Raw genomic sequence first — 56,588 nt, 5'->3', positions numbered from 1 at the left:
ACGATCTTCTGTTCTTCGAGCTGCGAGTCGAGAGAGCCTGTCGCCCGAAAGTTCGAGACGATCCTGGATGGTTCGCGCACGACGAAGCCCGCGACCCAGATCTGGTGCGACTCCTTGTCGACCTCGTTCACTCCGGTGTTGCCGATGTGCGGCGCGGTCATGAGCACGATCTGGCCGGCGTACGAGGGATCGGTGATGGTCTCCTGGTAGCCCGTCATGCCCGTGGCGAACACCGCTTCACCGAGAGTTCGGCCGCGTGCGCCGTAGGCTCGGCCGACGTAGCGGCTTCCATCCTCGAGCAGGAGTACGGCGGGGTCTCTGGTAGCCACTAGCGGGTTCCTCTCTGGTCGGCTGTGCCGACGATTGTCAGGTGTATGGCGTCGATGAGGCCGGTGGGATCCGGAGGGTCGACGACGCGGAAGTAGCTGTCGACGGCGGTGTCCCCGAGCATCCAGTTCACACACACCAGGCCGCCCTGCTCCACCACGCGGTCGATCGCCCAGGTGGCGCGGTCGACACCGAGGATGTCGTCGGCGGGAATGAAGGCGTCCCTCTCCCCCGCGATCGCGAGCACGATTCCCGCCCTGGCGACCGTGACGGATGCGCGCGCCCGGAAGCCGAGCCCGGAGACCGCGACTCGGTTGAGCGGCTCTCCCGCGATCGTCGTTCCGACGTAGAGCAGGTCGAGCGCGATCAACTCCTCGCCGATGTCCTCGGGCACCGGGAGTGTGGTGGCGAGTGATGCCTGCCGTCGTTGCCTCGAGCGCCAGCCCGCGTACATCGCGACGAGCACCAGCAGGATGACGACGGCGACGATGATCGTTGCAATGGCTCTATTCATGGCGTGCTCCTGCGTAGTGTGCGACGACCTCGGGCGCGAGGAGTTCCCCCTCGAGCACCGTTGGGTATCCGTTGTGGATGGTCGCCATCACCTTGCCGGGGAGCGTGCGGCCGAGATAAGGGGAATTGGCGCTCTTTCCCCTGAGGGCATCGACGTCGAAAACCCTGCTCGCCTCGGGGTCGTACAGGGCGAGGTTTGCGGGAGCACCGAGTGCGATTCCGGCGGAATAGCCGTCGAGGCGGCCGATCTCCGCGGGCGTGGCAGAGAGAACTCGAGCGATATCGCTCCAGCCGAGTGCACCGCTGTCAACGACAGCGGCCTGCACGACCGAGAGCGCGGACTCCAGCCCGACCATGCCGAACGCGGCCGAGTCCCACTCCCGATCCTTCGACTCGACCGGATGTGGTGCGTGATCGGTCGCGACGATATCGATCGTGCCGTCCGTGAGCCCCTCGCGCAGCGCGACCACGTCTTCGTCCCGGCGAAGCGGAGGGTTCACCTTGAACCTCGCGTCGTAACTGCGTGCGAACTGCTCGGTGAGGAGCAGGTGGTGTGGCGTGACCTCGGCCGTGACGTCGATGCCCCGCGCCTTGGCCCAGCGCACGACATCCACCGAACCTGCCGTGGAGAGGTGACAGATATGAAGCCTCGCACCGACGTGCTGTGCGAGGAGAACGTCGCGCGCGATGATCGCCTCCTCGGCGACCGCGGGCCAGCCCGCCAGCCCGAGGGTGCTCGAGAGCGTTCCCTCGTTCATCTGCGCGTTCTCGGTGAGGCGTGGCTCCTGGGCGTGTTGGGCGACGACACCGCCGAAGGTCGCGACATATTCGAGCGCGCGACGCATGAGGAGGGCATCCGAGACGCACTTTCCGTCGTCAGAGAAGACCCGAACTCCGGCCCTGCTGCGTGCCATGGCACCGATCTCGGCGAGCCGTTCCCCCGCGAGTCCGGCCGTGACGGCTCCGACGGGGCGAACGGTGACGTAGCCTGCGGCTTCCCCGAGCGACTGCACCTGCTCGACAACACCCGCGGTGTCCGAGACGGGAGAGGTGTTGGCCATGGCGTGCACTGCGGTGAATCCGCCGATGGCTGCGGCGCGCGAGCCACTCAGCACGGTCTCGCTCTGCTCGAAACCGGGTTCGCGAAGGTGCGTGTGCAGGTCGACGAGCCCGGGGAGTGCGATCAGCCCGTCCGCGTCGATCACGGTGGTGGCTTTCGCGGAGAGGGAACCGCCGAGCTCGACGATCGTGCCCGCATCGATCAGGACGTCCGTTGTCGTGCCATCGGCGAGGCGCGCACCCCTGACGAGAATGTCGTTCACTGCGCTGCTCCTTCACCGGTTACCGGACCAGGTGCCACCGTTGCTGCTCCGGACAGCAGGAGGTAGAGCGCGGCCATCCGCACCGAGACTCCGTTGGCGACCTGTTCGAGCACCGTCGACCGCTCGGAGTCTGCGGCTCGCGAGGAGATCTCCAGGCCGCGGTTCATGGGGCCGGGGTGCATCACAATCGTACCGGCGCCGAGGCGATCGAATCTTTCATCGTCGAGACCCCACTGCCTCGAGTACTCCCGCGCGTTCGGGAAGAACGCCGCGTGCATCCGTTCGGACTGCACGCGCAGCATCATGAGAACGTCCGGGTTGCTCGCGAGGGCGTCGTCCAGGTCGTAGCCGAGGGTGACCGGCCAGTCTGCTGCGCCGAAGGGAAGCAGGGTCGCGGGGGCGATCAGGCTCACGTGCGCCCCGAGCGTCGTGAGCAGCCAGGCGTTGGAACGTGCGACCCTCGAGTGCAGGATGTCGCCGACGATCGTCACGCTCACCCCATCGAGTGCCTTGCCCCTGGCTGCGGTGCCGTGGAGGCGCCGACGGATGGTGAACGCGTCGAGCAGGGCCTGGGTCGGATGCTCGTGCGTGCCATCGCCCGCGTTGACGATGCCGGCATCGATCCACCCGCTCTGGGCCAGCACCGCGGGCGCTCCGGACGCGTGGTGGCGCACGACGACCGCGTCAGCGCCGATGGCCGCGAGCGTCTGCGCGGTGTCCTTGAGGCTCTCCCCCTTGGAGACGCTGGATCCCTTGGCGCTGAAGTTGATGACGTCGGCGCTGAGCCGCTTGGCCGCGGCCTCGAAGGAGATCCTCGTGCGGGTGGAGTCTTCGAAGAAGAGGTTGACGACGGTCTTGCCGCGTAGCGTGGGGAGTTTGCGCACCTCGCGCAGCTGGACATCCGCCATGTCTTCCGCGACATCCAGGATGGAGGTGGCCTCGTCGCGCGCGAGGTCACGAGTGCTCAGGAGGTGCCTCATGACCCGGCCGCCGCCTCGTCGATGCTCACGAACTCGTCGCCGTCATTCTCCTGGAGGTGCACGTTGATCCGTTCGTGTTGCGCCGACGGCAGGTTCTTGCCGACGAAGTCCGGCCTGATCGGCAGTTCCCGATGTCCGCGGTCGATGAGCGCGGCCAGCCGCACGATGCTCGGACGCCCGACATCGGCGAGGGCATCGAGCGCCGCCCTGATGGTGCGCCCCGAATACAGCACGTCGTCGACGAGCACGACGGTCTGCCCGTCGATGCCGCCGGGAGGAACCGAGGTGGGCGCTGGACTGCGGGTCGGATGGCGGTGGAGATCGTCGCGATACAGCGTCGTGTCGAGGGAGCCGACCGGAATCTCGGCGCCGGAGATCTCGCTCAGGATCGTACCGATGCGCCTGGCGAGAGTGGCACCGCGGGTCGGGATGCCGAGAATGACGAGGCCGTCCGCCCCACGATTGGATTCAAGGATCTCGTGCGAGATGCGGGTGAGCGCGCGGCTGATATCAGCTTGCTGCAGCACGACACGTGCGGGCAATCTGACCTCCTTCCCCGTCTCTCTGGACGGACTTTAAAGGATGTCTGGTGGTGCCAGCCTAGCGCATGCTCAGGATCGGGTCTTCGCGACCCTGCCGAGGAGGCCGTTCACAAAGCTTGCGGAGTCCTCTGTGCTGAGCGACTGCGCGGCATCCACGGCCTCGGAGATCGCGACTCCGTCTGGTACCTCGTCGTTGAACAGGATCTCCCATATGCCGATGCGCACGATCGCGCGATCGATCACGGGCATCCGGTTGATCGTCCAGCCCTGCGCGTAGGTCTCGATCAGTTCGTCGATCTCGTCGCCGTGCGCGGCGATGCCCTCGACGATCTGCCGAGCATACGGCCACGATGACGACCGCTTCGGTTCGGCGAGGTCGTGCGCCGCCTCGATCGCGATGGCGGCGTTGAGCGAGATCTCCCGCAGGTCTGCTCCGTAGAGCAGGTCGAGCGCGCGCTTACGTGCCTTGGTTCGTGCACTCATGCGATGTCTTCCGGTTGCGGTGGAAGCGGTCAGTCGTTGACGCGGCCGAGGTAGTCCCCCGTGCGCGTGTCGACCTTGACCTTGGTGCCCTGTTCGAGGAACAGCGGAACCTGGATCTGGTAGCCGGTCTCCACGGTCGCGGGCTTCGTGCCGCCGGTGGAGCGGTCCCCCTGCAGGCCCGGCTCGGTGTGGGTGATCTCGAGGACGACGGATGCGGGGAGCTCGACGTAGAGCGGCTCGCCATTGTGCAGCGCGATCGTCACGTTCTGGTTCTCGAGCATGAAGTTGGGGGCGTCGCCGACCTGCTCATCGGTGAGGGTGATCTGGTCGTAGTCCGAGACATCCATGAAGACGAAGCCGTCGCCGTCCTTGTACAGGTACTGGAACTCGCTGCGGTCCACGGTCTCGATCTCGATCTTCGCGCCGGCGTTGAAGGTGCGGTCGACGGTCTTGCCCGTACGGACGTTCTTGACCTTGGTGCGCACGAAGGCGCCGCCCTTACCAGGCTTGACGTGCTGGAACTCGACGACGGTCCACAGGCCGCCGTCCATGTTGAGGACTACGCCGTTCCTGATGTCAGCGGTTGAAGCCATACGAGTACTGATCCGTTCATGTGGGGTTTCGGTTGCGCGCCTGTCATGCGAGCGCGCTGAGAACCCGAGTTTACCGGTTCAGCGCGGGTTTCTCTTAATGGCCTCGAGCGCGAGCGAGTACGAGTCGAACCCGAACCCGGCGATGACGCCGGTCGCGACGCCAGAGATGACGCTCGTGTGGCGGAACTTTTCGCGCGTGTGGGGATTGGAGATGTGCACCTCGATGAGCGTGACGCCGGCCTTGGTCACGAGCGCCGCAGCATCCCTGAGGGCGTACGAGTAGTGCGTGAATGCGGCAGGGTTGAGGATGACCGGGGTCGCCGTGTCGACGGCCTCGTAGAGCCAGCCGATCAGCTCGGCCTCGTCGTTCGTCTGGCGAAGATCGATGGAGAACTCCGGCGCGGCCTCGCGCTGCAGGATCTCCCGCAGTTCGTCGAGCGTTCCGCTGCCGTAGACGTCGGGCTCACGGGAGCCGAGGCGTCCGAGGTTGGGGCCGTTGAGGACGAGGACGTTGCTCATGCGCCGAGTTTATCGGGCACGGACCGTCTCAGACGCCGATCTCCTGGTACGCCGCGAACAGAAGGCTCTGGTCGGGGCCCGTCAGCACGGTGGGCTTCGCCAGGTCGTCGAGAACGATGAACCTCAGCATGCCGCCACGCGTCTTCTTGTCGCGCTGCATGACGCCGAGGAGCGTCTCCCAGCGGCCGAGCGGGTAGGTCGTCGGCAGTTGCAGGGACTCGAGGATGCTGCGATGCCGATCGACGATCGAGTCGGGCAGCCTGCCCGCGAGCCTCGCGAGCTCCGCGGCGTAGACCATGCCGATTCCCACCGCGGCACCGTGGCGCCAGAGGTAGCGCTCCATGTACTCGATGGCGTGCCCGAGCGTGTGCCCGTAGTTGAGGATCTCGCGCAGACCCGTGTCCTTGAAGTCCTCCGCGACGACCCGCGCCTTGATCTCGACGGAGATCTCCACGAGCCTGCGGAACTCGTCGCTTTCGGGGTTCGTGGCCGCATCGACGTCTTTCTCGATGATGTCGAGGATCTCCGGACGCTCGATGAAGCCGTATTTCACGACCTCGCCGAAACCGGCCAGGATCTCCATTTTGCTGATGCCCTCGAGCGTGTTCAGGTCGGCGAGCACGACCGCCGGCGCGTGGAACATCCCGACCAGGTTCTTGCCCTGCGCGGTGTTGACGGCGGCCTTTCCTCCGATGGCCGCGTCGACCATGCCGACGAGCGAGGTCGGAACCTGCAGGACGCGCACCCCGCGCATCCAGGTCGCCGCGACGAAGCCGGCGAGGTCGGTGACCGATCCTCCCCCGAAGCCGATCACGACATCCGCACGGGAGAAATCGGACAGGCCCATGACCTGCCAGCAGAAGGCCGCGACCTCGACGCGTTTGGCGGGCTCTCCGTCCGGCACCTCGGCCATGAGCACCTCGTAGCTGTCCACGAGGGATTCCCGCAGCGCGACTGCGCGTGCCCCGAGCGTCGGCGGGTGCACGATGAGCACCTTCTTCGCGTCCGTCCCGATCAGGCCCGGAAGTTGATCGAGGATGTCGCGCCCGATGATCACATCGTACGGGTCTGTTCCGCCCACGGTGATGGTGGAGGTTGTCACTGCGTCTGCTCCCTGTTTGCTGATCTGCTGTGTGCTGCTGTGCGCGCGACTGGGTCGCGTCCGAGCCATTCGGCTATCTCGGCGGCGATCTCGTCGAGAGGTCTCAGGGACGTGTCCCAGCTTCGTGCCGCGAGGCGGTCGTAGATCGCCCTTCGGCGCTCGACCAGCCGGGTCCAATCGGCCAGACCGTCCTTGAGCAGGGGCCTCTTGCCGCCCCCGATGCGCTTGGCCACGGCCTCGGCGCTCACCGTCAACTGCACGACGGGTGCGCCCGTGAGGGCGGCCTGGGTCTGCTCGTCGAGCACGGCACCGCCTCCCAGTGCGACGACGGCGGGCTCGCGAAGTGCTTCGGCGACGGTTTCGCGTTCGAGTTCGCGGAAATAGGGTTCGCCGTAGTCCGCGAAGATCTGGGCGATGGGTCCGTGCTCGGCCACGATGCGCTTGTCGGTGTCGATGAACGGTACGGACAGGATGCGTGCCAGGCGCTTGCCCATCCTGGTCTTGCCCGCTCCGGGTGCACCGATCAACACGAGCTGCGCCAGCACCGCGTTGTCGTCGCCGTGACTGCTCATCTAGTGCAGCGGCTCCGATTCCGGGGACGTCCGCAGGTTCTCCGGAATCGCGGCGAGGTAGGCGTCGAGGTTGCGCTTCGTCTCCGCGAGGGAGTCTCCCCCGAACTTCTCGAGAACCGAGTTCGCGAGAACCAGGGCGACCATCGCCTCTGCGACCACTCCTGCCGCGGGAACGGCGCAGACATCCGAACGCTGGTGGTGCGCCTCGGCGGCGTCTCCCGTCGCGATGTCCACCGTGCGAAGGGCGTGGGGCACGGTGGAGATGGGCTTCATGCCCGCGCGGACCCGGAGAACCGTTCCCGTGCTCATTCCACCTTCGGTTCCGCCGGCCTTGTCGCTCGCCCGGGTGATTCCGCTGGCGGACTCGAACAGTTCGTCGTGCGCCTGGGAACCCCTGCGCGTCGTCGTGAGGAAGCCGTCGCCGACCTCGACACCCTTGATCGCCTGGATGCCCATGAGGGCGGCGGCGAGTTGAGAGTCGAGCCTGCGATCCCAGTGGGTGTACGACCCGAGGCCCGGGGGGACTCCGTACGCGAGTACCTCGACGACACCGCCCAGGGTGTCTCCGTCGTCATGCGCAGTGTCGACCTCCGCCACCATGCGAGCGGATGTCTCCGGGTCGAAGCAGCGGAGCGGATCAGCGTCGAGGGTGTCGACATCCGCGGCCGTGGGAAGCCTGCTGCCCTCCGGCACGCGCACGGGGCCGATGGAGAGGGTGTGGCTCACGAGCTCGATACCGAGCCCCGAGAGGAAGCCGCGTACGACGGCGCCGAGGGCGACCCGTGCGGCGGTCTCTCGTGCACTGGCGCGCTCAAGGACGTTTCGCGCCTCGGGAAAGGCGTATTTCTGCATTCCGACGAGGTCGGCGTGACCGGGCCTCGGGCGAGTGAGCGCGGCGCCACGGCCCTTGGGAAGAGTGTCGAGGTCGACCGGCTCCGCGCTCATCACGTCGACCCAGCGAGGCCACTCCGTGTTTCCGATCCGCAGTGCGATGGGGCTTCCCATGCTGCGACCGAATCGCACGCCGCCGGAGAGGTGGAGTTCATCCTCCTCGAATTTCATGCGTGCACCGCGGCCGTAGCCGAGCTTGCGGCGCGCGAGATCGGCCCGTACGCCATCGAGAGACACTGGAACATCGGCGGGGAGGCCTTCCAGGATCGCGATGAGTTCGGGGCCGTGCGATTCTCCTGCGGTCAACCAACGAAGCATAGAAGAATCCTCCCACAGCCCGCGGGCGCCTCACGCAGTCGTGACGTCCCGATCGCTCAGGAGATGCTGTCGCGCATGGCTCCGAGCACGGCGGACTCGTTCGCGAGGGGGGAATCCGGGTCGCCTCCCACGAAGATTCGCACCTGGGCGAGCGCCTGGTGCAGGAGCATCTCGAGCCCGGAGATGACGGATCCCCCCGCGGCCAGCCACTCGGTCGCGAGCGTGCTCGGCCACGGATCGTACGCGACGTCGAACAGCACAGAGCGGTTCATCGTCTCTTGGTCGAAGGAATACCCGTGGTGTGTGCCGCCCGGGATCGTGCTGATGACGGCATCCGGTGCGAACGCCGGGGTGTGGGTGTCGCGGCCCCGTGCCTCGACGCTCACGCCGAGGTCTGTACCAAGCGTCTCCAGTGGAGCGGCACCGATCGGAGTGCGGGTGAATATGACAACCCGCTCGGCCCCGAGCGAGGCGACGGCGAGAAGCGCGGAAGTCGCGGTTGCGCCGGAGCCGAGCAGGTACACGGTGCGAAGAGAGTCGTTCCCCGCAGCCCGGAATGCGGTCGCTATACCGTAGACATCCGTGTTGAAACCTCGGAGCACTCGCCGGGCGGATGCGTCGTCGAACAGCAGGGTGTTCGCGGCCCCGGCCTGCGCGGCGACACGATCGACGCTGTCGAGCAGAGGGAGCACCGCACGCTTGAGTGGCATCGTCAGGGACAGCCCGCGCCACTGCATATCGCGTGAGTCCACAAACGACGCCAGATCGTCGGAGTCTGTCTCGATGGCGTCGTACTGCCAGGCCAGTCCGAGCGTGGCATAGGCCGCACGGTGCAGTGCGGGAGACTTTGAGTGTGCGATCGGTGAGCCGAGCACCGCGAGTCGCCGGTCGGGAACGTTCACCCGTCGAAGCCCGGATGCGCCCTCAGCCAGGCCTGCCACTGCTTGACCGCCGCGTTGTGGTCGGCGAGTGTCGTCGAGAACACGGTTTCCCCGGTCTCGCCGTTGACGAGCACGAAGTACAGCCACGGTCCATCCGCGGGATGCAGCGTCGCGTCGATCGCCGCCTGTCCAGGGTTCGAGATCGGCCCGATCGGCAGCCCCGCGTTCGCGTAGGTGTTGTACGGATTGCTCTTGTCGGCGCGTTCTTCGGGCGTGGTGGAGATCGTGGTGCCGCCGACGCCATAGCTGACCGTCGCATCGGACTGCAGGTGCATGCCCTGCGCTATGCGGTTGTCCCAGACGCGCGCGACCTTGTAGAAGTCGGAGTCGCTGCCGCCCTCTTTCTGGGTCAGCGCCGCGAGGGTGAGCACGTGATGGCGATCGGCAACCGCAACGCCGTCCGCATCGAGTTGCTTGAACATCGTGTCGACCATGGTCTGGAAGATCTTGTGCGCCGTGGTTCCGGGGTCGAGCGAGTAGGTTGCGGGGAAGAGATAGCCCTCAAGACTGGGTGCCTCGGGCGGCAGTCCGTAGGACGTGTAGTCCGCGGCAGCAGCCGTGAGCTGGTCTTTCGTGATGCCGGTTGCCTGGCTGAGGTCCGCGAGTCGTGCAATCACACCCTTGACCGTGATGCCCTCGGGGAGGACGACCCGCGTCACAACCTTGTTCTTGGGATCCTCGAGGGCCTTGAGAGCGGACTTGGCACTCATTTCTTTCTTTAGCGAGTAGCTGCCGGGGTGAAAATCCACCTGCGGGTTCTGTTTCAACAGCAGGTCGTAGAAGGCGTCGAAGGTCTTCGTGACGCCGGCCGCAGCGAGGGTGCGCGCGACATCCTCACCGATCTGGCCGTCCTTGATCGTCACGATGACCTTGCCGGTGCCGGAACCGGTGAAATCGTTGGGTTCCTCCCAACCGAGGACGTGCCTGATCTGGGGCTGGAAATTGGCCCAGACGTAGCCCGCACCGATACCCGCGACCACGATGATCGCCAACAGCACCCACAGCCAGGTGAGGCGACGTCGCTTGCGCGGTCCCCTCCCACCACGCCCGCCGCCCCGGACATTCGCCTGGCGAAGCTCCCGCCTGCTCCGGGGCTGTCCGTCCCCGGAAGCCGGAAGGCCCCCGGTCGGAGCGTTCGCGCCGGGTTGTGAGGCGAAGATGTCGTCCCAGCTCGGTTCATTCGCCACGATCGGATCCTTCGTCGGAGTGGACCAATACGCCGGGCGGAATTCCAGCGCTGCGCTCGAAGTCCAGCGCATGTTGCAAAATTATAACGGCTGCCACCTGGTCGATGATCTGGCGCGACGACCGGGTGTCGCGCCCGGAGGCCCGGAGCGCACGCTGCGCAGAGACGGTGGAGAGCCGCTCATCCACGAGGCGGACGTCGAGCTCCGTGCGGGAGTCGAGTTCTGCCGCGAATTCGGTTGCATCCGATGTGGATGCGGTGTGGGCGCCGGACAGGGCAAGAGGCAGTCCGACCACTATCTCCACGGCGTTCTCCTCCCCTGCAAGCCGCAGGATCTCGGCGAAGTCCCCGTCGCCGCGGGCAACAGTAGCGACGGGGGTTGCGAGCATGCCGTGGAAGTCGCTCCTGGACACCCCGATACGGGCCTTGCCGACGTCGACGCCGATCCGCACGCCCGACCGCACGGGCTCAGCCCGCGATCGACGAGCGGATCTTCTCGAGCGCTGCGGGCACGGCAGCGAGCTCGGATCCACCGCCCTGCGCGAGATCCGCCTTGCCGCCGCCGCCGCCGCCCAGGATCGCTGCGGCACTCTTGGCGAGGGAACCGGCCGCATTGCCCAGCTCGCGCGATCGTTCGTTCGTCGCGACGATGACCGCCGGCTTTCCATCGACGTCTGCGGCGAGGGCAACGACAGCGGGGTCGGTGCCCAGTCGCGATCGAACGGTGGTCACGAGAGTGCGCAGCTCATCGGACGACGTGAGTCTGCCGACATCGAGACCGAGGAAGGTCACCGACCCGACCGTGACCGCGCGCTCGAGCAGTGCCGGTACCCGGTCAAGCAGTGCGGCGGTCTCAAACTCGGCGATGCGCTTTTCGGCCGCCCTGAGGCTCGAGACGAGCTCCGAAATCCTGCCGGGGAGCTCCGCGCGCGGCGTCTTCAGGCTTGAGCTCAATTGCGACACGATGGCACGCTCCGCAGTGAGATCGTGGAACGCCTCGAGACCCACGAGGGATTCCACGCGCCGGTTGGCCGAACCGACCGAGCTCTCACTGATGACGCTGACCATGCCCACCTCGGCGCTTCGCCCGACATGAGTGCCAGCGCACAGCTCGCGTGACCACGGGCCGCCGATGTCGACGACACGAACGGTCTCGCCATACTTTTCTCCGAACAGTGCCATCGCTCCGAGCGCCTTGGCGTCGGCAAGCGGCATGATCCTGGTCTCGACCTCGAGGTTCTGGCGGATCGCGGAGTTGGCGATCTCTTCGATCTCGGACCGCGTGGCCGGAGACAGCGGCTGGTTCCAGTTGAAGTCGAGCCGCATGTAGCCGGCCTTGTTGTACGAGCCGGCCTGGTGCGCCTCCGGGCCGAGAACCTGACGCAGTGCCGCGTGGATGAGGTGGGTCGCCGAGTGCGCCTGGGTGGCCCCGCGGCGCCACTCCGGATCCACGACGCTCGTCGCGGCGTCTCCGACTCCGACCTCGCCGGAGCGCACCTGTACCCGGTGGCTGATGAGTCCCTTGACCGGGCGCTGGACGTCGAGCACCTCGAGATCGAAACCGGTGCCGACGATGCTGCCCGCATCCGCTTCCTGGCCACCGGACTCCGGGTAGAGCGCGGTCTCGGCGAGGATGATCTCCGCGATGTCGCCCATCACGGCGCGAGTGACGGAGACGCCGTCGACGATGATCCCCAGCACGGTGGAATCCGTCGTGAGGTAGTCGTACCCCGTGAAGGACGTCTCTCCCGCTGCCCGGAATTCGCTGTACACGGAGAGGTCCGCGAGCAGGGTCTTCTTTGCCTTGGCGTCTGCCTTGGCCATTCTGCGCTGCTCGGCCATGAGCTTGTCGAAGGCGTCGCGGTCGACGGAGAGTCCCGCTTCATCGGCCATCTCGAGCGTGAGGTCGATCGGGAATCCGAAGGTGTCGTGCAGCAGGAACGCGGTGTCGCCCGCGAGCTGGGCCGAGCCCGACTTCTTGGTCTTGTCCACGGCGGTGTCGAGGATGGTCGTCCCGCTCGCGAGTGTGCGGAGGAAGGTGTCTTCCTCGGTGTAGGCGAGGCGCCCGATCCGGTCGTAGTCCGTCTCGACCTCGGGGTAGGCGGCCTTCATGGCGTCCCTGGATGCCGGGAACAGCTCGGCGAAGGTCGCGTCCTCGACGCCGAGCAGCCGCATCGATCTCACGGTGCGGCGGAGCAGTCGGCGGAGGATGTATCCGCGGCCCTCGTTCGATGGAGTAACGCCATCGGACATGAGCATGAGCGCAGACCGCACGTGATCGGCGACCACGCGCATCCGTACGTCATCCTCGTGCGCGGCACCGTAGCGCCGACCGGACAGTTCTGCAGCGCGGTCGAGCACGGGGCGCACCTGGTCGATCTCGTAGAGATTCTCGACGCCCTGCTTGAGGAAGGAGACGCGTTCGAGGCCCATTCCGGTGTCGATGTTCTTCTTCGGTAGTTCGCCAAGGATCTCGAAGTGCTTGCCGACGCCCTCGCCGCGCAGGTACTGCATGAAGACGAGGTTCCAGATCTCCACATAGCGATCGTCATCGGTGGCCGGGCCGCCATCGCGGCCGTATGCCGGCCCGCGATCGAAGAAGATCTCGGAGCACGGTCCTGCCGGGCCGGGCAGCCCGGTCGACCAGTAGTTGGTGTCCATGTCGAGGCGCTGGATGCGCTCGTCCGGCAGTCCCGCGATCTTCTTCCAGAGCGCGATCGCCTCGTCGTCGTCCTTGTAGACGGTGACCCAGAGGTCCTTCTCGTCGAAGCCGTATCCGCCGGCGGACTCCGGAGTCGTGAGCAGTTCCCAGGCGAACCCGATCGCCTCCTCCTTGAAGTAGTCGCCGAAGGAGAAGTTGCCGTTCATCTGGAAGAACGTTCCGTGGCGAGGAGTCTTGCCGACCTCGTCGATGTCGAGGGTGCGAATGCACTTCTGCACGCTTGTCGCGCGGGGATACGGCGCCGGGATGAGGCCGGTGAGATACGGAACAAAGGGAACCATGCCCGCGACCGTGAACAGCAGGGTCGGGTCATCACTCACGAGAGACGCGGATGGCACAACCGTGTGACCGCGCGCCGCGAAGTAGTCGAGCCAGCGTTGACGGATATCAGCGGTCTGCATGGGGTTCTGGGTACTGGCTTCCTGTGTAGTGGTCCGGAGGGGGGTCCGGGAATCTGTGCGCGCCGGGTACTAGCCGCGGTGGGTGAGGTCGGAGATGACGTCGTTTGCGTCATCAAGAGCCGATCGCAGCTCCGCCTCGCGGGCCTTGTATCCCTCGACGACCGCGTCGCCGAATTCTCGTGCCTTGGCATCGACGTCTGCAAAGAATGCGCGACCCTGGGGGGTCTGGTTGACGCGATGTGCCGCGTAGAACCCGATGCCGACGCCGACGATCAGCCACAGTATGTTCTTCATGCCCTGCTGCTCCCTAGTGAGTGTGCTGCGTGCCTGGTGTCCTGTATGCCGTGACAAAGCTCAAGCTTACGATGAGAAAGAGCGGGCCACCCGAAGGTGACCCGCTCCGAAGCTACCCGCAACCGGGCAGTGCGCTGAACAGCGCCCCGCGTGGTTAGCGAGCGGCGTAGTACTCGACGACCAGCTGGACTTCACAGGTCACGGGAACCTCTGCACGCTTCGGGCGACGCACGAGGCGTGCCTGCAGCTTGTCGAGTTCGACCTCGAGGTAGCCGGGCGTCTTCGGGAGGACATCGACGTGTCCGCCGGAGGCTGCGACCTGGAACGGCTCCATGCCCTCGCTCTTGGCGTGGACGTGAACGAGCTGGCCGGGGGTGACGCGGAACGACGGGCGGTCGACGCGCTTGCCATCCACGAGGATGTGGCGGTGCACGATCATCTGGCGGGCCTGTGCCGTGGTGCGGGCGATCGCCGCTCGCACCAGGATCGCGTCGAGACGCATCTCGAGCAGCTCGACCAGGTTCTCACCGGTCAGGCCCTCGGAACGGCGTGCCTCCTGGAAGATGATCTTGAGCTGGGCCTCGCGGATGCCGTACTGGGCACGAAGGCGCTGCTTCTCGCGCAGACGAACGGCGTAGTCGCTGTCGGTCTTGCGCTTGGTGCGGCCGTGCTCCCCCGGTGGGTACGGACGCTTTTCGAATCCCTTTGCCGCCTTCGGGGTGAGCGGAATGCCCAGCGCCCGCGACAGGCGGGTCTTGCTACGAGTACGTGACTTGGTAGACACGGTTTCCTTTCGGTACTGAATCATCGGTCTTCTGACAGGTATTCCGGACCACAGCCACTGTGCGAACACAGCCGTTATGTAAGCACAGCACTGGCCGGAAGTTATAGAAGAGGGATGTGCCGCGGGTACCGTCCGGCTAAAGAACGCTTCCCATCCATCAGGATCGTCGCAGCAGCCGCGCGCGAAAACCCCGTGTAGGCGGGGTCAATGCTAGCAGATCAGCTCCCTCGCACCCACAACACTCACTCGCCACGAATGATCCTGCGCAGTTTTTCAAGCCTGAGCGAGACCTCGCGCTCGTTTCCGCGGTCCTTCGGGCGGTAGTACTCCGCGGTGCGCAGGACGTCCGGCAGGTACTGCTGTTTCACGACACCGAGCTCCGAGTCGTGCGAGTACAGGTACCCCTTGCCATGCCCGAGTCTCTTGGCTCCCGCGTAGTGGGCATCGCGCAGGTGCTTCGGCACGCGTCCGATCCTGCCAGCCCTCACGTCCGCCAGCGCGGCGTCGATCGCCATGTATGACGCGTTCGACTTGGGCGCGGTTGCGAGATAGACAACGGCCTCCGCGAGCGGGATGCGCCCCTCCGGCATGCCGATGTACTGCACCGCGTCGGCAGCCGCGATCGCGATCACGAGGGCCTGGGGATCCGCCATGCCGATGTCCTCTGAGGCACTGACGATGATGCGCCTCGCGATGAACCGCGGATCCTCGCCCGCCTCGATCATCCTGGCCAGGTAGTGGAGCGCGGCGTCGACATCCGATCCCCGCACGGACTTGATGAATGCGCTGATCACGTCGTAGTGCTCGTCGCCGTTCCGGTCATAGCGGAGGAGCGCGCGATCGACCGCGAGGGCCACGGTCTCCGCGAGGACGACCGGCTTGCCCTCAGTGCTCGTGGAGCTCGCCGAGAGGGCTGCGGCCTCGAGCGCGGTGAGCGCCCGGCGGGCGTCCCCCGAGGCGAGCCGGATGATCGCCGCTCGCGCTTCCGGATCGAGCACGATGCGGTCATCCAGCCCTCGCTGGTCGGAGACGGCGCGGTCGACCAGAATGCCGAGGTCCTCGTCGCTGAGCGCCTCCAGGGTGAGCAGGAGCGAGCGCGACAGCAGCGGAGAGATGACGGAGAACGAGGGGTTCTCCGTTGTCGCGGCGACGAGGATCACCCAGCCGTTCTCGACGCCTGGCAGCAACGCATCCTGTTGCGCCTTGGAGAAGCGGTGGATCTCATCGAGGAAGAGCACGGTGGACACCCCGTACAGGTCGCGGGATGACATGGCCGCCTCCATGACCTCGCGCACGTCTTTGACACCCGCGTTCACGGCTGACAACTCGACGAACTTCCGTCCGGAGCTGTTCGCGATCGCCTGGGCGAGCGTGGTCTTTCCCGTGCCGGGCGGCCCCCAGAGGATCACGGAGGTCGAACCCTGCTCCCCCGTCTTGTCCGAGGCGAGGCTGACGAGCGGTGAACCCGGGGTGAGCAGGTGGCGCTGGCCCGCGACCTCGTCGAGACTGCGCGGGCGCATCCGGACCGCGAGCGGCGTCGTCCCCGCACGCAAGCCGAGCTGGGCGTCCACCATAGAATCAATGCTAGTTGTCGCCAGCGACACAACGCCGTACCCGATGGAGGATCAGTGGCACCGAGCAAGAACGCCGAGCGCGAGGCACGCGAGGCGCGGGATCGGCTGCGCCGCTACACCGCGCGGCAGAGCGTGCACGCCAGGCAGGTGAAACGGCGGCGGCGCGACAATATTCTCGCGGTCTGCGGCATTCTGGTCGTCGCGGCGCTGGCCACGGCCAGCCAGGTCTTCTACTTCTCCTCCGGGCCGGGCAGGGTGGTCGCTTCACCGAGCGCGAGCCAGACTCCCGCCGCGGCCACGCCCACACCCGCGAGCACCGCCGCAACGGGACAGGATGTGGGCACCGTTCCGTCCGCATCGATTGCGGAGGGGCGCACCTGGACGGGAACGCTCACACTCAACGACGTCGCGCTCGGCATCACCCTCGACGGCGCGAAGGCGCCGCAGGCGGCATCCGTGTTCATCTCTCTGGCCAAAGACGGCTTCTACACCTCGAAGGGCAGCACGTGCCACCGGCTCACGACGAGTGACACCGCGAAACTCATCCAGTGTGGATCGGTGAATGGTGACGGCACGGGCGACGTCGGCTTCAGCTTCGGTCCGCTCGAGAACGTCCCTGCGGACGGCGTGTACCCCGCTGGCACGATTGCGATGGCCAGGGGTGCCGACCCCTACAGCCAGGGAAGCCAGTTCTTCATCACCTATGAGAAGACCACGCTCGACACCTCGACAGGCGGCTACACCGTGTTCGGGTCGGTGACCAGCGGACTCGACTCCTTCGTCTCGCAGATTGCGGATGTGGGGGTCGCCACGGCCTCCGGCTCTTCGACTCCGTCGACGGACGGTCCGCCGGCCGTGCCCACCAAGATCACGGCAGTGTCGGTGAAGTAGCCTCCGCCGCCCGTCTGCGAATTCCGTCTGGGGGCACACACCGGGGTGCAATAGGCTTGTGGCCGGTCAGCCAACCCATTGGCCCGAGCAGCAAGGTGAGACACGTGGTAGCGAACGATCAAGCCCCCTGGGGCCGCGTGGACGAGTCAAGAACCGTCTACGTGCGTGAAGGTGACGGCGAACGCGCGGTAGGCCAGTTTCCCGACGGGACTTCCGAAGAGGCGCTCGCGTACTTCGAGAGAAAGTACACGGAACTCGCAGGCCAGGTGACTCTACTCGAACAGCGCATCAAGCGTGGCACGGCGTCCGCTGACGTCGCCAAGACGATCGCGTCGCTCAAGGAAACGGTTGCCACCGCCAACGCCGTTGGCGACCTCGCATCGCTCCGTTCCCGGCTCGATGGCCTCGAGGGTGCCGCCGGTGAACTCGCCGAGAAGCACACGGCCGAGAGCAAGGCGGCGTTGGATGCAGCGCTTGCCGAGCGCGAACAATTCGTCATCGAGGCCGAGAAGCTCGCGGCTCAGGACCCCTCCAAGGTCCAGTGGAAGCAGCTGAGCGCACAACTCGATGATGTCTTCGCCCGCTGGCAGAAGCACCAGGCGGAAGGTCCCCGTCTTCCCAAGGCGGAGGGGAACGAGCTGTGGAAGCGTTTTCGCGCGGCACGCACCGTCATCGAGAACAACCGCAAGGCGTTCTTCGCCGAACTCGACTCCGCCCACAGGGACGCGAGGTCCCGGAAGCAACAGCTCGTGGAGAGCGCCGAGGCTCTCGTGCCCCAGGGTGCCGCGGGCATTCCCGCGTATCGCACCCTGCTCGACAACTGGAAGGCCGCCGGCCGCGCGGGCAAGAAGTTCGACGATGCGCTCTGGGCCAGGTTCAAGCTGGCGGGCGATGCGCTGTACTCGGCCAAGTCCGAGATCGACGCCCGGGACAATGAGGAGTTCGCGGCGAACCTCGAGCTCAAGCTTGCGCTGCTCGAGGAAGCGGAACTATTGCTGGCGGAGAAGGATCGCACTCGCGCCCGAGAGGCCCTGTTGTCCGTGCAGGAGCGCTGGGATCGCATCGGCAAGGTGCCACGCGACAAGGTGAGAACCGTTGAAGATCGCCTGCGCAAGGTGGAAGCCGCGGTACGCCGCCTGGACGAGGAACACTGGGAGAAGCACAACCCGGAGCGTGAGGCTCGCTCAGAGGGTTTGGCCAGCCAGCTTCAGGCTGCCATTGCCAAGCTCGAGAAGGAATTGGCGGATGCCCAGGGCGAGGGAGACACGCGCAAGATCGCCGAGGCCCAGGAGGCGCTTGACGCGCGCAGGGTCTGGCTGGACGCACTCGGCAAGTAGCGGCATCCCTCCACAGGGCATCGACTCTCCACAATTCCGCTCCAGTCGTCGGTCAATGCCGTTCGCGGGCGCACGATGGGCGGATGAGCCTTCGCCTGCCCCCGGTGTTGTCCGTCGCCGACCTGCCGCTTGCCGAGCTCTGCGCCGCACGACTCGACGGTGAGCTCAGAGGCATCGACGGCTACTTCTCCCCCGTCGACGAGCCGGACGACCTGCGACATCGCGCTGCGGTCCTCGCCGCGATGGCACCGCCTCGGTTGATTGCGGAGCAGTATTCGGCCGCGTGGGTCTGGGGTGCGCGGCTGTGGCCGCCGGACCGGCAGCAGTTCTGTGCCGCCGCCGGCGCCAGGATCAGCATGTCGGCAGCGGCCCCGCACAGGCTGCGCGAGGTGGTTATCGGCGACACGGAATACGTCACGGTCGAGGGGCTGCGGCTGACGACGCCGCTGCGGACCGCCGTCGACATCGCGAGGTCGGGAACCGCATCTGAGACGAGCGACCGCGATGTTCTCGCCAGGCTCATGGTGCTCGGCACATTTGGGCCGGAAGACTGCCGCAGCGCAATGAACAGCAGGCGAAACCTCCCCAGGAGAAACCAGGCCATGGTGCGCCTGGCCGACGCCGCTCGGCTCGAGATCAGCCGTCGCTGACGCGGTACACGTCGTACACGGCGTCGATCCGACGAACCGCGTTCAGCACCCGATCGAGGTGCGTCGTATCTCCCATCTCGAAGACGAAGCGGCTGACCGCGAGGCGGTCGCTCGACGTCGAGACGGTCGCGGAGAGGATATTGACGTGACTTTCGGAGAGCACGCGTGTGACGTCGGAGAGCAGTCCGGAGCGGTCGAGCGCCTCCACCTGGATCTGCACGAGGAACAGGCTCGAGGATGACGGGGCCCACTCGACCTCGATCATGCGTTCGGGCTCGGTCTGCAGCGAGCTGACGTTGTGGCAGCTCGCCTGGTGCACAGAGACGCCGGAGCCGCGCGTGACGAAGCCCACGATCTCGTCGCCCGGAACAGGGGTGCAGCACTTTGCGAGCTTCACCAGGATGTCCGGCGCACCCCGCACGAGCACGCCGGAGTCGCTGTGACGCAGTTGTCGGCCGCGGCCCTTGGTCGGGAACAGGGTCTCCGGGTCTTCGGTCTCCGCCTCGGCGTGCAGGGAGACCAGGACCTTCTCGATCACGGACTGGGTGGAGACATGCCCCTCGCCGACGGCGGCGTACAGAGCCGAGACGTCTTCGTACCGCATCTGCGCGGCAACCTCGCCGAACGAGTTCTGGTTCATGAGCTTCTGCAGGGGAAGGTTCTGCTTGCGCATCGCGCGCGCGATCGCGTCCTTGCCCTGCTCTATCGCCTCGTCGCGGCGCTCCTTGGTGAACCACTGCTTGATCTTGTTACGAGCCCGTGGACTCTTGACGAAGTTCAACCAGTCCTGGCTGGGGCCCGCATCCGGATTCTTCGAGGTGAAGACCTCGACGACATCGCCGCTGGTGAGAGTGGTCTCGAGTGGAACGAGCCTGCCGTTGACCTTGGACCCCATCGTACGGTGCCCGACCTCCGTGTGCACGGAGTACGCGAAGTCGACCGGTGTCGCACCGGCGGGCAGCCCGATGACCTTGCCCTGCGGCGTGAAGACGTAGACCTCCTTCGCGCCGATCTCGAATCGCAGCGAGTCGAGGAACTCGTTCGGATCGGAGGTCTCCGCCTGCCAGTCGGTGATGTGCGCGAGCCAGGCCATGTCGGTATCGCCGCTGAACCCGCCTCCGACGCCCTTGCCGTTGACGCGCTCCTTGTACTTCCAGTGCGCAGCCACACCGAACTCGGCGCGCTGGTGCATCTCTTCCGTGCGGATCTGGATCTCGACGGCGCGCCCCTGCGGCCCGATCACGGTGGTGTGCAGCGACTGGTACAGGTTGAACTTCGGGGTCGCGATGTAGTCCTTGAAGCGACCGGGGATGGGATTCCACCTCGCGTGGATGGACCCGAGCACCGCATAACAGTCGCGCACGGTGCTCACGAGTACGCGGATGCCCACGAGGTCGTAGATCTCGTCGAACTCGCGTCCGCGCACGATCATCTTCTGGTAGATCGAGTAGTACTGCTTGGGGCGGCCGACGACCTTGCCCTTGATCCTCGATGCCTTGAGATCCTCATTCACCAGGTCGATGACGTGCTGCACGAACTCCTCGCGCTCGGGAGTGCGCTGTTTGACGAGGCTCTCGATCTCCACGTACAGCTTCGGATACAGCACGGCGAACGAGAGGTCTTCGAGCTCCCACTTGATCGCCTGGATTCCGAGCCTGTGCGCGAGCGGCGCGTAGATCTCGAGGGTCTCCTGCGCCTTTCTCGTGGCGGACTCCGTGGGCACGAAGCCCCATGTCCTCGCGTTGTGCAGCCGGTCGGCGAGTTTGATGACGAGCACGCGGATGTCCTTGGACATCGCGACGACCATCTTGCGCACGGTTTCGGCCTGCGCGCTGTCGCCGTACTTGAGCTTGTCGAGTTTGGTGACTCCGTCGACGAGCATCGCGACCTCGTCGCCGAAGTCATCGCGCAGTCTGTCGAGGGTGTAGTCCGTGTCTTCGACCGTGTCATGGAGAAGCGCGGCCGCGAGCGTCTTCGGGCCGATACCAAGGTCCGCCAGGATCTGCGCGACGGCTACCGGGTGGGTGATGTACGGCTCGCCGCTCCTGCGCAGTTGTCCGCGGTGTGCGAGCTCGGCGGCGGTGTATGCCCGCTCGATGATCGCGGTGTCCGCCTTGGGGTGGTGGGACCGTACCGTCTTGATCAGGCGATCGACCGCGCCCGTGGGCTGGGCCTTCGAGAACAGGCGTGGCAGGAGGGCGCGCAGCGACGCAACGCTCTGCCCGTGTCCAGTGCTTTCCTGGGCGGTGGAGCCGTGCGTCGTGGTCCCGGTCATCACCGTTCCTCCCCGCAGCGAACCAACACAGTCAAGCTAGCATCGTGGCCTGCACGATCGGTGCTCGTTCGCTCAGGGCGCGTGTGCATGGGACGCGGGCCGACTACTCGACGAGGCTGGCCTGTCGCGCGGACAGCACACGCTTGTCCTGCTTCTTCACCGACTCGTCGTAACCGCGCAGCTGCGCGTACAACGGAGCGGCGATGAAGATCGTGGAATAGGTTCCGACCAGGATTCCGATGAACAGGGCGAGGGAGATGTCTCGAAGGGTTCCCGCGCCGAGCAACAGGGCACCGATGAAGAGGATGCCCGCCACCGGCAGGATCGCCACGACGGAGGTGTTGATCGAGCGCACGAGCGTCTGGTTGACGGCATAGTTCACCGATTCGGCAAAGGTGCGGTGCGACGACTCCGCGCCGTCTTCCATCGTGTTCTCTCGAATCTTGTCGAAGACCACCACCGTGTCGTAGAGCGAGTATCCGAGGATGGTGAGGAATCCGATCACGGCCGCGGGCGTGACCTCGAACCCGAGGATGCCGTAGAAACCCGCGGTGATCACGAGGTCGTGCAGCAGCGCGATGATCGCCGAGAGCGACATCTTCCAGGTGCGGAAGTACAGCGCCATCACGACCCCGGCGAGAAGCACGAAGATGACGAGACCCGTGATGGCCTGTTTGGTGATGTCCTGGCCCCAGGTGGCACCGATGAAGGATGTCGTGACCTGCTTTGTCGGTACGTCATAGGCCTTGGCGAGGGCGGCCTGGATGTCCACGGTCTGCGTGTCGGTGAGCTGGTCCGTCTGGATGCGCACAGAGTGGTCGCCGATGATCGTGACGGTCGGGTTGGAGTTCGGGGCGACATCCTTGACGGTGTTCGCGGCGAAGGTCTGGTCGAGCTGGCTGGTCTGCGATACCTGGAACTGCGAACCGCCACGGAACTCGATGCCGAAGACGAACCCGCCACGGATCACCGGAACGATGATCGCGGTGAGGATGAGTACGGCGGCGACGATGTACCAGATCTTCCGCTTGCCCACGATGTCGTAGGAGCGCGCACCCGTGTAGAGGTCGTTACCGAAATTGGAGAAGCTGGCCATCAGGAATCCTTCCCCTTGGTGCCGGGTTTGTTCTGTTCGGCCGCCTTGCGCTCTGCGATGGTCTGCCGCCTGGCAGCCTCTTTCGCGCTGCTGGCCTTCTTGGCCGCGGAGACGCCGACGGGTTCACGGAAACTGGCCCTGCCTCGATAGACCGCACCGAGTGCCTTCGGGTCGAGGCCGCTGAAGCGGTGGCCCTCGGAGAAGAACGCCGTGCGCGAAAGAAGCTGGAGCACCGGGTGCGTGAACAGCGCAACGACCACGATGTCGATGATCGTCGTGATACCGAGGGTGAGAGCGAAGCCCTTCACGTTTCCGACCGCGACGATGAACAGGATGCCTGCCGCCAGGAAGTTGACCGTGTCCGATGCCAGAACGGTGCGGATGGCGCGCTTCCAGCCCGCCTCGACAGCGGAGGGCAGAGCCCTGCCATCGCGCAGTTCGTCGCGTATTCGCTCGAAGTAGACGATGAACGAGTCCGCCGTGATTCCGATCGCGACAATCAATCCGGCGACACCGGCGAGAGACAGCCGGTACCCCTCGCGCCACGACAGCAGCGTGACGAACAGATAGGTGATGGTCGCGGCCACGACGAGCGACGCGACGGTGACCAGACCGAGGAGGCGGTACTGGAACAGCGAGTAGATGACGACCAGGATCAGGCCGATGAGGCCGGCAAGAAGGCCGCTCTGCAGCTGGGTGCTCCCCAGGGTCGCGGAGATCTGGTTCTTGCTCTGCACCTGGAAGCCAATGGGCAGTGCCCCGAATTTCAGCTGGTCAGCGAGGGTCTTCGCGGTCGCCTGGGTGAAGTTTCCGGTGATCTGCGGCTTCCCGTTGGTGATCACGGCGTTGGTCGTCGGCGCTGAGATCACCTGGCCGTCGAGCACGATGGCGAACTGGTGACGCGCGCCGGTCAACGTGTAGAGGCGAGTCGTCACGTCACCGAATTCCTTCGCGCCCTTGCTGTTGAAGACGATGTTGACCGCCCACTGGCCCGTGACGGCGCCCTGGCTCGTGGGAACCTGGCCCGCGGAGGCGTCAGAGATCGTCTCACCGGAGACCTCTACCGGGCCGAGGATGTACTTGGTGAGCTGCTGTCCCTTGTCGAGGGAGCTCGGGTCATCGCAGGTGATGAGGGGCTTGTCAGGGTCGGCGACGTTCGCGCCGTTCTCTTCCGCACTGCTGCAGTCGAAGCTCGCGAACTTCGCTGCCAGTTCGGGTGTGATCCAGGCCGGATCACTCGCGTTCTTGGGCTCGGTCGTGTTCTCAGTCGGGGTACCGCTCGGTGTTGGAGTCGTACTCGGAGTCGTGGCATCCGCGCCCGGGGTCGCACCGTCAGTCGCGGTGGTCGACGCGGTCGGCGCCGGGGTCGGGCCCGCGCTCGTGTTGCTCGCGGCATCCGTCTGCAGCACAGCACGGAATTCGAGCTTGGCGCTCGACTCGATTCGGTCGATCGTGGCCTGGTCGGCGACGCCCGGGATCGAGACGACGACGTTCTGTCCGCCCTGGGTGTTGATCTCCGCCTCGGACACACCGGAGGCATCGACACGCTGACGGATGATCGACACGGCCTGATTGAGCTGATCGCTCGTGGGCTGCGCCGCCCCTTCGGCGATCTTGGGGGCGAGGATGATCTCGGTTCCGCCCTCGAGGTCGAGCGCGAGCTTCGGCACGGGAGCCGCACCGTCGAAGATCATGCCCGCGCCGTTCAGCCCGCCGAGAACCGCCACGATGACCAGAAGCCAGGTGAGTGACCGCCAGGCTTTCCTGACCGGGGTGTTACGTGCTGCCAACGGGTACTCAGCTTTCTACGCGTGCGACGCGGTCTGCGACGATGGACGCACCTCAGACCTGCCCCGCACGAGTCGCGCACGGGCACACAACAGGTTAGTGGTTAGTCTGTGGTCTTCTTGCTGCCACGAGACGGCTTCTTCGCCGTCGGCTCGATCCGCTCGCCGAACTGGGGCTCATCGGCAGGGATGGCGTGGTCTGCGTTGAGATCCGCCTCCTTGACCTCATCGCTGGGCTCGGTGGTCTCCACCGGGGTCTCGTCCTCGACGGCCTTGAGGATCGTCTGGCGGTGGATCTTGAGCACCGTTCCCGGCGTGGTCTCGACGAGCGCGATGTTGGTGTCCTCATCGAGATCGATGAGCGTGCCGTAGAGCCCGTAGTTGGTCATGATCTCGACGCCGGGAACGATCGTCGCCCGGCGCTCCTCGGCCTGCTTCGCACGCTTACGTGAAGACCGGAACTGGAAGAAGATGAACACCGCGAGTGCGACCGCGATGAGTATGAATTCTGTGGGCATGGTGCGAACGAACCTTCCGGAGGTGGTTGTGGGATAAGCCTTGAAGTTTAGAGATGGCCGCTGTGAAGCCAGTTTGAATTATAGGTCATCGCCGAAGAGCGCCTCGCTCTGGCGCTCGAGGCCGAAGTGCTTCCAGGCCGCCCGTGTCGCGACGCGCCCACGAGGTGTTCGGGAGAGCAGACCGATTCGCACGAGAAAGGGCTCGACCACGGCCTCGATGGTCTCGGCCTCCTCCCCCACGGACACCGCGAGCGTGCCCAGCCCGACCGGTCCGCCGTCGAAGCGCGTCAGGATGATGTCCATGACCGCACGATCCAGGCGATCGAGGCCCAACTCGTCGACGTCGTAGAGCGTGAGTGCCGCGTGCACGGCATCCAGTCCGGAGGAGCCGTGAACGAGGGAGTAATCTCGCACCCTTCTCAGCAGGCGATTGGCGATGCGCGGTGTTCCGCGGCAGCGTCCGGCAATCTCGGCGAGGGCGGATCTGTCGATCGGGAGGTCCAGCAACGTCGCCGCCCTGGTCAGCACCTGCTCGAGCTCGTCATTCGCGTAGAACTCGAGGTGAGCCGTGAAGCCGAACCGATCCCTGAGCGGATTGGGCAGCAGACCAGATCTCGTGGTCGCGCCGACGAGGGTGAACGGGGCGAGTTCGAGCGGAATGGAGGTCGCTCCCGCGCCCTTGCCGACCATGATGTCGATTCGGAAGTCTTCCATGGCGAGGTAGAGCATCTCCTCGGCGGACTTCGTCATCCTGTGAATCTCATCGATGAACAGGATCTCGCCGGGGACCAACGACGACAGCACGGCAGCGAGGTCGCCCGCGTGCTGGATGGCCGGGCCGCTCGACATCCGCAGCGGTCGACCGCTCTCCTCCGCAACGATCATCGCGAGGGTCGTCTTGCCGAGCCCGGGTGGACCGGCCAGGAGAATGTGATCCGGGGTGCGGTTCTGCAGTGACGCGGCACTCAGCAACAGTTGCAGCTGCGCTCGCACCTTCGACTGCCCGACGAACTCTGCGAGCGTCTTCGGCCTGAGCGCACCCTCGAAGGCGAGCTCGGCATCCGACTCCGGGGTGGGGCGGGCGACCGCGTTGGACGGGCCGCTCGCCACGTTCTCGCTCACGATGCGCCCTTTCCACCCGCGCTCTGCGGGCCGAGCTGGCTGAGGGCGAGCCTCAGCAGCGCGGGAACCTCGAGTGCCTCGCCTGCCGTCTGGGCGAGTGCGTCCTCCACGGCCTGGGCGGCAACGCGCTCGGGCCAACCGAGCCCGACGAGTGCGACCAGCACGCTTTCGCCGAGCGATGCCGGAGCGGAAGCGGCCCGGGCCGTGCCGACGCTCACGTGCATCTTGCCCGCGAGAGAGACGATGATCAGCTTTGCCGTCTTCGGACCGATTCCGGAGACCTTGCGGAAGGCGCCGTCGTCCTCGACCGCGATCGCTGCGGCGATGTCCGACGGGGTCATGACGGCGAGCACGCCCATGGCCGATTTGGGACCGACGCCGGTGACCCCGCGGAGCAGGTCGAAGACGGCGAGTTCCTCTGCATCGGAGAACCCGAAGAGCGCGAGGTCGTCCTCCCGCACGATCAGGGCGGTGCTCATGGCCGCCTCGCTCCCGACGCGCAGCGTCAGGGCATGCTGTGGCGTCACGGTGATCGCGAGGCCGATTCCTCCGACCTCGATGACAACCCGGGTCCCGGCCGCGGACAGAACTGTGCCGCGTACCGAGGAGATCATGGGGACAGCCTACGTTTTACCGCCGACTTCGCCGTGGAGCGTTCCGCGGCGAGCCACGCCTGCTGTGCCGGAGTCAGGCCGGCGCCCGGTGTCTCCGACGCAGGTCTGCCTCCGGAGACGAGGCCGGGAGTGCGCCATGCGTGGCACAGCGCTATGGCAAGGGCGTCGGATGCGTCTGCCGGGCTCGGCAGCTCCGCCAGGCCGAGCACGCGGGCGACCATCGTCGCGACCTGCTTCTTGCCCGCAGATCCATAGCCCGTCACGGCCGCCTTGACCTCGGACGGCGTGTGGAGGCCCGCGGTGAGGCCGTGCCGCGCCGCGATGTGCAGTGCGACCCCGCTGACCTGGGCGGTGCCCATCACCGTTCTCAGGTTGTGCTGGGCAAAGACCCGTTCGATCGCGAACGCCTCGGGCCGGTACTCCTCGAAGAGCCGCTCGATCTCCGTGCCGGCCGAGAGCAGCCGCTGTTCGAGCGGCATGTCCGGCGAGGTGCGGATGACCTCGACCCAGACGAGCGATGCCGAACGGTCGGCTGCGACATCCACGATCCCGACGCCGCAGCGGGTCAGGCCGGGGTCGATGCCCAGCACCCGGATCGTCACGCCTGCGGTTCCTACTCCTCCTCGTCGAGGATCGCCTGCACCTCGGCGGGGACGTCGAAGTTGCCGTAGACGTTCTGCACGTCGTCGTTGTCGTCGAGTGCGTCGATGAGGCGGAACACCTTGCGCGCGGTCTCCACGTCGACCTCGATGGTCAGGCCGGGCACGAACTCGATGTCGGCGGCGTCGTAGTCGATGCCGGCCTCCTGCAGCGCGGTGCGGGCACCCACCAGGTCGTGTGGTTCCGTGACGATCTCGAATCCGGCACCCCGGTCGTTGACCTCCTCGGCGCCGGCATCGAGCACGGCAGCCAGGATGTCATCCTCGCTCACCTCGTCGGTCTTGGTGACGGAGATGACGCCCTTGCGGCTGAAGTTGTATGCGACGCTGCCCGGGTCGCCCATGGTGCCGCCGTTGCGGCTCACGATGGTGCGCACGTCTGCTGCTGCGCGGTTCTTGTTGTCGGTGAGGCACTCGATCAGGAGGGCGACTCCGCCCGCGGCGTAGCCCTCGTACATGATGGTCTGGTAGTCGACCGCTTCGCCGAGCTGGCCGGAGCCGCGCTTGATCGCGGAGTCGATGTTCGAGTTGGGAACCGAGGTCTTCTTGGCCTTCTGGACGGCATCGACGAGCGTCGGGTTTCCGGCGAGGTCAGCTCCGCCGAGCTTTGCGGCGACCTCGATGTTCTTGATGAGTTTGGCGAATGACTTGGCGCGACGCGAGTCCTTGACCGCTTTTTGGTGTTTCGTGGTTGCCCACTTGGAGTGACCTGACATGCTCGACATTCTATCCAGCCACGGCACTCCATTCCGGCTCGCTCAGGCGGGGCTGCGGAATCCGACCTGCTCCACCCGATCGAGGAAGTACTGGTGGAAGCGCGTGTCACCGGTCATCTCCGGATGGAACGACGTGCCGAGAAGGTTGTCCTGTTCGACGGCGACCACCCGTTCGTCGCTGAGTGCGGCGACAACGGTCACGTCGGAACCGACCCGTTCGACCACGGGCGCGCGGATGAACACCGCGTGCATCGGCTCTTCGCCGACGGCGGGGATATCGAGATCGACCTCGAACGAGGAGGTCTGCGAGCCGAAGGCGTTGCGGCGAACGTCGATGTCGAGCCCGCCGAGGCTCTGTTGCCCCTCGATCGCGTCGAGCACGGTGTTCGAGAGCATGATGAGGCCTGCGCAGGTGCCGTATACCGGAAGTCCGGATGCGATGGCCGCCTTGAGCGGCTCGGCCAGCCCGAAGAGCCTGCTGAGCTTGTCCATCACGCTGGACTCACCCCCGGGGATGACGAGCCCGGCCACCTTCTCCAGGTCTTCCGCGCGGCGCACGGGGAGCACATCCGCGCCGAGGGATCGGAGCACGGCGATGTGTTCCCGGTAATCGCCCTGAAGCGCGAGGACGCCGACCGGAGCGGTCATCTGCGGTACCTGCTCAGTTCTGGGTCACCAGCCACGTTCTGCGAGGCGGTGCGGTGCGGGAAGGTCCGCGACGTTGATGCCGACCATCGCCTCGCCGAGGCCGCGCGAGGCCTCCGCGATGACGGAAGGGTCATCGAAGAACGTCGTCGCCTTGACGATCGCCGCGGCGCGCTTGGCCGGGTCGCCCGACTTGAAGATCCCCGAGCCGACGAACACGCCGTCTGCGCCGAGCTGCATCATGAGTGCGGCATCCGCGGGGGTTGCGACGCCACCGGCAGTGAAGAGCACGACCGGGAGCTTCCCGGTGCGCGCGATCTCGGCGACGAGCGCGTATGGAGCCTGCAGCTCCTTGGCCGCGACGTACAGCTCGTCTTCGCTCTTCGAGGTGAGCGCCGCAATCTCTGCCTTGATGGTACGGATGTGCTTGGTGGCTTCCGATACGTCACCCGTGCCGGCCTCGCCCTTGGAGCGGATCATGGCCGCACCCTCGTTGATGCGGCGGAGCGCCTCTCCGAGGTTCGTGGCACCGCAGACGAAGGGGACGGTGAACTTCCACTTGTCGATGTGGTTGACGTAGTCGGCGGGGCTCAGCACCTCGGACTCGTCGATGTAGTCGACCTTCAGTGCTTCGAGGATCTGCGCCTCGACGAAGTGCCCGATGCGCGCCTTGGCCATCACGGGGATGGAGACGGCATCGATGATCCCGTCGATGAGGTCTGGGTCGCTCATGCGGGCCACCCCGCCCTGTGAACGGATGTCCGCGGGCACGCGCTCGAGGGCCATGACGGCGACGGCACCGGCATCCTCGGCGATCCTGGCCTGCTCTGCGGTGACGACATCCATGATGACGCCACCCTTGAGCATCTCGGCGAGTCCGCGCTTGACGCGATCGGTGCCGAGCTCTTCTGGCTTCTTGCTGTCGCTCACTGTTGCCTTCCTTGTCGGCTGCCTCGTGGGCGCCATCTAGCTGTTGTCTATTCTACTGCGCTCAGGCCGTCGGCCAGGCGTTCGCGACGTCCCTGCGAACGTCGCCGAGCAGCTGCGGCAGCGCCTTGGTCTTCGCGATGATCGGGAAGAAGTTCGAGTCGAGCGCCCATCGCGGCACGATGTGCTGGTGGAGGTGCTCCGCGATGCCCGCCCCGGCGATCCGGCCCTGGTTCATTCCGATGTTGAAACCGTCGCAGTGCGCGACCGTGCTGAGCACGCGCATCGCTGTCTGGGTGAGGCTCGCCATCTCGGCGACCTCCTCCTCCGTCGCCTGGTCATACAGTGCCACGTGGCGGTACGGGCACACCAGCAGGTGGCCGGTGTTGTACGGGTAGAGGTTGAGGAGCACGTAGCAGGACTTACCTCGCGCGACGATCAGCGCCTTCTCGTCGTCCATCGACGGCGCGACGCAGAAGGGGCACTCGTGCCTCTCCGGCTGCTGGCCGCTCTCGATGTAGACGAGACGGTGTGGCGTCCACAACCGCTGGAAGGAGTCTGGCACCGCAGCGAAGTCCGAGGCGGGTTCCGCCCGCAGCCCGCCGAACTCGTCTGGTTCGTATGGCCCACCCATCAGACCTGCACCTTGGCGGCGATCGCGCCGGTGATCCTCGCGATGGCGTCGGCGATCGGGATGCCGTTCTCCTGGCTTCCGTCGCGGAATCGGAAGCTCACGGCGCCTGCCGCGCGATCCTCCTCACCGGCAATGAGCTGGTAGGGCACCTTGGCCTTGGTGTGCGTGCGGATCTTCTTCGGCATCCGGTCGCCTGAGTGGTCCACCTCCGCGCGAACGCCCGCGGCCTTGAGCTGCGCGACGACCCCGTCGAGATACTCGCCATACTCCTCTGCCACGGGGATGCCGATGACCTGCACCGGAGACAGCCAGACCGGGAAGGCCCCGGCGTAGTGCTCGAGCAGGATCGCGAAGAAGCGTTCGATCGACCCGAGAAGTGCGCGATGGATCATCACGGGCTGCTGTCTCGTTCCGTCGGCCGCGGTGTATTCGAGCTCGAACAGTTCTGGCTGGTTGAAGTCCAGCTGCACCGTCGAGAGCTGCCAGGTGCGCCCGATGGCGTCCCGCGCCTGCACGGAGATCTTCGGGCCGTAGAACGCCGCTCCGCCCGGATCGTCGACCAGTTCGAGACCGGACTCCACGGCGACCTGTCGCAGGGTCTCCGTCGCCTCTTCCCACTGCTCGTCGCTGCCGACGGACTTTTCCGGATCCTTCGTCGAGAGTTCGAGGTAGAAGTCCGTGAGACCGTAGCCGCGCAGGGTCTCCAACACGAACTCGAGCTGTCTGGTGAGCTCTGGCTTGACCTGCTCGGCCGTCACGTAGATGTGTGCGTCGTCCTGGGTGAGCCCTCGCACCCGGGTGAGGCCCGAGAGGGTGCCGCTCTTCTCGTAGCGGTACACGGTGCCGAATTCGGCGAGACGCAGGGGGAGTTCCCGGTAGCTGCGCCCGCGCGCACGGTAGATGAGGTTGTGCATCGGGCAGTTCATGGGCTTCAGGTAGTAGTCCTGGCCCTGCCTCGTGATGTTGCCGTCGTCATCCCGCTCCTCGTCGAGGTGCATCGGCGGGAACATGCCGTCCTTGTACCAGCTGAGGTGCTGGCTGATCTCGTAGAGATGCGCCTTGGTGATGTGCGGGGTGTTGACGAGTTCGTAGTCGTTCGCGATCAACCGCTCGCGCATGAAGTTTTCGATCTCGGCCCGGATGATCCCGCCTCTGGGGTGGAACACCGCGAGGCCGGAGCCGATCTCCTCGGGGAAGGAGAACAGGTCGAGTTCAGCGCCGAGCTTGCGGTGGTCGCGCTTCGCGGCCTCTTCCATGCGCGTCTGGTACGCGCGCAGTTCGTCTTTGGAGGCCCAGGCCGTGCCGTAGATGCGCTGCAGCTGCTTGTTCTTCTCCGACCCTCGCCAATAGGCGGCCGCGGTGCGGGTGAGCGCGTAGCCGTTGCCGATGAGGCGGGTGCTGGGAAGGTGCGGACCGCGGCAGAGATCCTTCCAGAGGGTCTCCCCCGTCTTCGGATCGACGTTGTCGTAGATCGTGAGCTCTGCCCCGCCGACCTCGACAGACTCGTTGTCGCCGCCCGCGGCGCCCTGGGTTGCCGGATGTCCCTTGAGACCGATCAGCTCGAGTTTGTACGGCTGGTCGGCGAGTTCCGCGCGCGCCTCGTCCTCCGTCACAACACGCCGCACGAAGCGCTGGCCTTGCTTGATGATGCGCTCCATGGCCTTGTCGATGGCCTTGAGGTCCTCCGGCGTGAACGGCACCTCGACGTCGAAGTCGTAGTAGAAGCCGTCGACGATGGGCGGCCCGATTCCGAGCTTCGCCTCCGGGTTGATGGACTGCACCGCCTGCGCCGTGACGTGGGCGGCGGAGTGACGGAGGATGGCGAGGCCATCCGCGGAGGAGATCGCCACCGGTTCTGCGCGCTCGCCCGCGGCGACGACTGCGGCCATGTCGCGCAGTTCGCCATCCACCCGCACCGCGACAATGCTGCGGTCCGTGAACAACTCGAACCCCGTCGTGTCTGTCGTGGCCGTTATCGGATCGAAAACGGGCGCAGAGTCAGCGGAGGGTTCAGACACGAGTGAGGTGCTCCTTACTGGGAAAACAGGACAGAACAACTGTAGCGTCGCAGGATGACCGCCTCAGCGCCGCTCGACTACGAGCCTCATGAAGAGCTACACGATCAGAATCTCGCCTCTCGTCTCAACTGGTTGAGAGCCGGTGTTCTGGGGTCGAACGACGGCATCGTCTCCACGGCGGGTCTCGTGGTGGGTGTCGCCGGTGCGACCTCGAACGTCGGCGCAATCCTCATCGCCGGGCTTGCGGGGCTCGTCGCAGGCGCGCTGTCCATGGCGGGCGGCGAGTACACCTCGGTCAGCGCCCAGCGGGACACCGAGCGCGCCGCCCTGGCCAAGGAGCGCTACGAACTCGAGCACATGCCGGAGGAGGAACTGGCCGAACTCGCCGAGCTCTACCAGGCACAGGGGCTGAGCCCCGAGACTGCGACGAAGGTCGCGGAGGAGCTGACGGCACACGACGCCCTCCGTGCGCACGCGCAGATCGAGCTCGGGATCGACCCGGACCACCACGCGAACCCGTGGGCGGCCGCGCTGGCCTCAATGGTGTCGTTCGCGCTGGGGTCCGTGCTTCCGCTGCTCGCGATCGCGCTGCCTCCGGTCGCGCTGCGGATCCCGATCACGTTCGTTGCGGTCGTCGCGGCCCTGTCGCTTACCGGATGGGTCGGCGCGCGTCTCGGAGGTGCCTCGCCGGGACGGGCGATCATCCGAAACGTCGCGGTCAGTGTCGTGACGATGGTCGTGACCTTCGCGATCGGCAGCCTGGTCGGCACCCAGATCGGTTAGCTCCTGCCGACTCGATCCGGAAATGCGTAAGGCCCCGAAAACAGCTTCGGGGCCTTACTGGAGTGGGCGGTACTGGGATCGAACCAGGACGATCGCCTTGGGGCGGACGCGCAGCGTTCGCGACGCTCGTCAGGTCGCCGGCTCGATCCGGAAATGCGTAAGGCCCCGAAAACAGCTTCGGGGCCTTACTGGAGTGGGCGGTACTGGGATCGAACCAGCGACCTCTTCCGTGTCAGGGAAGCGCGCTACCGCTGCGCCAACCGCCCGGGTTTCTTACTGTGACGAGTGGGTACTGCTGGAGGTGGCGACGGGATTTGAACCCGTGTGGACGGCTTTGCAGGCCGCTGCCTCGCCTCTCGGCCACGCCACCATGGTGGGTTCTCACACGTTGTTGACTTCTCAGCGTGAGACTTCACTCGAGCGGATGACGAGATTCGAACTCGCGACCCCAACCTTGGCAAGGTTGTGCGCTACCACTGCGCCACATCCGCACACCCACATTTCTGCGTGCTCAGTGACTCTATACGAAAGCTGGAGTGTTAGCCAAACCCCGGGCCGAGTGTGTCGGACCGCGCTCGAATAGGTGCTCGGCCTCCGTCTCGACTAAGATCGTGTCTCGCAGAACGAGCCCGTCTTCGGGCGCGAAGAGGGCGATTGGCGCAGTTGGTAGCGCGCTTCCTTCACACGGAAGAGGTCATCGGTTCAAGTCCGGTATCGCCCACACCTCATCGTCGCTGCCATCACCGGTTTCTGACGGTCGCCTCTTCCGCTTCGAACCCTTGTGAGCGCGCGGCGTATAGTGCGCGCAGCAGCAACACGATCACGAGCGCGACCAGGAACGACCACAGGGCGATCCCGACCGCAGCACCGGCCTGCTTCGCTATCCCGTCGGGTTGACCGGTGTCCTTCCAGCCGATGCCGCTGCCGAAGATCCCGATGTAGATGACACCGATCACGCCACCCACGAGGTGAATCCCGACGACCCCGACACCGTGGCCCAGACTGGAGCGCCGGGACACGGTGACCGCCGCCGCGCAGATCGCCCCGGCGACAACGCCGAGGGCGAGTGTCCAGGCCGGGGTCAGGATGTTGCAGGCGGGAGTGATGGCCACGACTCCGGCGACGACGCCGGAGGACACGCCCCGCACGCTCGGCTTTCCGGTGATGATGAACTCGATCACCCACCAGGCCACGGCAGCGGCAGCGGGAGCGATGAGAACGTTGAGGGCGATCGTGCCCACGACGGAGTCCAGCGCAGCCTCCGATCCTGCGGTGAGGCCGAACGCGCCGATCCAGACCGCTGCCGCACCGCCGAGCGAGCGCCAACGCGCGATCGGAGCCGCGGCATCCCTCCCCCGTCGCAGGACGAGGAACACGGCGAGCACAGCGGCTCCGGCGGCGATGTGCACGGCGAGCCCTCCCGCCTGGTCGTTGACCTGAAGCTCGGTGAACACCCAGCCGTCGGCGAGGTTGAAAGTCGAGTAGGCGATCGGCGAGTAGCCCAGAGCGAGCCAGAGGACCACGAAGACGAGCCAAGACGCGCCGCGCAGCCTTTCACCGAGAGCGGATGCCAGAATCGTGACCGCGAGGAGCGCGACCGCGCACTCGAAGACGGCGAACCACGGACCCTGGGTCACGACGGCTGTGTTCGCACCGAACCCGGGAACCAGGAAAGCGAACGGGGTGCCCAGGAAGCCGCGGATGAGCGGCGGGCCGACAACGAAGCCGTAACCGCACACGACCCAGAAGGCGATCACGACGACGGCCGTCGCGGCAACGCGCTTCGCATTCGGCGCCGTTCGCGCGTAGAACACCCAGATCCCAAGACAGAGCACGAGTACGAGCAGGCTTGAAAACGCCAAGAGCAGGGCGTTCGCGTCGGGTGACGAGACCCCGAGGAGTGCGCTCATCCGCATCAGGTGCCCTCCTCGGCTCGGGAACAAACGAAAGGGCACTGCTCTCGCGAGCAGCACCCCCACCGTTCGTGGATAGTTTTACACGGTCTCGAGCGCGTAGCCCTCTTCTCCGTGCACGATCGTGTCGACTCCGGCGAGTTCGTCCTCGCCCGTGATGCGGAATCCGATCGTCTTCTGGATGATCCAGCCGATCGCGTAGGCGAGCACGAAGGAGTAGATCGCGATACCGAATGCCGCAACCGCCTGGACGCCCAGCTGGGCGAGGCTGCCGGTGTCGAGCAGGCCGATGCCGCTGCCGAAGATCCCGATGTACAGGGTGCCGATCACGCCGCCGACGAGGTGGATGCCGACAACGTCGAGCGAGTCATCGAAACCGAGCTTGTACTTGAGGTCGATCGCGAGGGCGCACACCGCACCGACCAGGACACCGAGGATGATCGCCCAGCCCGGGGTGAGGATGTTGCAGGCCGGCGTGATGGCGACGAGTCCCGCGACCGCACCGGAGGCCGCACCGATCGAGGTGGGTTTGCCGTCCTTGATCCGCTCGACGATCAGCCAGCCCATGATGCCGGCGCACGGGGCAACGAGGGTGTTGATCCAGGCGATGGCGGCGGTCCCGTCCACGGCGCCCTCAGAGCCCGCGTTGAAGCCGAACCATCCGAACCACAGAAGTGCGGCGCCCAGGAGCGTCAGTGGCACGTTGTGCGGTTTCGAGAGGCCCTTCCTGAAACCGACGCGCTTGCCGAGCACGAGCGCGAGTGCGAGTCCCGCGGCACCGGCGTTGATGTGCACGGCGGTTCCGCCGGCGAAGTCGTTGACCTTGAGGCCGAACGCCGCCCAGCCGTTGCCGAGGTTGAACACCCAGTAGGCGACCGGGAAGTAGACGAGCGTTGCCCAGACCCCGGCGAAGATCATCCAGGAGCCGAACTTGGCCCTGTCCGCGATCGCACCGGAGATGAGCGCGACCGTGATGATCGCGAAAGTGGCCTGGAACCCGGCAAAGGCGAGGCCGTTCAGGTCGGGCTCGAGCGCGCCTCCCTTGCCGACGCCCATGAGCCCGGAGAGTCCGAAGAGGTCGCTGGGGTTGCCGAGCCAGCCAGGAATGAGGGCTGGACCGAACGCGAAGCCGTAGCCGTAGAGCACCCACAGCACGCCGACCAGCCCCATCGCGCCGAAGCTCATCATCATCATGCTGACGACGCTCTTGGCCTTGACCATCCCTCCGTAGAAGAAGGCGACACCCGGGGTCATGAGGAGCACGAGCGCTGCGGCTACGAGGAGCCATAACGAGTTCAGGTTGGTGGTGATGTGGTCGGTCGCTGCCGATAATTCGACCATGGTCGAAGTCCTTTCTCTCGGGAGACGGATCGGAGTTCGACCGATGATCGGCTCCGGTGGCGTGCTGTGTCGCCAGAATGTCCCCGACAGATTTCCGTCTGGGGCGGCTTGTGTTTCGGCAGTGTTACGACGAGTCCGCGCAGGTAAACATCCTGTTTCGGACGCGGCGCACGCCAGTGCCAGGGCGCGGGCGCCTCGCTCTGGCAACTCCTAGACTCTGGGGGATGAGATTTCTCAGAAGCGAGCGCTATGCGGCCCTCCTGTTGATCGGCGCGGCCGGCCTGGGGCTCATCCTCGCGAACACCCCGTGGGCCACCGCCCTGCACGCGGTGAGAGACCTGCACCCGCTGAGCGGATTCCCCGGCGTCGACCTCTCGCTCGGGCACTGGGTGACGGATGGCCTGCTCGCCGTCTTCTTCTTCCTTGCAGCCATAGAGCTCCGCCATGAACTCAGCCACGGAGAACTGGACAGCCCCAGGAAGGCGCTCGTGCCCGCGATCGCGGCCGTCGGCGGGGTGATCGCGCCCGCGCTCATCTTCCTGGCGATCGCGCGCGAGCCGGGCCTGTCATCCGGATGGCCGATCCCGACCGCGACGGACATCGCCTTCGCCCTCGGAGTGCTCGCGCTCGTCGGCCGCGGGCTTCCTCTGCGCATCCGCGCACTCCTGCTCGGCATCGCTGTCATCGACGACCTCATCGCGATCCTCATCATCGCGATCCTGTTCACGACCGATCTCCAGCCGATACCGATGCTCCTCGCCGTGCCGCTCGTACTGGTCTTCGGCTGGATCAGCCGGAAACTGAAGGGCCGTCGCTCGGGCGCGCTCATCGCCGCGCTCGTGGTGATCGGCATAGCCGTCTGGCTGCTCGTGCACCTCTCCGGGATCCACGCCACGGTTGCGGGCGTCGCCCTGGGGCTCGCCACGGGAACGCGCGCGGGCGCCCGTGCCCGACACGCGATCGAACCATGGTCGAACGGGGTCATCCTGCCGCTGTTCGCCTTCGTGGCGGCCCTCGTGACGATCCCGGAACTGCATGGAGCCGGTCCAAGCCCCGTGTTCTGGGCCATTCTCTTCGCCCTGCCGGTCGGAAAGCTCATCGGGATCACTCTCGGCGCAGCGATAGCCAGGCAGCTGTCGCCGAAGCGTCAACGGGCGAAAGTGCTTCCATTCGGCGACATCGTGATGGTCGCGGCTCTCGGCGGAGTGGGCTTCACCGTGTCACTGCTGATGAACGAGCTCGCGTTCAGGCGAGCCCCCGAGATCGCCGTGGAGGGCACTCTCGCTGTACTCGCGGCGTCACTCATCGCGAGCATCATCGGGATCTGGTTCACCGTCGTGCGATCGCGCCACTACAGGCGCCTCGCGCGAGGTTCAGGTCGCGACAACGGCTAGACGATCTCGTCTCCTGTGAGGGCGATGAGCCTCGACACGGCGCGAAGGTACTTCTTGCGATAGCCACCGGCGAGCATCTCGTCGGGGAAGACCCCGTCGAGCGGGGTTCCGGTCGCCCGTACCCGCACCTGGGCGTCGTAGAGGCGGTCGACAAAGGCAACGAAGCGCAGCGCATCCGACTGGCTCGAAAACGGTCGGACGTCGTGCAATCCGACCGTGTCGACACCCTCGATGAGCTTGACGTAGCGAGAGGGATGCACGGATCCGAGGTGTGCGACGAGCGCGCCGAAGTCGTCCACGGTCGTCACGCCGTCAGCGCCTGCGATCGCGGCCAGGAACTCGTCCCCGCCGAGACTCGTGGCGTGGCCCTCGATAGCCCGGCGACGATAATCGAGACCGTCGATGCGCACCGTGACGAACTTCGCGGAGAGGGCGTCGATCTCGCGCAGGAAGTCCTGGGCGGCGAACCGGCCCTCGCCGAGCGCGTTGGGAGGGGTGTTCGACGTCGCGGCGATGCGCGTGCCCGTGGCAGCGAGCTCGGAGAGGAGTCGAGACATGAGGCGGGTGTCCCCGGGGTCATCGAGCTCGAACTCGTCTATGCAGATGAGGCTCGAGCCCTTCAGCAGCGCCGCCGCACGCGCGTAACCGAGCGCCCCGACGAGCGCCGTGTACTCGATGAAGGTGCCAAAATACTTGCGACCGGATGAGGCGTGCCAGAGGGCCGCGAGCAAATGGGTCTTGCCGACGCCGAATCCGCCGTCGAGGTAGACGCCCGGGCGAGTCTCGGCCTGAGCGCGACGGCGAGAGAACAATCCGCCGCGCGCAGAGCCCGCAGCGACGAAGTTCCTGATGGTGGCGACGGCCGCCCCCTGGGACGGGTAATCGCGGTCCGGCCGATACGACTCGAGGGTCGCGGAGCTAAACTGGCGTGGAGGAACGAGATGATTCACGATCTCTTCGCCGGAAAGCGTCGGCGTTCTCGTGACCAGGCTCGATGAGGAGCCGGGCGGTTCGGTAGTCAAACGGGACGCCTCATTATGTTGAATCATTTTGTGTCGAAGTCTTACGGGTGCCCTGTCCTACGGCATCCCTGTTGCGTACATTCGCAAGTACGGACTGATCAAGCCTAGCCCGATCAGCCATCCCACTGAACGCTGCCCCACCCGGGGCGCCACCCGGAGGTAACCATGACCGTTGAGGTCGATTCATCACCCAAGTTCGCGGCTTTTGCCCACCCAGAGCGCCTGGTCAGCACCGAATGGCTGCAGAGTCACCTCGGCACTCCCGGGCTGGTCGTGGTCGAATCCGACGAAGACGTTCTGCTGTATGAAACCGGTCACATTCCCGGCGCGGTCAAGATCGACTGGCACACCGACCTCAACGATCCGGTCGAGCGTGACTACATCGACGGCGAGGCCTTCGCGAGGCTTCTCGGATCCAGGGGTATCGCGCGCGATACGACGGTCGTCATCTACGGCGACAAGAGCAACTGGTGGGCCGCATACGCCCTCTGGGTGTTCACGCTGTTCGGCCACGAGGATGTCCGTCTGCTCGACGGCGGACGGGGCAAGTGGGAGGCGGAGGGCCGCGAGTACACGACCGTCGTTCCGACTCCGGACGCGGTCGAGTACCCGGTCATCGAGCGCAACGACGCTCCGATCCGCGCCTACAAGGACGACGTGCTCGCACACCTCGGCAACCCACTGATCGATGTGCGCTCCCCCGAGGAGTACACCGGCCAGCGCACCACCGCCCCGGCAAACCCCGAGGAGGGCACGCTGCGCGGTGGGCACATCCCGAGCGCACACAACATCCCCTGGGGCAAGGCTGCAGCAGAAGACGGCACCTTCCGTCCGCTCGACGAGTTGAACGCCCTCTATCGCGACGGCGCGGGCCTCAAGAATGGCGACAGCATCATCGCGTACTGCCGCATCGGAGAGCGCTCGAGCCACACCTGGTTCGTGCTCACCCACTTGCTCGGCCTCGAGGGTGTTCGCAACTACGACGGATCCTGGACGGAGTGGGGCAGCGCGGTGCGCGTCCCGATCGTCAAGGGTGCCGAGCCGGGCCCAGTTCCGGTCCGCTGACTCGACGTGCGACGGCCGGGCCTCCTGCCTGGGTCTGGTCGTCGCACTCCCCTGCGCCACGCGCCACAACGGTGAATACTGGAAAGACCATGACCGAACCAGAGCTCCCAGAGTCCCTCGCAACGATCAAGAACGACTTTCTCGAACTCGAGCAGAGAGAGCGTCTCTTGCTGCTGCTCGAGTTCGCGAACGAACTCCCCGAACTTCCCGAGCGTTACGCCGCGCATCCTGATCTTCTCGAGCGCGTCGAGGAGTGCCAGTCCCCCGTCTACATCTTCGTCGAGGTGGATGAGCGCAACATCGTTCACCTGCACGCGACGGCTCCCAAGGAGGCACCGACCACGCGCGGGTTCGCATCGATCCTCGTGCAGGGGCTGGACGGCCTCAGCGTGGACGAGGTGCTCGCCGTGCCGGACTTCTACCCCCAGGACCTGGGCCTCACCGAGGCCGTCAGCCCCCTGCGCATCCGCGGGATGACGGCGCTGCTCGGGCGCACGAAGCGGCAGATCCGCGAGAAGGTCGGCGCGGTCAGCGCCTGATTTCACTCGGCGTTCAGGCGTTCGAGCCAGGACGCGATCGCGGCGTTCCAGCGCTCCGGATCGTAGTTCCACAGCTTGGTGTGTCGCGCACCGGCAAAGGTCTCCATCGTCACGATGTCCGGCCGTGCCTCCGCGAGGGCATGGGATGCCGTCGACGGCACGTACCCGTCGTCGTCGCTGTGCAGAATCAAGATGGGCGTCGTGAGAGCCGCAGCTCCGCGCACGAGATCGAGTCGCTCGAGATCGATAGGCTCGTGTTGCCCGGTGAGCACTCGACCCCACGCGCGCCCCATGATCACTTTCGCGGCGGCACCGATCGGCTTCGGCAGTCGTGAGAGTTTCGCCTGGAAGTCGAGTGCGATCGACCAGTCGACCACGGGCGACTCCAGCACGATTCCGCGGATCACCCGGGCGAGGGAGGATCTGGTGGCCAACTGCAGAGCCGTCGCTCCGCCCATCGACCATCCGACGAGCACCACGGATGTCGCGCCCCGGTCGATCGCGTAGGCCAGCGCGGCCTGCACGTCCAGCCACTCCGTGTCGCCAAGAGAATACTTTCCGTCCGGACTGGCGGGCGCCTCTCCATCGTTGCGGTACGACACGACGAGTGAGTTGTAGCCGGCGTCGCGAAACACCGGAACACCGCGGAGGGTCTCCGCTCGAGCCACCGCTCGCCCGTGAACGTGGATTGCCCAACGATCACTCCCCGTTGCGCTGGGGATGAGCCAGGCGGGCGCGGGTCCGACGGGAGTGTCGATGACGACGTCCTCGAACTCGTAACCGAGTTCACCGGGGCTCAGATAGATCCACCCGTTGAACCGTCCGGTCCTCGCGCGGCGCAGATCGGCCCGCTCGACCCGCAGGATGCGCCGGGTCACCGAGTCGTGCGTGCGGCGAACGATCTCGCCGAGGGTCGCAAGCCCGGCACCGGAATCGAACCAGAAGCTGTAGTTCCCCGGGAGGATGGCGTCAGCGGTCGGACCGAGTGTGATCGTGCTGTGCCGCAGGTCGACGTCGAGGATCGGGGTGTCCTCCTTGCGCTTTCGTGGCGGGGTGACGACCGTTCGCGCCATCGCAACAGAGAGCACGAACGCGACCGCCGCGGCCAGAAGAACCGTGCCACCACCCGCGAGGAGCACAGCGGCTCCGACGCGGCGGACGGCGTGCCTTCCGTGATCTGTCACGCTCAAACTTTAGTCTTCACTCGTGCCCGCAATCGTATCAGGTCCCACACCGCCCGAGGAGTTCAGTCTCGCGCTGGAGAGTGTTCGCGAGGCCACGACCCGTGCAGAACTCGTGGTCACGAGCATCCCCTCCCCCGGCAATCTCGCACCGTATTCCTTTGCACTGGCCGCCGACGTGACGCCGGCCAGGCACAGCCAGGACTCTGATCTGGGAACGGGCCGCTTCATCCTGCTGTACGACCCGGACGAGCCGGAGGCCTGGGGCGGCCGGTTCAGGGTCGTCTGCTTTGCCCAGGCTCCCCTGGAGACCGACATCGGCATCGACCCGTTCCTGGCGGATGTCGCCTGGTCGTGGCTCCTGGACGCGCTCGATGGGAAGGGTGCCGCGTACACCGCCGCGTCCGGCACGGCGACGAAGACCATCTCCACCGGGTACGGCGAGTTGGCCAGCCAGGGCGACGGAGCACTCATCGAGCTCAGAGCCTCGTGGACGCCCACGAGTTCGTCCATCGCGTCACACGTCGAAGCCTGGGGAGAGCTGTTGTGTATGCTGGCGGGGCTTCCTCCCGCGGCCGAGGGAGTGAGCATTCTGCCGACCCGCCGCGGAGGACGTGAGTAGCACGAACGACCATTCGGTATCCCCTGCGACGAGATCGGATACGGAAGAGGCTGGGCACAAGACCGTCGCCGTGATCGACACGCGCGAGAGCTACCTCGCCGCGGTCGAGTCCATCTCGGGCGGGAACGGACCGCTCGCAATCGATGCTGAGCGCGCATCCGGCTTCCGCTATTCGCAGCGCGCGTATCTCATCCAGATCTTCCGCAGGGGCGCGGGCACCTTCCTCTTCGATCCTCCCGCCATCGGTGACTTCGCTGAGCTCAATGACGCAATCTCCACAGAGGAATGGGTGCTTCACGCGGCGAGCCAGGATCTCGCCTGCCTCCGCGAGGTCGGCCTGAGCCCCTCCGTCATCTTCGACACGGAGCTGGGCGCGAGGCTTGCCGGGCTGCCGCGCGTCGGCCTCGGCACGGTCGTGGAGGAACTCCTGGGCATTCACCTCGCCAAGGAGCACTCTGCCGCTGACTGGTCCACCAGGCCCCTTCCCCAGTCTTGGCTCGTCTACGCCGCGCTCGACGTCGAACTGCTCGTGGATCTGCGGGATGCGGTGAAGCAGCTGCTCGAACAGTCGGGCAAGAGCGAACTGGCCAGGCAGGAATTCCTGGCCGAACTCACCCGCGGACACCGGGCCCCCAAGGTGCAGGGGTGGCGCAGGCTGTCCGGTGTCCACTCCGTGCGCGGCCCGCGCAATCTCGCGGTCGCGAAGGAGCTGTGGGAGGCGCGCGATCGGTACGCGCAGGAGATCGACACCGCGCCCGGCCGGCTCGTTCCGGACTCCTCGCTCGTCGCGGCGGCGAAGGCACTGCCCGAGAGCAAGCGGGCGCTGGCCGCGCTTCGTGAGTTCACCGGAAGAGCCAGCCGGTCCGAGATCGACCGGTGGTGGGCCGCGATCGAGGCTGGCCTTGCCGCGCAGGAAACACCCGTTCTGCGGATGCCCGGAGACGTCATCCCTCCGCCTCGCTCCTGGAGCGAGAGAAACCCCGCGGCAGACAGGCGGCTCAAACGTGCGCGAGCTGACGTGACGACGCTGGCCGGCGAACGAAACATTCCGGTCGAGAACATGCTGACCCCGGAGCTCCTGCGCCGTGTCGCCTGGGCCCCGCCTGAGCCCTTCGATGAGAACACCCTGAGGGCGGCCCTGGCCGAGCAGGGTGCGCGCGAGTGGCAGCTCGACGAAACCGTCGGAGTGATCTTTCACGCCTTTGTCGAAGCCGACCAAGCCTCCGAGGACTCGGACGAGGCGGCTTCGTAGGAAGAGTCAAAGGATTAATCGGCTCCAGCCCCGCCGCCTAGGATCGCACCAGAAGTAAAACCTAGGAGGCACCGTGGCCGAGAGGCATGAAGTCGTTTTTGTGGACGGAGTCAGGACTCCGTTCGGGCGAGCAGGCGAAAAGGGGATGTACTGGGGAACCCGCGCCGACGACCTCGCCGTCAAGGCCATGATCGGCCTTCTGGAGCGCAACCCCAGCGTTCCGAAGGATCGCATCGACGATGTCGCCATCGCCGCGACGACCCAGCAGGGCGACCAGGGTCTGACCCTCGGCCGCACGACAGCCCTCCTCGCGGGCCTGCCGCGGTCAGTACCCGGATTCGCGATCGACAGGATGTGCGCGGGCGCAATGACCTCGGTCACGACGCTGTCCAGTGGCATCGCGTTCGGAGCGTACGATCTCGTGATCGCCGGTGGCGTCGAGCACATGGGCAGGCATCCGATGGGGTCGGGCGTTGATCCCAACCCGCGCTTCCTGTCGGAGAAGCTCGTTGGAGAAGACGCCCTGAACATGGGGTCGACGGCTGAGCGCATCCACGACCGCTTTCCGCACCTCACCAAGGAGCGCGCGGACCACTTCGCGATGCGCAGCCAGCAGAAGCTCGCAGCGGCGTACGCGGAGAACAAGATCCAGCCCGATCTCATCCCGGTTGCTATTCGCAGTGAAGCCGGATGGGGGCTCGCGACTCGCGACGAGGCGCCGCGCCCGGAAACCACGATGGAGGGCCTCGCCGCTCTCAAGACTCCATTCCGCCCGCACGGGCGAGTGACCGCGGGTAATTCCTCTGGCCTCAACGATGGCGCGACGGTGAGCCTGCTCGCGAGCGAGTCCGTGGCGCGCGAGCTCGGCCTCGAGGCGAAGATGAAACTCGTGAGTTTCGCCTTCGCGGGCGTCGAACCAGAGATCATGGGAATCGGGCCGGTTCCGTCCACGGAGAAGGCCTTGAAGAAGGCGGGCCTGACGATCCAGGACATCGGCCTCTTCGAACTCAATGAGGCATTCGCCATCCAGGTGCTCTCGCTGCTCGACCACTTCGACATCGACGATGACGATCCCCGGGTGAACCTCTGGGGCGGCGCGATCGCGGTTGGGCACCCGCTCGCCTCCTCCGGCGTGCGCCTTATGATCCAGCTCGCCGCGCAATTCAAGGAACACCCGGAGGTTCGCTACGGGCTCACCGCGATGTGCGTTGGCCTCGGGCAGGGTGGTTCGGTCATCTGGGAAAACCCCTACTTCGACGGGAGCAGGAAGTAATGGCAACGCAATTCGCTGAGCTGACCGCGATGAGCGGTGACGAGGTCGTCACCCACTCCTACGTTCGCGACGTGACCCTGGCCAGTGGCAAGACCCTCGCGCTGCTCACGCTCGACAACGGACGAGACCACACGAGGCCGAGCACGCTCGGTCCCATCACGATGGTCGAGCTCTCCGACGCCCTCGACGCGCAGAAGGCCCGGGCCGCCAAGGGTGAGATCGCGGCCCTGGCGATCACCGGCAAGCCGTTCATTCTCGCGGCCGGCGCCGACCTCAGCAAGGTCGGCGACATCCCGAGCAAGGCGATCGCGAAGCAGATGGCGCAGCTGGGCCACCAGACGCTCGGCAAGCTGACCGAACTCGGGGTTCCCTCGTTCGTGTTCATCAACGGCCTCGCTCTCGGTGGTGGACTGGAGATCGGCCTCAACGCGAACTACCGCACGATCGATCGCAACGCGGCTGCGATCGCGCTTCCCGAGGTATTCCTGGGAATTATCCCCGGCTGGGGCGGTGCGTACCTGCTGCCGAACCTCATCGGCATCGAAAACGCCCTCAAGGTGATCATCGAGAACCCGCTCAAGAACAATCGGATGCTGGGGGCCACTGACGCGTTCGAGTTGGGGATCGCAGACGCGATCTTCGACTCCGCGAACTTCCTGGAAGATTCGCTCACGTGGGCCGACGGCGTGTTGAGCGGTGCCATCAAAGTCAAGCGGGCAAACGAACCCGGCAAGATCGAGAGAGCGGTCAAATGGGATGCCGCAGTCGGCATCGCACGGAAGATGCTGGAGAACCGCATCGGCACCGTCGCGAAGTCTCCCTATGCCGCGCTCGATCTGCTCAAGGGCGCGAAGAGCAGCGACAAGAAGACAGCGTTCGCCGCGGAGGACGAGACGCTTTCCGAGCTCATCTCCGGCGACCAGTTCCGCGCGAGCATCTACGCCTTCACCCTCGTGCAGAAGCGTGCAAAGCGGCCCGCTGGGGCCCCGGACAAGGCTTTGGCCAAGCCCGTGACCAAGGTCGGCGTGATCGGGGCAGGTCTCATGGCCAGCCAGTTCGCCCTTCTCTTCGTGCGCAGGTTGCGCGTCCCCGTGGTGATCACCGACCTGGACCAGGCCCACGTCGACAAGGGCCTCGGCTACATTCGCGGAGAGATCGACGCGCTGCTGCAGAAGGGGCGCATCTCGCCCGACGAGGCCAACCGGCTCACGGCGCTCGTGTCCGGCACCACGAACAAGGCGGACTTCGCCGACTGCGACTGGGTGATCGAGGCCGTCTTCGAGGAGTTGGGCGTCAAGCAGGACGTGTTTGCGGACGTCGAGCAGTACATCTCCGAGACCGCCGTACTCGCGACGAACACCTCCTCCCTCTCGGTGGAGCAGATCGGTGCGAAGCTCACACATCCAGAGCGGGTCGTGGGCTTTCACTTCTTCAACCCCGTCGCCGTCATGCCCCTCGTCGAGGTCGTGAAGACGAGCAAGACCGACGACGAGACCCTCAGCACCGCGATGGTGACGGCGGCCACGCTGCGCAAGAATGCCGTGATCACGGCGGACACGCCCGGCTTCGTCGTCAACCGCATCCTGGCCAAACTGCTCGGTGAGGCCATGCACGCCGTCGACACGGGAACACCGTTCGACGTCGTGGATGCGTCGATTGCGCCCTTCGGGTTGCCGATGACGCCGTTCGAGCTGTTGGAACTGGTGGGGCTCAAGGTCGGGGCTCACGTGCTCGACACCCATCACGCGGCGTTCCCCGATCGCTTCTTCGAGAGCAAGAACCTGCACGCACTGGCTGAGCACGGCAGGATCTTCGACCGCGACTCCAAGGGCAAGATCAAGGGCTACGACAAGAAGGCCGTCGAGATCGTCTCCGGCGGCACAACCCCGATGACGGGCGAGCAGCTGCTGCGCCGCATTGAAGACGGCCTTGCCGACGAGGTGCACAGGATGCTCGAGACGCCGGTCGTCGCGGCTCCGGAGGACATCGACCTCTGCCTCATTCTCGGAGCGGGCTATCCGTTCCAGATGGGCGGGGTCACACCGTACCTCGACCGGGTGGGCGCCTCGGAGCGGGTCTTTGGCGACACCTTCCATCACCCGCCGATTCGGGGTACAGAGTAGCCGGACTCGTCCCAGGTCGTGGGCGGCTCGCTGCCCACGACCTGGGACACCAGTTCACGGGCGATCTGCTGTGAACCGAGACCAACGCGTTCGAGAATCTGAGCCCTGCTGCCGTGAGCGAGGAACTCGTCTGGCAGACCGATCTCCGTCAGGGCTGTGTCGACGCCGGCAGCCCTGAGATCCTGACGAATCCGGGTGCCGATGCCGCCGACGCGCACTCCGTCCTCGATCACCGCGACGAGGCGGTGCTCGCGGGCGAGGTCGATGATGCCGCGGGGCACGGGCACCACCCAGCGCGGATCGGCGACGGATGCGCCGATCCCCTGTGCCGCGAGACGTTCAGCCACCTGCAGCCCGAGTTCGGCCATCACGCCGACGGTCACGATCAGTACGTCGCGGCGGTCGTCCTCACGAAGCAGGTCGACGCCGTCCGCCGTCCTGCGCAGCGCGGGAAGCGGTTCGCAGACGTCCCCCTTGCCGAACCTGACAACCGTGGGAGCGTCATCGATCGCGACTGCCTCGGCGAGCAATTCGCGCAGTCGTGCCTCGTCTCGTGGGGCGCTGAGCCTGATCCCGGGTACGACCTGCAGGATCGCGAGGTCCCACATGCCGTGATGGCTCGGTCCGTCCGCGCCGGTGATGCCCGCCCGGTCGAGCACGAAGGTCACGCCCGCGCGGTGCAGGGCGACATCCATGAGCACCTGGTCGAAGGCCCGGTTGACGAATGTCGCATACAGGGCGACAACCGGATGCAGCCCGCCGAACGCGAGACCGGCAGCGGACGTGACCGCGTGCTGTTCGGCGATCCCGACATCGAACACCCGGTCGGGGTATTTCGCGGCAAACTTCTCGAGTCCCACGGGCCTGAGCATCGCTGCAGTTATCCCCACGATCCGCGAGTCGCTCCCAGCCAGAGTGACGATCTCCTCCTCGAAAACCGATGTCCAGGATGCGCGCGTGGAGACCTCGACAGAGTCCCCGGTCTCGGGGTCGATCTGTCCGACCGCATGAAAGCGATCCGCGGCGTCGTGCATCGCAGGTCCGTAGCCTCTGCCCTTCTGGGTGATGACGTGCACGATCGCCGGGGCCCCGTAGTTCTTGGCCTGCCTGAGGGCGCGCTCCACCGCACCGATGTCGTGTCCGTCGATGGGGCCGATGTACTTGATGTCGAGGTTTGAGTACAGTGCGTCGTTGTTGGTGAACCTACTGAGAAAGCCGTGCAGGCCTCCACGCACACCGCGATAGACGGCCCGGGCTGGTGCTCCGAGGCGGCCGAAGAATCGTTCACTCGAGCGATGGAGCTCGCGGTAGCTTCGCCTGGTCCGCACGCCGTTGAGAAAGCGAGCCATCCCGCCGATCGTCGGTGCGTATGACCTGCCGTTGTCGTTGACGACGATCACGAGGTTGCGGCTGTTGTCGTCGCTGATGTTGTTGAGTGCTTCCCAGGTCATGCCGCCGGTGAGCGCACCATCACCGACCACGGCGACGACACAGCGATCGCCCTGTCCGGTCATGGCGAAGGCACGGGAGATTCCATCCGCCCAGCTCAGCGAGCTCGACGCGTGTGAACTCTCGACGATGTCGTGCACCGACTCGGCGCGCTGCGGGTACCCCGCAAGCCCACCTTCCTGGCGCAGCCGATCGAAGTCCTGACGCCCGGTGAGCAGCTTGTGCACGTAGGACTGGTGGCCGGTGTCGAATACGATCGGATCGTGGGGAGAGTCGAACACGCGGTGGAGCGCGATGGTGAGTTCGACGACGCCGAGATTCGGGCCGAGGTGTCCACCGGTCTTCGCCACGTGACCGATCAGGAACTGCCGCACCTCGTCGGCGAGTTGCACAAGTTCGCTGGGCGAGAGCGAGTCGAGATCCCTCGGACCGCGAATCCTCTCCAGCACAGTCATTATCTCAGGCTAGACGAAGCGCCGCGTGCCCGCTGAATTGCTTCGGCGGACACGCGGCGCGTAGCCGTGTGGACGAGGTCAGACGAGGGATCGCAGGACGTACTGCAGGATCCCGCCGTTGCGGTAGTAGTCCGCTTCACCGGGTGTGTCGATGCGCACGGCGACGTCGAACTCGACGCGCTCGGCGCCGGGGCGAGAATCCTCGCTCGGCTCCGCAACCACGTGGACCGTTGCCGGCGTGTGGCCGGAGTTCAGTTCGTCGAGACCCGTGATGGTGATGAACTCCGTGCCGTCCAGACCCAGGGTCTCCGTGCTCTGGCCCTCGAGGAACTGCAGCGGCGCGACGCCCATGCCGATCAGGTTTGAACGGTGGATGCGTTCGTAGCCCGAGGCGATGACAGCGTGAACGCCGAGGAGCGCCGTGCCCTTCGCGGCCCAGTCGCGGGATGATCCCGAGCCGTACTCCTTGCCCGCCAGCACCACGAGCGGAATGCCCGCGGCCTGGTAGTTCTGCGAGGCGTCGTAGATGAACGCCTGTGGCCCGCCCGCCTGGGTGAAGTCGCGGGTGTAGCCGCCCTCGACCCCCGCACCGTTGTTCTCGGACGCGAGCAGCTGGTTACGGAGGCGGATGTTCGCGAAGGTGCCGCGGATCATGACTTCGTGGTTCCCCCGACGCGAACCGTAGGAGTTGAAGTGCTTGCGGTCGATTCCGTGAGCCTCGAGGTACTGGCCGGCCGGGCTGTTCGCCTTGATGTTTCCGGCGGGGCTGATGTGGTCAGTCGTCACGGAGTCGCCGAGCGTGGCAAGCACGCGTGCCCTCGTGATGTTCTGTACCGGATCGAGCTCCATCGTCATCCCGTCGAAGAACGGGGGCTTCCGGATGTAGGTCGACTTCTCGTTCCAGTCGTAGATCGAGCCCGTCGGAGTCTCCAACGAGCGCCAGTGCTCGTCGCCGTCGAAGACCGAGGAGTACTGCTTGTTGAACATTGCTGTGTCGATCGCCTCGTCGACGACCTGCTGAACCTCGGTAGAGTCCGGCCAGATGTCCCTCAGGTAGACATCTTTTCCGTCGGTGCCGACGCCCAGCGAGTCCGTTTCGAAGTCGAAGTTCATCGAACCGGCCAGCGCGTAGGCCACGACCAGCGGAGGGCTGGCGAGGTAGTTCATCTTCACGTCGGGGTTGATGCGGCCCTCGAAGTTGCGGTTGCCGGAGAGCACGGCCGTGATCGCCAGGTCGTTCTCGCGAACCGCGGTCGAGACCTCCTCGGCCAGCAGCCCGCCCGAGTTGCCGATGCAGGTGGTGCAGCCGTAGCCGACGAGATAGAAGCCGAGGTCCTCGAGGTACTTGTTGAGGCCAACCTTGGCGTAGTAGTCCGTGACGACCTTGGAGCCGGGAGCAAGGGTCGTCTTGACCCACGGCTTCGACTTGAGGCCCTTCTGGCTGGCGTTGCGGGCCAGAAGTCCGGCCGCGAGCATCACCGAGGGGTTCGAGGTGTTGGTGCAGGAGGTGAGCGCCGCGAGGCCAACAGCACCGTGATCGATCGTGAACTTCTCCCCGTCGGAGAGCGTCACCTCGGCCGGGTTGGAGTGGTTCGACGGACGCGGGCTGCTGGGGAATGCGAGCTCGAGCTCGACATCCGCAGCGGCATCCACCGTGGCGTAGTTCTCGAGGTCGCGCTCGAACTGGTCCTTGGCAACCGTCAGCTCGACGCGATCCTGGGGACGCTTCGGTCCCGCGATCGACGCGACGACCGTACCGAGGTCCAACTCCACATACTCGCTGTAGGTCGGCTCGTGCTCCGGATCATGCCACAGGCTCTGCATCTTGGAATAGGCCTCGACGAGGGCTATCTGCTCCTCGCTGCGACCGGTGAGACGCAGATAGTCCAGGGTGATGTCGTCGATCGGGAAGATCGCGGCCGTGGACCCGAACTCCGGACTCATGTTTCCGATCGTCGCGCGGTTGGGCAGCGGAACCTGGGCGACGCCGTCACCGTAGAACTCCACGAACTTGCCGACGACGCCGTGTGCGCGCAGCTGCTGGGTGATCGTGAGCACGACATCCGTCGCGGTGACGCCGCTCGGGATCGACCCGGTGAGCTTGAATCCGACGACCTTGGGGATGAGCATGGAGACCGACTGCCCGAGCATCGCGGCCTCGGCCTCGATGCCGCCGACTCCCCATCCCAGCACACCGAGGCCGTTGACCATGGTGGTGTGCGAATCGGTTCCGACGAGGGTGTCCGGGTAGGCCTGCAGGACACCGTTGACCTCGCGCGTCATCGTGACGCGGGCCAGGTACTCGATGTTGACCTGGTGCACGATGCCCGTGCCCGGGGGGACGACCTTGAAGTCGTTGAAGACGCCCTGCCCCCAGCGAAGGAACTTGTATCGCTCGCTGTTGCGGTCGTATTCGAGCTCGACGTTCTGTCCGAAGGAATCGACGGAGCCGAAGGTGTCAGCGATGACAGAGTGGTCGATCACGAGTTCGGCAGGAGCGAGTGGGTTGATCTTGTCCGGGTCACCGCCAAGGCTGATGACGGCCTCGCGCATGGTCGCAAGATCGACGATGCAGGGAACGCCGGTGAAGTCCTGCATGATGACGCGTCCGGGCGTGTACTGGATCTCGGTGTCGGGCTCTGCGGTTGGCACCCAGTTGCCGAGCGCCTCGATCTGGGACTTCGTGACGTTCTGCCCGTCTTCGGTTCGGAGCAGGTTCTCGAGCAGCACCTTGAGGCTGAACGGCAGCTTCTTGTATCCCGGAACCTTGTCGATACGGAAGACCTCGTAGTCGGTGGAGCCGACCGTGAGCGTGCCCTTCGAATCGAAACTATTGACCTGCGGCATTGCTCTGTCTCCTCAAAAGTATCTTGACGTCAAGATAAATATAGCATCGTGGGCGCGGCTCATTCGCCCGGCGCGCCGTCGGCCGGGCGTGCATACACCGCGCGCACGAGCAGCCAGGTCACCCAGAGGAATGCGGCATACAGCGGCACCCCCAGCAGAAGCTTCAAGCCGGCCAGCCACTCTGTCTGCCCCGAGACGTAGAGCGGAACCTCCACGATGAGCCTCAGGGAGAACAGTCCGACCCAGAGCCAGGTCGCGAGCACGAGAACGCCTCGCTTCGCCCTGTCTGTGCGCCATTCCGTGCCCTCGTTGGTGAGGAAGCCGACGATGACTCCGATGAGCGGCCACCTGAACAGGAGGCTGAGGAGCAGGACCGCCGCTGATACGACGTTGATGATGATGCCGGGCAGGAAATTGTCCTCCGGCTTTCCCGTGATGAGCGCGAGAGCGGCGGAGATCGCGATCCCGAACACTCCGGCAAAGGCCTGCGACGGCTTGGACCTGGTCACCAGTCGCACCGCGACGAAGATCACCGAGAGCGCGAGCGGGAACAGCACGGACGGGAGCAGGCTCCTGGTCAGTGTGTACACGATGAGAAAGCCCAGGCCCGGCAGGATCGACTCGATCAGTCCTCGTATGCCGCCGATGGCGGCGAGAAGAGATCGTGCCGTCGGTACCTCGCCGGGGGTCACGCTGCCGATTCCCGTTTTGCGGAGCGCCGCACCTAAGCTCTCGGAGAACCCTGGGCCGGCCTCGTTCGGGTCGTCGCGCGATTCCGCCACGTCTATGCCAGTGATTCTGGCGGTGCGACGTCCGCTCCAAGAGCAGACTTCGGCATGTGGAGCGGGATGAGGTCGCGCGGAGGCATGGGCGTGGTTCCCCTGACGACGACGACGCTGCGGAACAGGTCCTCGATCTGTGCTGCGGCATCCTCGTTCACGACGCCGTCGCCGGCGATGACACCGCGAAGGAACCACCGCGGGCCATCGACCCCGATGAATCTCGCAAGGCGAGACGAACCCGGCTGGCCTGGCGCGGTCGACGGAATCTCCGCGAGGAGCTCAGGACCAAATGGGCCCTCCTTTGCCGTGATCGTTCCGCCCTGCCGTGCCACCTGGTCGGCGATCTGCTCGCGGATCTCGTGCCACAGTCCGGTGGAACGCGGGGCGGCGAATGGCTGAACCTGCAGTGACGAGCCCGCATAGTCGAGACCGACCGCGACGACGCGCTGGCTGCCCTCCTCCACCTCGAGGCGCAGCTGGAGGCCCTCCCGCGGCAAGATCTTCACGCCACCGAGATCGACATAGGGGCGAACTGCGTTCGCTTCCTTCTCGTCGAGCGGTCCGGCGGTGGCACGATCGGCCGGAGCCGACTTTGCCTGCTCGTCGGTCTCATCCGGGGCAACGCCGTCCTGGACGGTGCCGTCCGCAGCGCTTTCCTCTGCTTTACCAGGCCTGTCCTTGCTCACGATCGATCTCCTTGCTCTCCGTCGCGATAGCCCGTCGAACCAAAGCCCGCGGCGCCACGGTGGCTGCCCGGCAGGGTCTCGACGGGGATGAATTCGGCTCTGCTCACCGGCATGACGATGAGCTGCGCTATCCGGTCGCCGACCGCCACAGAATACGGCACCGAACTGTCAGTGTTCAGAAGGGTCACGCGGATCTCGCCCCGATATCCCGCGTCGACGGTGCCGGGACTGTTCACGATCGTGATGCCGTGCGACGCCGCGAGACCGCTGCGCGGCACGACGAACGCGACATAGCCATCGGGGAGCGCAATTGCCGTTCCGGTGCCCACCGTGGCCCGTTCGCCCGCGGCGAGAACCACCGCCTCTGCCGCACGCAGGTCGGCTCCAGCATCGCCGGGGTGTGAGTAGACAGGGGTCGTGTCTCCGACATGGAGTACTTCAACGCTTTCGGCCACCCCATGAGGCTAGTGCAGATCGAAGCTCCACCCGAATAGACCGGTGGTGAAAGGCCGTCGCAAAATCTGGTGCAATGGTGTCATGACGATTTACCGCGAACGGCTGTGGGCTTCACCCTGGGTATTCCTGGCAACCGCGCTCGTGATCCCCGCCGTGCTCTTGGTGTTCCTCCCGATCAACCAGGCGGTCGGGGTGATCACCGCTATCGCCCTCTACACCGCGTGCGTCATTCTCCTGATCGTGTCGTCCCCCGTCGTCGAGGTCACGAGCGACACCTTCATCGCCGGCCGTGCCCGCCTCCCGATCGAACACGCGGGGCGCGTCACGAGCTATCACGTGGACGAGGCGACGCTCGAGCGCGGACAGAGGCTCGACGCTCGCGCCTGGCTGCTGCTGCGAGGCTGGGTGGGTCCCGTCGTCAAGGTCGAACTCAATGACCCACAGGACCCTACGCCGTATTGGCTCGTGTCAACGAGGCACCCTGAGCGGGTGGCCGAGGCTATCGCTCAGGCGCGACAGGCCGCTTAAAGCCCCGAACAACTCGGGGCTCGGCGTCAGGCGGCGCACTCCTGGCAGATCGCCCCAAGCTTCTCCTGGTGGTCGATCTGAGACCTGTGCTTCACGAGAAAACAGCTGATGCAGGTGAATTCGTCCGCCTGGGGCGGAAGCACCACAACATCGAGATCGAGATCCGACAGATCAGCGCCGGGCAGCTCAAAGCCGCCGGGGTTGTCCGCGTCGTCGACGTCAACAACACCAGACATCTTGTCTGGAACGCGTTCCTTCAGAGCCTCGATCGAATCGGAGTCGTCGTCGGTCTTACGAGGGGCGTCGTAGTCGGTCGCCATGCCCATCCACTTCTTATATTGGGTCGGTAAATCTCAATCGGCGGGCATAGTTTGCATCATCTGATTACGAATAGCAAACCATTACACCGACGGGATCGATTTGTCCGTGTGTCAACTTGCGGCGCGCCCGTGTTATTCCCGAACTTCTGGGCCTAACCATGACACCCTTGATGAGAATTGTGACGGCCGGAGAGGCGATTCAGCATGCAAGACCTGAGAGTCATCGGAGTAGAAAACGGGGCGCTCCTTGTCGCGTCCGAGGACGGCACTCGCTACCGTATCGCGATCGACGAGGTGCTGCAGTCCAAACTCCGCAAGGCGGCCCCTGACCCGGGTGCCGGGCGCAAGCTCGCGCCCAAGGAGATCCAGGCACACATTCGATCGGGGATGTCCGCGCAGGATGTCTCTTCGATCACCGGCGTGCCTCTCGAATATATCCAGCGATTTGAGGGCCCGGTGCTGGCGGAGCGCGAGTTCGTCGTCGAGTCCGCATTGAACGTGCCTGTGCACATCGCGATTGAGGCTGATCCCCTGAGTTATGGCACGACCTTCGGCGCGGCAATTCGCGAACGGCTCTATGATCTCGGTGCGATCAACGAACGCTGGGCAAGCTGGAAGGAGGTCGGCGGTGGCTGGATCGTCAAGCTGGCCTTCACCGCTGACCAGATCGACCATGATGCTCGCTGGAGCTTCGACCCCAAGAAGGCCGCGCTCGCTCCCCTCAACAACGAAGCCGTGACGCTTTCGCAACAGGGCGACATCGCCGGTACTCTCATTCCGCGACTGCGCGCCGTCGGCGGAGACGAGCGGGTCGCAGACTCCTCGCGGTTCGACAGCGGAGCATTCTCGGAGAGCGACCTCGAAGGCCACCCCTCAATTCCGCGCGGAGAGGTCTCTCCGCTGGCGAGAGCAAGCGAATCGTCCCCTGCCGTGTCCGCCGCGGCCATCAATCGTGACCCATCGAGCACCGTCGCAGACTCCAGCGAGACCGCGGACCTGCTCGAAGCACTCCGTCGGCGCAGGGGCGAGCGCGAGAGCGCACACTTCGACGATGAGTCCGGGCACGACACCGTGCCGCTGTCCGGCGGCATCCGTCTCATCGACATCCCGCTCGACGGATACTCCGATACGACGACCGCCGACCACGACGATCTTCCCGGAACCACGGCGCAGCAGCCAACCGTGCTGCAGCCCAAGGCGCGCAGGGGCAGGGCAGCCATGCCGAGCTGGGATGACATCGTGTTCGGCGCACGACCGGACGACGATCAGGCGTAAACGGCGATCGGCCTCGAGCCGTCACGCAGCCCAGGCGCCCATCTTCAGGAGAGGAACCTCGGTCTCATCCTGCGTCCAGGAGCCATGCTGGCCGACCATGGAGCGGCCGGTCTGACCCGTTGCCCGTGAGTCGTAGTACGCGATGGCCTTGCGTGCGGCCACGATCAGGTCCCCGATGCGGGGAACGACCTGGGGGTCGACGGCCGGTCCGAACCAGCCGGACGAGATGGCGTCGTCACGAGAGGTGACCCACGAACGTGACGACTCGGACGCTTGCCAGCGTTCGAGAACCGTGTCCCGATGCTCCCGGGTCGCATCCGGTTCGAAGTGCAGCTGAAGGCAGCGGGGCTCCCCCGCGACGAACCGGATGCCGTCGACGAGGCCGGGGTCGGCGTCGAACAGAATGTGGCGACTCTGCGGCACGTCGAGCATGCCGTGGTCGGCAGTGATGATGAGTCCCTCGTCCGGCCGCAGGGTGCCGGAGAATTCCTTCACTGCGCCATCCAGTGCCTCGAGTTCGTGCGTCCACTGGGGCGACTGCCAGCCGTGCGCGTGCCCGGCCTTGTCCAATTCGGGCACGTACACATAGACGATGCAGCGTTCGGACCGGTCGAGAATCCGTCGCGCTTCGTGAAGACGCCCGGGCACGCCCTTACCGCTGTGGAACTCTGCGCCGCGAAGAACCGCTCGCGTGAAGCCCGAGTCGCGATAGCTCTCCGACGCGACGACAAAGCTTTCGATGCCCTCGTCTGCCGCCTGTTCGAACAGCGTGCGCACCCGCTGCCAGGTCTGTGGATCGAACCTCTCGTCCCATCCGCTCAGCTCGTTGACCACGCGGTCGTTGGCCGCATCGAGCACCGTGTATCCGACGAGTCCGTGGACGCCCGCGCTCTCACCGGTCGTGAGCGTCGCGATCGACGACGCGGTCGTTGTCGGGAACGCGGCGCGGATGGTCGACCCTGCTCCGAGGAGCGGAGCCAGCGTGCGGGCATGCCCCGAGCGCGCGGCCAGGGCGGACACTCCCAGGCCATCGACGAGCAGAACGATCGCTTTCGAGGCCGGCGCCAGCCCCATCCGCCCCGGTCTGGAGTGCAGCGCATCGAGGCAACTTGGCAGAACGTCGGCAAGGCTGAACCGGTGCGATTTCGTGGCCGGTAGCATGGCCGTAATCCTATGACTACTCCACAACCTCCCGTTCTGCCCGAGCCGATCGAGCACGCCGCTGGCGAACGCATCGACACCGTTGACGTCTCTTCCGAGATGGAGGACTCGTACCTCGAATATGCCTATTCGGTGATCTATGCGCGGGCCCTTCCGGACGCGCGCGAC

Annotated in this window: 55 protein-coding genes and 4 tRNA genes (2 of these 59 only partly in view); 15 read left to right on the top strand and 44 right to left on the bottom strand. The window is 65.8% G+C overall.

The features are described 5' to 3' along the window. The 18 genes from carA to ABUA28_RS06095 all read right to left on the bottom strand — a co-directional run. Positions 1–329, bottom strand: the start of a protein-coding gene (gene carA, locus ABUA28_RS06180; protein WP_349903094.1) for a glutamine-hydrolyzing carbamoyl-phosphate synthase small subunit. 850 nt of this gene lie to the left of the window's left edge; 329 of the gene's 1,179 nt are visible here — the first part of the coding sequence; the start codon lies at positions 327–329; the stop codon falls past the left edge of the window. Continuing rightward, positions 329–841, bottom strand: coding sequence for a PH-like domain-containing protein (locus tag ABUA28_RS06175; protein WP_349903093.1), 513 nt, complete (start codon positions 839–841; stop codon positions 329–331). Before ABUA28_RS06175 ends, carA begins: the two co-directional genes overlap by 1 nt. Beyond that, entirely contained in the window at positions 834–2,162 is a 1,329-nt protein-coding gene (locus ABUA28_RS06170) for a dihydroorotase (protein WP_349903092.1), read from the bottom strand. The genes ABUA28_RS06175 and ABUA28_RS06170 overlap by 8 nt, the downstream gene beginning before the upstream one ends. Then, positions 2,159–3,142 carry an aspartate carbamoyltransferase catalytic subunit gene (locus tag ABUA28_RS06165; RefSeq protein ID WP_349903090.1) on the bottom strand — a complete coding sequence of 328 codons (984 nt, stop codon included), beginning with the start codon at positions 3,140–3,142 and terminating at the stop codon, positions 2,159–2,161. The genes ABUA28_RS06170 and ABUA28_RS06165 overlap by 4 nt, the downstream gene beginning before the upstream one ends. Then, a complete protein-coding gene (pyrR, locus tag ABUA28_RS06160) occupies positions 3,139–3,684 on the bottom strand; it encodes a bifunctional pyr operon transcriptional regulator/uracil phosphoribosyltransferase PyrR (RefSeq protein ID WP_349903089.1) in 546 nt (181 codons plus the stop codon). Before pyrR ends, ABUA28_RS06165 begins: the two co-directional genes overlap by 4 nt. Before the next feature lie 69 nt (positions 3,685–3,753). Beyond that, positions 3,754–4,167, bottom strand: a complete 414-nt coding sequence (gene nusB / locus ABUA28_RS06155; protein ID WP_349903088.1) for a transcription antitermination factor NusB — start codon at positions 4,165–4,167, stop codon at positions 3,754–3,756. A 29-nt stretch (positions 4,168–4,196) separates the two neighbouring features. Further along, positions 4,197–4,760, bottom strand: a complete 564-nt coding sequence (gene efp / locus ABUA28_RS06150) for an elongation factor P (protein ID WP_349903087.1) — start codon at positions 4,758–4,760, stop codon at positions 4,197–4,199. Between the two features lie 78 nt (positions 4,761–4,838). Then, positions 4,839–5,279 carry a type II 3-dehydroquinate dehydratase gene (locus tag ABUA28_RS06145; protein ID WP_349903086.1) on the bottom strand — a complete coding sequence of 147 codons (441 nt, stop codon included), beginning with the start codon at positions 5,277–5,279 and terminating at the stop codon, positions 4,839–4,841. A 28-nt stretch (positions 5,280–5,307) separates the two neighbouring features. After that, a complete protein-coding gene (gene aroB, locus ABUA28_RS06140) occupies positions 5,308–6,381 on the bottom strand; it encodes a 3-dehydroquinate synthase (RefSeq protein ID WP_349903085.1) in 1,074 nt (357 codons plus the stop codon). Then, positions 6,378–6,953 (bottom strand): shikimate kinase, encoded by a 576-nt coding sequence (locus tag ABUA28_RS06135; protein ID WP_349903083.1) that lies wholly within the window; start codon positions 6,951–6,953, stop codon positions 6,378–6,380. Before ABUA28_RS06135 ends, aroB begins: the two co-directional genes overlap by 4 nt. Then, a complete protein-coding gene (gene aroC / locus ABUA28_RS06130) occupies positions 6,954–8,162 on the bottom strand; it encodes a chorismate synthase (RefSeq protein ID WP_349903082.1) in 1,209 nt (402 codons plus the stop codon). It abuts the gene before it with no gap. A gap of 56 nt (positions 8,163–8,218) precedes the next feature. Then, positions 8,219–9,103, bottom strand: coding sequence for a shikimate dehydrogenase (locus tag ABUA28_RS06125; RefSeq protein WP_349903080.1), 885 nt, complete (start codon positions 9,101–9,103; stop codon positions 8,219–8,221). Next, positions 9,061–10,290, bottom strand: coding sequence for an endolytic transglycosylase MltG (mltG, locus tag ABUA28_RS06120; RefSeq protein ID WP_349903078.1), 1,230 nt, complete (start codon positions 10,288–10,290; stop codon positions 9,061–9,063). Before mltG ends, ABUA28_RS06125 begins: the two co-directional genes overlap by 43 nt. Continuing rightward, positions 10,280–10,753 carry a Holliday junction resolvase RuvX gene (gene ruvX, locus ABUA28_RS06115; RefSeq protein ID WP_349903076.1) on the bottom strand — a complete coding sequence of 158 codons (474 nt, stop codon included), beginning with the start codon at positions 10,751–10,753 and terminating at the stop codon, positions 10,280–10,282. The genes mltG and ruvX overlap by 11 nt, the downstream gene beginning before the upstream one ends. Before the next feature lie 4 nt (positions 10,754–10,757). Continuing rightward, complete coding sequence (gene alaS, locus ABUA28_RS06110) at positions 10,758–13,412, bottom strand: alanine--tRNA ligase (RefSeq protein WP_349903074.1); 2,655 nt, start codon at positions 13,410–13,412, stop codon at positions 10,758–10,760. A 69-nt stretch (positions 13,413–13,481) separates the two neighbouring features. After that, the gene (locus tag ABUA28_RS06105; protein WP_349903073.1) at positions 13,482–13,706 is read right to left on the bottom strand and encodes a hypothetical protein; all 225 of its coding nucleotides are present in this window, start codon (positions 13,704–13,706) and stop codon (positions 13,482–13,484) included. Positions 13,707–13,860: 154 nt separating this feature from the next. Then, positions 13,861–14,514 carry a 30S ribosomal protein S4 gene (gene rpsD / locus ABUA28_RS06100; protein WP_349903071.1) on the bottom strand — a complete coding sequence of 218 codons (654 nt, stop codon included), beginning with the start codon at positions 14,512–14,514 and terminating at the stop codon, positions 13,861–13,863. A gap of 218 nt (positions 14,515–14,732) precedes the next feature. Further along, on the bottom strand, positions 14,733–16,064 hold the full coding sequence (locus tag ABUA28_RS06095) for a replication-associated recombination protein A (RefSeq protein WP_349903069.1): 1,332 nt from the start codon (positions 16,062–16,064) through the stop codon (positions 14,733–14,735). A gap of 54 nt (positions 16,065–16,118) precedes the next feature. Here ABUA28_RS06095 and ABUA28_RS06090 point away from each other — a divergent pair, with 54 nt between their 5' ends. From ABUA28_RS06090 to ABUA28_RS06080, 3 genes are all read left to right on the top strand, one after another. Next, the gene (locus tag ABUA28_RS06090) at positions 16,119–16,955 is read left to right on the top strand and encodes a peptidylprolyl isomerase (RefSeq protein WP_349903067.1); all 837 of its coding nucleotides are present in this window, start codon (positions 16,119–16,121) and stop codon (positions 16,953–16,955) included. 104 nt (positions 16,956–17,059) lie between these two features. Then, positions 17,060–18,292 carry a DUF349 domain-containing protein gene (locus tag ABUA28_RS06085; RefSeq protein WP_349903066.1) on the top strand — a complete coding sequence of 411 codons (1,233 nt, stop codon included), beginning with the start codon at positions 17,060–17,062 and terminating at the stop codon, positions 18,290–18,292. A gap of 83 nt (positions 18,293–18,375) precedes the next feature. Further along, entirely contained in the window at positions 18,376–18,942 is a 567-nt protein-coding gene (locus ABUA28_RS06080; RefSeq protein ID WP_349903064.1) for a hypothetical protein, read from the top strand. Here ABUA28_RS06080 and ABUA28_RS06075 read toward each other — a convergent pair. The 12 genes from ABUA28_RS06075 to thrS form a co-directional block, all read right to left on the bottom strand. Then, complete coding sequence (locus ABUA28_RS06075; RefSeq protein ID WP_349903062.1) at positions 18,929–21,217, bottom strand: RelA/SpoT family protein; 2,289 nt, start codon at positions 21,215–21,217, stop codon at positions 18,929–18,931. The genes ABUA28_RS06080 and ABUA28_RS06075 overlap by 14 nt on opposite strands. A 103-nt stretch (positions 21,218–21,320) precedes the next feature. Continuing rightward, on the bottom strand, positions 21,321–22,313 hold the full coding sequence (secF, locus tag ABUA28_RS06070) for a protein translocase subunit SecF (protein ID WP_349903060.1): 993 nt from the start codon (positions 22,311–22,313) through the stop codon (positions 21,321–21,323). Beyond that, positions 22,313–24,103, bottom strand: coding sequence for a protein translocase subunit SecD (gene secD, locus ABUA28_RS06065; protein ID WP_349903058.1), 1,791 nt, complete (start codon positions 24,101–24,103; stop codon positions 22,313–22,315). Before secD ends, secF begins: the two co-directional genes overlap by 1 nt. 101 nt (positions 24,104–24,204) lie before the next feature. Further along, on the bottom strand, positions 24,205–24,618 hold the full coding sequence (locus tag ABUA28_RS06060) for a preprotein translocase subunit YajC (protein ID WP_349903056.1): 414 nt from the start codon (positions 24,616–24,618) through the stop codon (positions 24,205–24,207). 78 nt (positions 24,619–24,696) lie between these two features. Then, positions 24,697–25,740, bottom strand: coding sequence for a Holliday junction branch migration DNA helicase RuvB (gene ruvB / locus ABUA28_RS06055; protein ID WP_349903055.1), 1,044 nt, complete (start codon positions 25,738–25,740; stop codon positions 24,697–24,699). Then, a complete protein-coding gene (ruvA, locus tag ABUA28_RS06050; protein ID WP_349903054.1) occupies positions 25,737–26,354 on the bottom strand; it encodes a Holliday junction branch migration protein RuvA in 618 nt (205 codons plus the stop codon). The genes ruvB and ruvA overlap by 4 nt, the downstream gene beginning before the upstream one ends. Continuing rightward, complete coding sequence (gene ruvC / locus ABUA28_RS06045) at positions 26,351–26,950, bottom strand: crossover junction endodeoxyribonuclease RuvC (protein ID WP_349903292.1); 600 nt, start codon at positions 26,948–26,950, stop codon at positions 26,351–26,353. The genes ruvA and ruvC overlap by 4 nt, the downstream gene beginning before the upstream one ends. A gap of 17 nt (positions 26,951–26,967) precedes the next feature. Further along, positions 26,968–27,729, bottom strand: coding sequence for a YebC/PmpR family DNA-binding transcriptional regulator (locus ABUA28_RS06040; RefSeq protein ID WP_349903052.1), 762 nt, complete (start codon positions 27,727–27,729; stop codon positions 26,968–26,970). Between the two features lie 42 nt (positions 27,730–27,771). Further along, a complete protein-coding gene (gene pdxT, locus ABUA28_RS06035; RefSeq protein ID WP_349903051.1) occupies positions 27,772–28,377 on the bottom strand; it encodes a pyridoxal 5'-phosphate synthase glutaminase subunit PdxT in 606 nt (201 codons plus the stop codon). Between the two features lie 24 nt (positions 28,378–28,401). Next, positions 28,402–29,340, bottom strand: a complete 939-nt coding sequence (pdxS, locus tag ABUA28_RS06030) for a pyridoxal 5'-phosphate synthase lyase subunit PdxS (protein WP_407075418.1) — start codon at positions 29,338–29,340, stop codon at positions 28,402–28,404. A gap of 25 nt (positions 29,341–29,365) precedes the next feature. Continuing rightward, complete coding sequence (locus tag ABUA28_RS06025; RefSeq protein ID WP_349903047.1) at positions 29,366–29,935, bottom strand: HIT family protein; 570 nt, start codon at positions 29,933–29,935, stop codon at positions 29,366–29,368. Continuing rightward, the gene (gene thrS, locus ABUA28_RS06020) at positions 29,935–31,911 is read right to left on the bottom strand and encodes a threonine--tRNA ligase (protein ID WP_349903291.1); all 1,977 of its coding nucleotides are present in this window, start codon (positions 31,909–31,911) and stop codon (positions 29,935–29,937) included. Before thrS ends, ABUA28_RS06025 begins: the two co-directional genes overlap by 1 nt. A 96-nt stretch (positions 31,912–32,007) precedes the next feature. Here thrS and ABUA28_RS06015 point away from each other — a divergent pair, with 96 nt between their 5' ends. Next, entirely contained in the window at positions 32,008–32,736 is a 729-nt protein-coding gene (locus ABUA28_RS06015) for a VIT1/CCC1 transporter family protein (protein ID WP_349903046.1), read from the top strand. Positions 32,737–32,930: 194 nt separating this feature from the next. Here the strand turns inward: ABUA28_RS06015 and ABUA28_RS06010 are convergent. From ABUA28_RS06010 to ABUA28_RS06000, 3 genes are all read right to left on the bottom strand, one after another. Next, positions 32,931–33,002 (bottom strand) — tRNA-Val (locus tag ABUA28_RS06010). 30 nt (positions 33,003–33,032) lie between these two features. Then, positions 33,033–33,106 (bottom strand) — tRNA-Cys (locus ABUA28_RS06005). 49 nt (positions 33,107–33,155) lie between these two features. Further along, positions 33,156–33,227 (bottom strand) — tRNA-Gly (locus tag ABUA28_RS06000). Positions 33,228–33,384: 157 nt separating this feature from the next. On the opposite strand from ABUA28_RS06000, the gene ABUA28_RS05995 reads away from it, so the two are divergent. Beyond that, positions 33,385–33,457, top strand: a tRNA-Val gene (locus ABUA28_RS05995). Positions 33,458–33,476: 19 nt separating this feature from the next. On the opposite strand, the gene ABUA28_RS05990 is transcribed toward ABUA28_RS05995, so the two are convergent. Then, positions 33,477–34,646: an ammonia channel protein gene (locus ABUA28_RS05990; RefSeq protein ID WP_349903045.1), complete on the bottom strand. Its 1,170-nt coding sequence runs from the start codon at positions 34,644–34,646 to the stop codon at positions 33,477–33,479. A gap of 84 nt (positions 34,647–34,730) precedes the next feature. Next, a complete protein-coding gene (locus ABUA28_RS05985) occupies positions 34,731–35,990 on the bottom strand; it encodes an ammonium transporter (protein ID WP_349903044.1) in 1,260 nt (419 codons plus the stop codon). Between the two features lie 224 nt (positions 35,991–36,214). Here ABUA28_RS05985 and ABUA28_RS05980 point away from each other — a divergent pair, with 224 nt between their 5' ends. After that, positions 36,215–37,384, top strand: a complete 1,170-nt coding sequence (locus ABUA28_RS05980; protein WP_349903043.1) for a Na+/H+ antiporter NhaA — start codon at positions 36,215–36,217, stop codon at positions 37,382–37,384. Here the strand turns inward: ABUA28_RS05980 and zapE are convergent. After that, entirely contained in the window at positions 37,381–38,406 is a 1,026-nt protein-coding gene (gene zapE / locus ABUA28_RS05975; protein WP_349903042.1) for a cell division protein ZapE, read from the bottom strand. The two genes, ABUA28_RS05980 and zapE, sit on opposite strands and share 4 nt — an antisense overlap. Positions 38,407–38,571: 165 nt before the next feature. On the opposite strand from zapE, the gene ABUA28_RS05970 reads away from it, so the two are divergent. Further along, positions 38,572–39,471 (top strand): sulfurtransferase, encoded by a 900-nt coding sequence (locus tag ABUA28_RS05970; RefSeq protein ID WP_349903040.1) that lies wholly within the window; start codon positions 38,572–38,574, stop codon positions 39,469–39,471. Between the two features lie 89 nt (positions 39,472–39,560). Further along, a complete protein-coding gene (locus ABUA28_RS05965; RefSeq protein ID WP_349903039.1) occupies positions 39,561–40,010 on the top strand; it encodes a SufE family protein in 450 nt (149 codons plus the stop codon). A 2-nt stretch (positions 40,011–40,012) separates the two neighbouring features. Here the strand turns inward: ABUA28_RS05965 and ABUA28_RS05960 are convergent, their stop codons facing one another. Next, positions 40,013–41,194: an alpha/beta hydrolase family protein gene (locus ABUA28_RS05960; protein WP_349903038.1), complete on the bottom strand. Its 1,182-nt coding sequence runs from the start codon at positions 41,192–41,194 to the stop codon at positions 40,013–40,015. 22 nt (positions 41,195–41,216) lie between these two features. Between ABUA28_RS05960 and ABUA28_RS05955 the strand changes: the two genes are divergently transcribed. The 4 genes from ABUA28_RS05955 (at position 41,217) to ABUA28_RS05940 (ending at position 46,461) form a co-directional block, all read left to right on the top strand. Next, on the top strand, positions 41,217–41,813 hold the full coding sequence (locus tag ABUA28_RS05955; RefSeq protein ID WP_349903036.1) for a DUF3000 domain-containing protein: 597 nt from the start codon (positions 41,217–41,219) through the stop codon (positions 41,811–41,813). 70 nt (positions 41,814–41,883) lie between these two features. Continuing rightward, positions 41,884–43,065 (top strand): HRDC domain-containing protein, encoded by a 1,182-nt coding sequence (locus ABUA28_RS05950; protein ID WP_349903290.1) that lies wholly within the window; start codon positions 41,884–41,886, stop codon positions 43,063–43,065. A gap of 73 nt (positions 43,066–43,138) precedes the next feature. Beyond that, on the top strand, positions 43,139–44,338 hold the full coding sequence (locus ABUA28_RS05945; RefSeq protein WP_349903034.1) for a thiolase family protein: 1,200 nt from the start codon (positions 43,139–43,141) through the stop codon (positions 44,336–44,338). Next, entirely contained in the window at positions 44,338–46,461 is a 2,124-nt protein-coding gene (locus ABUA28_RS05940; protein WP_349903032.1) for a 3-hydroxyacyl-CoA dehydrogenase NAD-binding domain-containing protein, read from the top strand. The genes ABUA28_RS05945 and ABUA28_RS05940 overlap by 1 nt, the downstream gene beginning before the upstream one ends. Here ABUA28_RS05940 and dxs read toward each other — a convergent pair. The 5 genes from dxs to dut all read right to left on the bottom strand — a co-directional run bounded on the left by dxs (position 46,434) and on the right by dut (position 53,135). Then, entirely contained in the window at positions 46,434–48,365 is a 1,932-nt protein-coding gene (gene dxs / locus ABUA28_RS05935; RefSeq protein WP_349903030.1) for a 1-deoxy-D-xylulose-5-phosphate synthase, read from the bottom strand. The two genes, ABUA28_RS05940 and dxs, sit on opposite strands and share 28 nt — an antisense overlap. Before the next feature lie 78 nt (positions 48,366–48,443). Continuing rightward, entirely contained in the window at positions 48,444–51,212 is a 2,769-nt protein-coding gene (gene acnA / locus ABUA28_RS05930) for an aconitate hydratase AcnA (RefSeq protein ID WP_349903028.1), read from the bottom strand. Positions 51,213–51,271: 59 nt separating this feature from the next. Further along, the gene (locus ABUA28_RS05925) at positions 51,272–51,994 is read right to left on the bottom strand and encodes a DUF3159 domain-containing protein (RefSeq protein WP_349903027.1); all 723 of its coding nucleotides are present in this window, start codon (positions 51,992–51,994) and stop codon (positions 51,272–51,274) included. 2 nt (positions 51,995–51,996) lie between these two features. After that, positions 51,997–52,680: a DUF3710 domain-containing protein gene (locus tag ABUA28_RS05920; RefSeq protein WP_349903025.1), complete on the bottom strand. Its 684-nt coding sequence runs from the start codon at positions 52,678–52,680 to the stop codon at positions 51,997–51,999. Then, entirely contained in the window at positions 52,677–53,135 is a 459-nt protein-coding gene (gene dut / locus ABUA28_RS05915; RefSeq protein WP_349903024.1) for a dUTP diphosphatase, read from the bottom strand. Before dut ends, ABUA28_RS05920 begins: the two co-directional genes overlap by 4 nt. Positions 53,136–53,217: 82 nt before the next feature. Here dut and ABUA28_RS05910 point away from each other — a divergent pair, with 82 nt between their 5' ends. Further along, positions 53,218–53,664 carry a DUF3093 domain-containing protein gene (locus ABUA28_RS05910; protein ID WP_349903023.1) on the top strand — a complete coding sequence of 149 codons (447 nt, stop codon included), beginning with the start codon at positions 53,218–53,220 and terminating at the stop codon, positions 53,662–53,664. A gap of 26 nt (positions 53,665–53,690) precedes the next feature. Here the strand turns inward: ABUA28_RS05910 and ABUA28_RS05905 are convergent, their stop codons facing one another. Continuing rightward, positions 53,691–53,984 carry a DUF4193 domain-containing protein gene (locus ABUA28_RS05905; protein WP_349903289.1) on the bottom strand — a complete coding sequence of 98 codons (294 nt, stop codon included), beginning with the start codon at positions 53,982–53,984 and terminating at the stop codon, positions 53,691–53,693. A 204-nt stretch (positions 53,985–54,188) separates the two neighbouring features. Between ABUA28_RS05905 and sepH the strand changes: the two genes are divergently transcribed. Beyond that, the gene (sepH, locus tag ABUA28_RS05900; protein WP_349903021.1) at positions 54,189–55,259 is read left to right on the top strand and encodes a septation protein SepH; all 1,071 of its coding nucleotides are present in this window, start codon (positions 54,189–54,191) and stop codon (positions 55,257–55,259) included. A 21-nt stretch (positions 55,260–55,280) separates the two neighbouring features. On the opposite strand, the gene ABUA28_RS05895 is transcribed toward sepH, so the two are convergent. Then, the gene (locus ABUA28_RS05895; RefSeq protein ID WP_349903020.1) at positions 55,281–56,420 is read right to left on the bottom strand and encodes an alkaline phosphatase family protein; all 1,140 of its coding nucleotides are present in this window, start codon (positions 56,418–56,420) and stop codon (positions 55,281–55,283) included. A 12-nt stretch (positions 56,421–56,432) separates the two neighbouring features. On the opposite strand from ABUA28_RS05895, the gene ABUA28_RS05890 reads away from it, so the two are divergent. Then, positions 56,433–56,588, top strand: partial view of a DNA gyrase/topoisomerase IV subunit A gene (locus ABUA28_RS05890; RefSeq protein ID WP_349903019.1) — the 5' end (the start) only. It continues 2,325 nt past the right edge of the window; only the first 156 of its 2,481 coding nucleotides appear in the window; its start codon is at positions 56,433–56,435; the stop codon falls past the right edge of the window.

The sequence above is a fragment of the Parafrigoribacterium humi genome (assembly GCF_040227205.1).
GTDB classification, from domain to species: Bacteria; Actinomycetota; Actinomycetes; order Actinomycetales; family Microbacteriaceae; genus Parafrigoribacterium_A; species Parafrigoribacterium_A humi.
Note: the sequence above shows the minus strand (reverse complement) of the source record. Positions and strands in the feature narration are given on the sequence as shown.

Coding starts and splice junctions, on each gene's coding strand:
- ABUA28_RS06040 (WP_349903052.1), bottom strand. CDS start 27,729: ATGTCAGGTCACTCCAAGTGGGCAACCACGAAACACCAAAAAGCGGTC.
- ABUA28_RS05905 (WP_349903289.1), bottom strand. CDS start 53,984: ATGGCGACCGACTACGACGCCCCTCGTAAGACCGACGACGACTCCGAT.
- ruvA (WP_349903054.1), bottom strand. CDS start 26,354: ATGATCTCCTCGGTACGCGGCACAGTTCTGTCCGCGGCCGGGACCCGG.
- ABUA28_RS06165 (WP_349903090.1), bottom strand. CDS start 3,142: ATGAGGCACCTCCTGAGCACTCGTGACCTCGCGCGCGACGAGGCCACC.
- ABUA28_RS06175 (WP_349903093.1), bottom strand. CDS start 841: ATGAATAGAGCCATTGCAACGATCATCGTCGCCGTCGTCATCCTGCTG.
- sepH (WP_349903021.1), top strand. CDS start 54,189: ATGCAAGACCTGAGAGTCATCGGAGTAGAAAACGGGGCGCTCCTTGTC.
- ABUA28_RS06060 (WP_349903056.1), bottom strand. CDS start 24,618: ATGCCCACAGAATTCATACTCATCGCGGTCGCACTCGCGGTGTTCATC.
- efp (WP_349903087.1), bottom strand. CDS start 4,760: ATGGCTTCAACCGCTGACATCAGGAACGGCGTAGTCCTCAACATGGAC.
- ABUA28_RS05965 (WP_349903039.1), top strand. CDS start 39,561: ATGACCGAACCAGAGCTCCCAGAGTCCCTCGCAACGATCAAGAACGAC.
- ABUA28_RS05970 (WP_349903040.1), top strand. CDS start 38,572: ATGACCGTTGAGGTCGATTCATCACCCAAGTTCGCGGCTTTTGCCCAC.
- ABUA28_RS06095 (WP_349903069.1), bottom strand. CDS start 16,064: ATGGTGGACGCCCAGCTCGGCTTGCGTGCGGGGACGACGCCGCTCGCG.
- rpsD (WP_349903071.1), bottom strand. CDS start 14,514: ATGATTCAGTACCGAAAGGAAACCGTGTCTACCAAGTCACGTACTCGT.
- ABUA28_RS05940 (WP_349903032.1), top strand. CDS start 44,338: ATGGCAACGCAATTCGCTGAGCTGACCGCGATGAGCGGTGACGAGGTC.
- acnA (WP_349903028.1), bottom strand. CDS start 51,212: ATGCCGCAGGTCAATAGTTTCGATTCGAAGGGCACGCTCACGGTCGGC.
- ABUA28_RS05985 (WP_349903044.1), bottom strand. CDS start 35,990: ATGGTCGAATTATCGGCAGCGACCGACCACATCACCACCAACCTGAAC.
- ABUA28_RS05990 (WP_349903045.1), bottom strand. CDS start 34,646: ATGAGCGCACTCCTCGGGGTCTCGTCACCCGACGCGAACGCCCTGCTC.
- ABUA28_RS06145 (WP_349903086.1), bottom strand. CDS start 5,279: ATGAGCAACGTCCTCGTCCTCAACGGCCCCAACCTCGGACGCCTCGGC.
- ABUA28_RS06025 (WP_349903047.1), bottom strand. CDS start 29,935: ATGGGTGGGCCATACGAACCAGACGAGTTCGGCGGGCTGCGGGCGGAA.
- ABUA28_RS06075 (WP_349903062.1), bottom strand. CDS start 21,217: ATGACCGGGACCACGACGCACGGCTCCACCGCCCAGGAAAGCACTGGA.
- ABUA28_RS06080 (WP_349903064.1), top strand. CDS start 18,376: ATGAGCCTTCGCCTGCCCCCGGTGTTGTCCGTCGCCGACCTGCCGCTT.
- aroC (WP_349903082.1), bottom strand. CDS start 8,162: ATGCTTCGTTGGTTGACCGCAGGAGAATCGCACGGCCCCGAACTCATC.
- ABUA28_RS05980 (WP_349903043.1), top strand. CDS start 36,215: ATGAGATTTCTCAGAAGCGAGCGCTATGCGGCCCTCCTGTTGATCGGC.
- nusB (WP_349903088.1), bottom strand. CDS start 4,167: ATGAGTGCACGAACCAAGGCACGTAAGCGCGCGCTCGACCTGCTCTAC.
- secF (WP_349903060.1), bottom strand. CDS start 22,313: ATGGCCAGCTTCTCCAATTTCGGTAACGACCTCTACACGGGTGCGCGC.
- dxs (WP_349903030.1), bottom strand. CDS start 48,365: ATGACTGTGCTGGAGAGGATTCGCGGTCCGAGGGATCTCGACTCGCTC.
- ABUA28_RS05895 (WP_349903020.1), bottom strand. CDS start 56,420: ATGCTACCGGCCACGAAATCGCACCGGTTCAGCCTTGCCGACGTTCTG.
- ABUA28_RS06135 (WP_349903083.1), bottom strand. CDS start 6,953: ATGAGCAGTCACGGCGACGACAACGCGGTGCTGGCGCAGCTCGTGTTG.
- pdxT (WP_349903051.1), bottom strand. CDS start 28,377: ATGACCGCTCCGGTCGGCGTCCTCGCGCTTCAGGGCGATTACCGGGAA.
- ABUA28_RS05910 (WP_349903023.1), top strand. CDS start 53,218: ATGACGATTTACCGCGAACGGCTGTGGGCTTCACCCTGGGTATTCCTG.
- ABUA28_RS06105 (WP_349903073.1), bottom strand. CDS start 13,706: ATGAAGAACATACTGTGGCTGATCGTCGGCGTCGGCATCGGGTTCTAC.
- ABUA28_RS06015 (WP_349903046.1), top strand. CDS start 32,008: ATGACCGCCTCAGCGCCGCTCGACTACGAGCCTCATGAAGAGCTACAC.
- alaS (WP_349903074.1), bottom strand. CDS start 13,412: ATGCAGACCGCTGATATCCGTCAACGCTGGCTCGACTACTTCGCGGCG.
- pdxS (WP_407075418.1), bottom strand. CDS start 29,340: ATGGCGCCCACGAGGCAGCCGACAAGGAAGGCAACAGTGAGCGACAGC.